Genomic DNA, 57,671 nt, shown 5'->3' on the forward strand with positions numbered 1-57,671 from the left:
CTTCTGTATTTTTATACGGCATGAATGGTTTTCCCGAAGCTTCAGCATAAGCCTTAATCTCCTCATTAATATTAGGACTACCCATAATAATGGCATCCGATTGATCGATTGCCAATTTGTGAAGTGCTACATAATTCGCATCTTCAAGGATTTTCACATCCTCTTCTTCAACTCCTTCAATTATCGCTTTTGATTTGAAATCAGAACTAAACGATGTTCCAAATTCATCATTGTAAACAGAGAAAACTACTTTTGTATCGGTAAACAAAGGATCTTCGTTAAAAGCTTTTTTCAAATACAATGGAGTTAATCCTGTAAACCATCCCTGACAATGAACCACATCGGGTGCCCAGCGCAATTTCTTAACCGTTTCTAACACACCGCGGGCAAAGAAAATAGCTCTCTCATCATTATCAGTAAACCCGTCTCCGTTTTCGTCCGTTAAAATTTGTTTTCTGTGGAAATAATCTTCGTTATCAATGAAATACACCTGCATTCTTGCAGCCTGAATCGAAGCAACTTTGATGATCAACGGGTGATCCGTATCATCAATAATTAAATTCATACCAGACAAGCGAATTACCTCGTGTAACTGATTTCTTCTCTCATTAATGCAGCCATATCTTGGCATAAAAGTTCTAATTTCTTTTCCTTTTTCTTGAATTCCTTGTGGAAGATACCTTCCAATTTTAGACATTTCAGTTTCAGGAAGGTAAGGGGTAATTTCTTGTGAAACAAACAATACTTTTGTCTTTTCCATATAGTCGCTTAATATTAATACAGATTATCTGCGCAAAATTAATAAAAATATTTAACAAATTTGATTTACATTAAAGGTTAAAGCACCTACAAAACAATTATATGCACTATTGCTTCTCAGGTATTTAATTATTTATTTTATTTGCAGTCACAACCAAAAACCGTAAAGGTTTTGCAAGATTTTTGAAAAACGATGGAAATAATCAAACTCGTTGCTGAAGCTAAAGGGAAAATCAGCAAGTTGAAAAAGGAGGGAAAAAGCATAGGGTTTGTGCCAACCATGGGTGCTTTGCACGATGGTCATCTATCACTTACCGCAGAGTCAGTTAAAAAAAATGACATCACCGTGGTAAGTATTTTTGTTAACCCAACACAATTTAATAATCCGAACGATTTAGAAACTTATCCAAGATGCATAGATGCAGATTTGGAGAAACTTTCGGAATATCATCCTGATTTTATTTTTATTCCTGAAGTGGAAGAAATGTATCCCGAGCCTGACACTCGAGTGTTTGATTTCGGACATCTTGACTTGGTAATGGAGGGCAAAAACAGACCAGGTCATTTTAATGGAGTTGCACAGGTGGTAAGCAAACTTTTCGACATTGTTACGCCTGACAATGCCTATTTTGGCCAAAAAGATTTTCAGCAAGTAGCTGTTATTAAGCAGATGGTTAGGGAACTTAAATCAAGTGTAAACGTGGTTCCATGCCCCATTATTAGGGAAAAAGACGGCTTGGCAATGAGCTCAAGAAATCTGTTGCTTGATGAAGAGCAAAGAAAAAATGCTTCTAAAATATCTGAAACTTTATTTAAAGCTTGTAACTTAGCGGCCGAATTTAGCGTGAATGAATTGAAAGCATGGGTTGTTGATGAAATCAATAAAAACCCATATCTTTCCATCGAATACTTTGAAATTGTTGATGATACATACCTACAGCCAATTGAAAGTTGGGACGAAAACAATGTTAAAGTTGGATGTATCACCGTTCAGGTAGGTAAGATTCGATTAATTGATAATATAACTTTTTAAATATTAGTTAAAATTAAAATGTACATTGAAGTTTGTAAATCGAAGATTCACAAAGCATCCATAACAGGTGCAGATCTTCAGTATGTTGGTAGCGTAACCATTGATGAAGATCTAATGGATGCGGCAAACCTTATTGAAAATGAGAAGGTTCAGATTGTGAATATTAACAATGGTGAACGCTTAGAGACCTATATTATTCGTGGCGAAAGAGGTTCAGGTACCATTTGCTTGAACGGAGCTGCTGCTAGAAAATGTGCTGTTGGTGATGTGATTATCATCATCTCGTATGCATCTATGGATTTTGAGGAAGCTAAAAATTGGGAGCCAAGCCTGGTATTCCCAGACACAGCAACTAATAAATTGATTTAGATTTTATTTAGAATAAATGCAAAAGCTGATCCTTCAGGATCAGCTTTTTTTTGTAAAAAAATGAAAAACAGATCTCAATACATGATCTCACTTCGAGTTGAGCTTTCATTATAATAATTTGTAATCATTGATACCTTCGTTTTAAATTAGAACATCAACATCCAATTAGTAAGTTTTTTCACTCATTCACAATCCCTCTTGTTACTCTCTCACCAATAACTTAACTTTAGGCAAAATCTTAAAAAAATGGACAAATTACAATTGATAAAAAATAAAATCATCAATAAAAAAGAAGATGTCTTTAACCTATTACAAACCTGGCGATTTAAGGAAGAAAAAATCGTATTCTCAAACGGCTGTTTCGACATTGTTCACCGAGGTCACCTTGAATATCTGGCTTCTGCAGCATCAATGGGAAATAAAATGATTATTGGTTTAAATACTGATTCATCAACACAAAGATTAAAAGGTCCTACTCGGCCAATTAACGACGAATATGCACGTGCGCTTCTGTTAGCTTCACTTGGATATGTTGATATAGTTATTCTTTTTGAAGAAGACACTCCATACAATTTAATAGATTTCGTTCAGCCTGATGTTTTGGTGAAGGGAAGCGACTACAATGCCGAAGATATTGTTGGATATGATATCGTTAAAGCAAAAGGTGGTGAGATCAAAACCCTAGACTTTATAGAAGGCTTCTCTTCAACAGGAATCATTAAAAAAATACAACAAGAAGGATAATTTAAAGCGTTAATTTTTAATTGTAAAAAGTTGGTTGTAAAAGCAAAAACAAAAAGTGCCTGGTTCTGTCAGAATTGCGGACTTGAGTCGGCCAAGTGGGTAGGTAAATGTCCATCATGTGGCGAATGGAATACATTTGTTGAAGAAGTTGTTGTAAAATCTAAAAATGTAAGCATTGGCTCAAACAGCAATGCAAGCAATCCAAGGAACAAACCTTTAAAGATTACTGAAATTTCATCCTCGGAAGAGAAAAGATACAATACCCAAAACTTGGAGTTGAATCGAGTTCTGGGTGGTGGATTGGTTCCTGGATCACTCATCTTAATTGGTGGAGAACCCGGAATTGGAAAGTCTACTTTAGCATTACAGATTGCACTAGATTTAAAAAGCTATAAAACGCTATACGTATCTGGCGAAGAGAGTGCTCAGCAAATAAAACTAAGAGGAAACCGAATAAATTCGGATAACGATAATTGTCTGATTGTGAGTGAAACCTCAATGGAAAATATCTTCTCTCACATTAAAAATACCAATCCAAATATTGTTGTAATCGATTCTATCCAAACGCTTGCTACTGAAAGAATAGAAGCAAGTCCGGGAAGCGTATCTCAAATCAGAGAATGCACTTCGCAATTGCTTCAATATGCCAAGCAATCGGCTACTCCGGTTCTTTTAATTGGACATATTACCAAAGATGGCAATCTGGCCGGACCGAAAATCCTGGAGCATATGGTAGATACCGTACTCCAATTCGAAGGAGATCAAAACCATATGTACAGAATTCTTAGGGCAACTAAAAACCGTTTCGGATCAACATCTGAAATGGGGATTTACGAGATGCAACATACAGGTCTGAGAGAAGTTTCCAATCCATCAGAATTATTACTTTCGCAGGAAGATGACAGCTTAAGTGGAACCGCCATTTCAGCATCGATTGAAGGCATGCGTCCATTCCTGATCGAAATACAAGCACTGGTAAGCTCTGCTGCATATGGTACCCCTCAACGTTCGTCAACCGGATTTGATTTGCGCAGGCTAAACATGCTGTTGGCTGTACTCGAAAAACGCGCAGGATTTCGCTTATCATCAAAAGATGTATTTCTAAATATCGCCGGTGGCATAAAAGTAAACGACCCAGCCATTGATCTGGCCGTCATCATATCCGTACTTTCTTCCAATACAGATATCTCGATCAAGAAAGAAGTCTGTTTTACCGGAGAAATTGGTTTGTCAGGAGAAATCCGTCCCGTAAATCGCATCGATCAGAGAATTAGCGAAGCTGAAAAATTGGGATTCAAGCAAATCTTTATTCCTAAACACAATTCGAAAGGATTGGATATTTCTAAATTCAATATCAAGGTGCACTTGGTAAGTAAGGTTGGTCAGGTGTTTCAAACCCTATTCAGATAGTAAACCATTTGCAAAATGCACTGTAACAAATCAACATTCCTAGCTGTAAACTTGTAGATTCTTACGCTTCATTTTGAGATTTTAATACGTATTAAAGTATATTACAATAAGCGATACGATTAACTTTAATATGTATTATAATTAATTTCAATTTAACCTCTGGTGGTTTTATTTCTAAGCATAAATCAACAAAAACAACTCTTCATTTAAACCAAATTAAGCAGTTATGAGTATAGAATATAAGGTAGTCAAGCATGCAAGTCCTGGAGTAAAAGGCGGTGGAGAATACAAATATTATCCCCGAATAACCAATCGAAGAACGGTTAAAATGAAGGAGCTTTGTGAACACATTGAAAAAATGTCGACCTGTAGCGAGGCTGATGTGATGGCTGTTCTATATACTTTTATATCAGAGATGCCTACTCTATTAAAAAGCAATTGTAGTATTGATCTGGAAGGCTTAGGCATTTTCTCTCTTCATGCGTCGGGAGAAGGATGCGATACCGAAGAGGAAGTTACTGCACGAAAAATTACAAATACCAAAATTGCCTTTCGTCCAAGTAAGAGATTAAAAACTGAAGTATCAGGTACGAAGTTTATAAAGGCAAGAAATATTAAGAGATGATTATATCGACTATTTGACTTTTCCAGACTTTTAGGCAAAAAAAGAGGATGCCTTGGCGAGACATCCTCTATAGTAAAACAGTTACTATGAATTTTTTTCGATTCGAATTGGCATATCGAATCTGCTAGCATCGGAATAGAAAGAATAAATTGAACCTTTCCGCTTTTCATGCCCGAAAGCTAAAATCCATAACTCAGGTAGGTCTTCTGGCTTATTCCGGTTTCCAACTCCTTCCCAACAGGCAACTGCCTGTCAGTGGACACTTGTCGGAAACACAGATTCATTTCTGAATCGGAATTTACAGCTGCGGGGACAGCTCCTGATTTAAACAGGATTCCCTATTATTCTCCTGTCGGAGAACCTGAATCGCAGTACAATTTTAATCAAAATAAGTTGATCTTACAACAGTTTTCAAATCTGATTATTATCTCAGTAGTGAATTCATTTTAGAAGAAATCTTCCTCATCAAAGTCGTCAGAACCAGCATTCGAACCAGCATTTGCCGGCTCATCGCAGTCTAAATTCAAATTCATTCCTCTTGGCTTCTCAAATTCACCTTTCAACAAATTCAGGTTGTTATCCTTATATACTTTTTGCATATACAAAGCCCAAATTGGCAAGGCCATATTTGCCCCCTGTCCTAATCCAATTGTCTCAAATCGAACAGCTCTATCTTCAGCACCAACCCATACACCAGAAACCAATTCAGGCGTGATTCCCATGAACCAACCATCGGAGTGATTTTGAGTTGTACCTGTCTTGCCTCCAATTGGATTATATAAATGATATTTTGATCTTAAACGAACTCCTGTACCCTTATTTACAACACCTTGCAACAAATTTGCCATCAAATAAGCAGTTCTCTCATTCATTACCTCTGATTTTTGTGGAACCGACTGAGCAATTAAGCTGCCTCTACTATCCTCAATTTTGGTAATGAAACGAGGCTTAATATATACCCCTTTGTTAGCAAATGATCCATAAGCGCCCACCATTTCGTAAACCGAAATATCGGATGTTCCAAGAAATATTGAAGGTACAGCCTCAATAGGACTCACAACACCCATTTTGCGAGCCATCGAAACTACCGCTTCAGGTTTGGTTTGTTTTAAAACCCATCCTGAAATATTATTTACAGAATTTGCCAATCCCCATTTTAGTGTTACCATTTCTCCTGCCTTTTTATTGGTTGAGTTTCTGGAAGTCCATGGAGTTCCATCAGGCAAAATAAAAGTTTGAGGTATGTTTGGCACCTTGTCGCACGGACTTAAACCTTCCTGCATTGCCAAGGTATATAAAAAAGGTTTAATGGTTGAACCAACCTGACGCTTCCCCAGAGTAACCATATCGTACATAAAATGCTTGTAGTTAGGTCCGCCAACATAAGCTCTTACCTCTCCTGTTTGGGGAACCATCGACATGAAACCAGCTCGCAAAAATCCTTTGTAATACAACATGGAATCCATTGGAGAAATAATGGTATCTCGTTCGCCTTTCCATGTAAATATTTTCATTTTAACAGGCTTTTTAAAGTTTTCTTTGATTTGTTTAAAAGACAAGCCCTTCTTTTTTAGCACACGATGTCTTTCGCTTCTGCGGATGGAAAGATCCATCTGATGCTCGAACTCCTTATCACTTAAATCATCTGAGAATGGTGGGTTTCTATGACTCTCTTTTTCCCTGTCAAATGCCTTCTGTAAATCAAGCCCCAAATGTTCTTCTACTGCCTGTTCAGCGTATTTTTGCATTCGCAAATCAAGAGTCGTGTATATCTTTAAACCATCCTTATATATATTATATGGTGTACCATCTGATTTCTGATTTTTATTGCACCATCCATAAAAGGGATTGATTTCCCATTCCAAAGAATCACGCTTAAACTTTTGCATGTTCCATGAAGGATAATTCTTTCTTTCCGGCTTCCTGGCAGTAAGAGACATTCGCAAATACTCTCTAAAGTATGGAGCCATTCCACGTTTATGATCCACTTTTTGGTAATCGATACCCAATGGCAATTGTTTTAATGAATCAGCAAGTTGATTCTCTAAATAACCATACTTCACCATTTGCGAAAGAACTGTATTACGTCTTCTTTGGGTAAGTTCCGGTCTTCTAAGCGGATTGTAGTAGGAAGAGTTCTTTGCCATTCCCACCAGCATAGCAGCTTGTTCAATCCGTAAAGAATCGGGTGTAGTGTTAAAGTATACATTAGCAGCCGATTTAATCCCAACCGCAAGATTTAAGAAATCATACTTGTTAAAATACATTGTCATGATTTCTTCTTTAGTATAACTTCTTTCAAGCTTTACAGCGATAATCCATTCCCTAAACTTTCTAAAAACAATATCGAGTTTACTTGTAAATTCTTCTCTTGGGAAAAGCATTTTGGCAAGCTGCTGCGAGATGGTACTACCTCCACCAGCATTTCTATCTCTTGTGATTAATCCTTTGGCCACACGTCCTAAACCACGTAGATCGATTCCCGAATGGGTCTCAAATCTAACATCTTCGGTAGCAATTAAAGCATCAATTAAGTAAGGTGACAATTCATCATGATCGATAAAAGAACGGTTCTGGAAATAGAATTTTCCCAGAAGTTCTCCATCAAAAGTATATATTTCTGTTGCCAAACTGCTTTTGGGATTCTCCAGCTCTTCAAATGTAGGCATGAATCCAAAAGTCCCGTTAGATACACCCGTAAACAAAAGAACAATAGCAGTAAGCCCTACTAAAAAAACCGACCAAAAAATGAAAAAAGCTTTCTTGTAAGTTTTAAAAGGCGACTCTTTACATGTTTCCCTTCCAGGATCATTTTCCATATTAGGATTGATTTCTGTCATAGTCCGTAAGTTTTTATTGCGTGGTAAAAATAGCAAATTAAATTCTAAGATTTAAGACGTATTTTTCTTCATTTTATTTGATTATTAGACTACATTCTTATAATCCTTTCTTAAAATAATTCGCGCAAAATTTTGAACTTAGCTCGCTTATTGTTTTACTTTGCAAAAAATTTTAACCAAAACTTTCCAAAGAATAGATTCGAGATGGTAGAGAATTTAGTAATAGTTGAGTCCCCTGCAAAAGCAAAAACAATCGAGAAATTTTTAGGTAAGGATTTCTTGGTAAAGTCGAGCTTTGGGCACATAAGGGATTTGGAAAAAAAGGATTTTGGGATTGATATTAAAAACAATTTCACACCTAAATATATTGTATCTACTGACAAAAAAAAGGTAGTTACTGAGTTAAAGAAATTGGCAAAGGAAGCCTCTACAGTATGGATCGCATCCGATGAAGACCGCGAGGGAGAGGCCATTGCCTGGCACTTATTCGAGGTGTTGAAATTGAAAAAAGAAAACACAAAGAGAATTGTATTCCATGAAATTACAAAGAATGCAATTTTAAATGCAATCGAAAATCCTCGTGATATTGATGACAATTTGGTTAATGCGCAGCAAGCAAGAAGAATTTTAGATAGATTGGTGGGGTTCGAAATTTCGCCGGTATTGTGGAAAAAAGTAAAGCCTCAACTTTCAGCAGGACGTGTTCAATCTGTTGCCGTGCGTCTTTTGGTTGAAAGAGAAAGAGAGATCATTGCATTTAAACATGAAGTATACTACAAAGTGGTAGCCAATTTCTTGATTACCGAAGAAAATAGAAATACCAAAACCTTAAAAGCAGAATATCCAAAACGCTTCGCCACCAAAGAAGAAGTTCTTCTTTTTCTGGAAAGTTGTAAAAATGCAGAATATAAGGTTAGCGATATTGAAAAGAAACCATCAACTCGTAAGCCTGCAGCTCCTTTTACAACTTCAACCCTGCAGCAGGAAGCTAGTAGAAAGTTAGGATTTTCGGTATCACAGACCATGGCAGTTGCTCAGCGCTTGTACGAGGCCGGAAATATTACTTACATGAGAACAGATTCGGTAAATCTGGCGGACACTGCACTTGCTGCTGCAAAACAAGAAATTACCAATCGCCATGGCGAAGAGTATGTAAAAATCAGAAAATACCAAACCAAAAATAAAGGAGCTCAAGAAGCTCACGAGGCAATCCGTCCTACTTACCTAAATAAAGATGTAGTTGAAGGAGGGTCAAATGAAATTCGTTTGTACAACCTAATTTGGAAAAGAACCATTGCTTCGCAAATGAGTGATGCCAAATTAGAGAAAACCAATATAAAGATCGCAGCATCAACAAATGGTGAAGAGTTTGTGGCTACCGGAGAAATGATCAAATTCGATGGTTTCCTAAAAGTTTATATGGAATCAACTGATGATGAGAATGGCAAACAAGAAGAAACCTTATTGCCGGCAGTTAAAGTCAATGATGTGGTAGATGAGAATTTCCTGAATGCCACCGAAAACTTTACCTATCGTCCTCCAAGGTATACAGAAGCAAGCCTCGTGAAAAAGCTTGAGGAACTTGGTATTGGCAGACCATCTACCTATGCACCAACAATTACAACGGTTCAAAATCGTGGCTATGTAGTTAAAGAATCCAGAGATGGGTTCGAAAGAAAGTATCAGGTAATTAATCTGAAAGACAACAACATTTCGGAGGAAGTAAAAACACAAATTACAGGAGCCGAAAAAAGAAAACTTTTCCCCACAGATATAGGAATGGTGGTTACCGATTTCTTGAACGAACATTTCCCGAATGTAATGAATTACAATTTTACTGCTGATGTTGAGAAAGAGTTCGATGACATCGCTTTGGGTAAAATGATCTGGCATGAAATGATAGGTAAATTCTATAATCCATTTCATGATAATGTTGAAAAAACACTTGAACATTCTGAGAGATCAACAGGAGAAAGAATTTTAGGCGAAGATCCTAAAACAGGGAAAGTAATTTTAGTGCGTATCGGTAGATATGGCCCAATGGCTCAATTAGGCGAAACTCCTGAAGATAAAGAGGGTGAAGCCCCTAAATTTGCAAGTTTACGTCCAGGTCAGCATTTGGAAACCATTACCCTTGAGGAAGCTATTGATTTGTTTAAACTACCCCGAGACCTTGGTTTGTATGAGGACAAGAAAGTAGTTGTAGCAATTGGTCGTTTTGGGCCATATGTTCGTCACGATGGCAAATTCGCATCGCTTAAGAAAGATGTAGATGATCCAATGGAAATTGATTTGCCACGTGCAATCGAATTAATTGAAGAAAAGAGGAAAAAGGATAGGGAAAAATTCATTAAAGCATTTGATGAAGATCCGGACCTACAAATCCTAAATGGCCGCTGGGGACCTTACATTGCATATCAGAAAGAGAATTTCCGTTTGGCAAAAGATATCGAAGACCCTAAAGCTTTGAGCTTTGAAGATTGCATGAAAATTATCAAAGAAGCTCCTAAAAAGAAAACAAGTGCCAAAAAGACTATTACAAAAAGGAAAACGGCAACGACAAAGAAAAAGTCAACCGTTACTAAGAAATAATCTTCTAAAAACTAAAGGGCTGTTCTTAATTCATGAACAGCCCTTTTTTATTGCAGTTTTTGAATGAAGCATTTTTATGCTACATGGCTTTATTGTTAAAGCTAATTATAAAATTTAAAAATGCATTAACAAAATAAAGAAATCACCGTAAATAGGAATTGCGTAATCTAATCAAAGGCCATTGATATAGTATTCGTTATCCTTTTCAATCGTTTAATTTAATGTTTTGATAACAAATAATACATCATAAATAGACATTTGAAATTAGTTGATAAAAGTGCTTGAAGCTCTGATAAAACTTGTAAGGACGATTTATTTTTATTTACTTTACTCCTCGCAGTTTTTGACCAATACTGAACTATATAATATTTCATGAAAAGAATAATTTTCTGCATAATGTTTATTTGTTTTGCTCTGATTTTGAGAGCACAACAAGACCCACAGTTCAGTCAGAATATGTTTAATATCCTTTCCGTGAATCCAGCTTATGCCAGTGCCGAAAAGGATATGCTTGTATCGGTAATTAACCGCCAGCAATGGGTCGGATTCGATAACGCACCGCTTACTACAGTTGTAAACCTAAGCGTACCAGTTAAATTTGGAGGTACGAGTCATGGCTTAGGGCTTTCAATTGTTAGAGATGAGCTAGGTTTTGAAAAGAATACAGGAGTAAAATTCAGTTATTCTTATCAAAACAAGATGAATAATGGTTCTTTGCATTTTGGTGTTAGTGTTGGATTTCAAAACAACGCATTAAAAGGAGATTGGTTTGTGCCTGAAGGGAATGATTTCACTTCTGTTCAGGATGATTTAGGATCGGCCACAATTGATGAAGGTAAAATGGTATTGGATCCAAGTTTAGGATTTTTTTACCTAAGCGATAACTTTTATGCAGGTCTTTCCGTATTGCATGTCACGGAGCCATCTGTTGCCTATAGTGAATCGGTTGAAATATATTTGGCGAGACATTATTATGCAACTGCGGGATACACGCTTAAGCTAGATGAAACTTGGGAAGTATTACCATCCGTTTTTTACAAAACTGATGCTGTTGTTTCACAAATTGATATAAACAGTTTATTACGATACAATAAAAAGATTTGGGGAGGCGTTTCATATAGAGTCGACGATGCAATTGTTGGGATGGTTGGAGTTTTATTCAACAATGGAATTCAAATTGGATATGCTTATGACATTTCAACATCAAAAATTGCAAAAGCGTCGCACGAGTTTCTGTTAACGTACAGATTCAATACTAAATTGGAAAGCCGAAATCAAAAATATAAGAGTATTCGATTTTTATAAAAAAGATTAAAAATCTGTGCTTTTAGCACAATTTACAAAACCACTATGAATAAACTACTTACAACACTAGGTGTAATTGTTTTATTGTTCTTGTCATCGTGTGGAAGCCGCACAGGTAATGGAGAACTTGTTGGTGCCGGTCAAAGAGGAAAATGGTTTGAGCCAAAACCTTATGGTATGGTACAAATTCCGAGAGGAAGTTTTACAATGGGACCCAATGATCAAGACGTAGCTTGGGCGCTAAATGCTTCAGCTAAAAATGTTTCTGTTGAATCTTTTTGGATGGATGAAACAGAAGTGACCAATAATGAATATCGTCAGTTTGTATACTGGGTGCGAGACTCTATAGCCCGTCAGTTACTAGGACAACAATACGAATCATTTCTAATTGCCGAAGACGAAAATGGCAACCCCATTGATCCTCCTTTCATTAATTGGGAAGAAAGATTAGAATGGGACGACGAAGAGTACATTGAAGTTCTGGAAGAAATGTATTTGCCAGAACACGAAAGATTTTTCCGCAACAAAGAAATTGACACCAGAAAACTGAAATATCAGTACGAATGGGTTGATTTGCAACAAGCAGCAAAAAAATCAAATCGTTACAACTACGAAACAGGTGAGTACGAAGGAATGGTTGATGATTACAAAGGAGGAAGAAAACAGATTGAAGACAGATCTTCTTTTATCATGAAAGAAGCATTAAATATCTATCCAGATACTCTTTGTTGGATTCAAGATTTTACCTACTCGTATAACGACCCTTGGACCAAGCAATATTTCTGGCATCCAGGCTACGATGATTACCCGGTTGTTGGGGTATCCTGGAAGCAGGCGAGCGCTTTCTCTATCTGGAGAACTCGATTCCACAATTCTGCATTAAAACAGGAAGGTGATTACCCGGTACAGGATTACCGTTTGCCTACCGAATCGGAATGGGAATATGCCGCTCGTGGTGGGATTTCTCAAAATATGTACCCTTGGGGTGGTCCATATACAAGAAACGATCAGGGTTGTTTCCTTGCCAACTTTAAGCCATTGCGTGGCAACTATGTTGATGATGGTGGTTTAGTAACTCTTCCTGTAGGAAGCTATGAACCAAATGAATTTGGCCTTTATGATATGGCAGGTAATGTTGCAGAATGGACTTCCGGGGCTTACGATGAATCAGCCTATTCTTTTACACACGATATGAATCCGAATTATGAATACAATGCACTTCCGGATGATCCTCCGGCATTAAAGAGAAAAGTAATTAGAGGTGGATCATGGAAAGACATTGGTTACTATTTGCAATGCGCAACCAGAACCTACGAATATCAGGATACTGCAAAATCGTATATCGGCTTTCGCTGTGTAAGAACTCATTTAGGTAGATAATCTACTCATAAACATTTTATTTTAAGACCTTTTCATTAGATCAGACATGAATATTACAGAACTGGTACAATCTCCGAGATGGAAGAAATTTATGGGCTACGTTTATGGTTGGGGAGCTTCAATTGTACTTATCGGTGCCTTATTTAAAATTATGCATTATCCTTACGCAGGATTATTATTAACCATTGGTATGTCTGTAGAGGCAATTATCTTTTTCTTTTCAGCTTTTGAACCTCCACACGAACAACCGGACTGGAGCTTGGTTTATCCCGAACTTATAGGTTTAGAACCCAGAGAAACAATGGTTTCAGGAGGAGGTGTTCAGCTTGAAGGACTAGAGCAATTGCAACAATTATTGGAAAAAATAAGTGTTGAGCCAGATAAATTATCTCACTTAAGTGCTGGTTTAGCAAAATTAACCAATGCAGCTAATAATTTATCTAATCTGTCAGATGCTGCCAAAGTAACAGATGGTTACATTCAGACCATTCAGAAAGCTTCTGAATCGGTTGGAGAATTTTCTGGTAAGTATGCAGATACAAATCAGAAGTTGTCTGAATCCGCAAATCAATTAAGTGCTTCCTACCAAGGTGCAGCTTCATACATTGAAAACTCAGGAAAAGATTTTGCTAATAAATTGCAAGCTTCTTACCAGGCTACAGCATCATCGATTGAAAGTTCAGGTAAGGATTTTGCAAACAAGGTAAACGAGTCAGGTAACAACCTATTGAATTCATATCAGAAAATCGACCAGTCTTTGCAAAACGATTTTGGTAAGATTTCCGAAAATACTGGAAGCTTTAATACCTCAATGGAAGCAATGAATAAAAACCTATCATCGCTGAATGCGATTTATGAACTGCAATTGAAGCAAAGTAATCAACAAATGGAGAACTCTAAAACCGTACATCAAGATTTAGATCAAGTACTTCAGACCTTGACAGCAAGCCTGGAAAATGCAAAGGTTTACCGTAAGGAAACAGAACAACTGAACCAAAATCTATCGGCACTAAATACCATTTATGGTAACATGCTAAGTGCAATGGATCAATCTAAAAAGAACTAGTAACAGTCAAGCTTAGCTGAAATGGGAGCAACGAATTGTAAAGAAACGCCACGGCAAAGGATGATTGGAATGATGTATTTATTTCTGACAGCAATGTTGGCGATAAATGTATCGGACGAAGTACTGGATGCTTTTACGATTATTGATGATGGTCTGAATAAAACGACTACAACATTTGAGGAGAAAAATCAGATCACCTATAATGCATTTAAAACTGCATATGATGTAAATCCTACAAAGGTTCAATTATCATATGATAATTCTGAAAAGGTAAGAAAATCTTCAAATGAATTATTTAGTATGATTGATAGTTTAAAACACAAGATTGTAAAAAAAGCCGATGGTGATGAATACGATCCTGAATTGAAAACAATCAAAAAGAAAGATAATCTGGACATACCAGCAGAAGTCATGATTGTGGGTGGTCATGGCAAAAAACTTAAAGAAACTATAGTTGAGTACAGGGAACTACTTTTAGGTTTAGTTAATGAAAATGATACTGCATTAATTCACTCAATTAAGAGTAATTTAAACACTGACAAACCATCCAAAAGTAAAAAGTCAGATCCTAATCATTCTTGGGAATCTCAACAGTTTTCCAATACACCATTGATCGGAGCGGTAACATTATTATCAAAGATTCAATCGGATATTCGAAATACAGAAGCCGATATCATTAACTATTTATTCAATCAGATTGAAGCGGAATCATTCAAATTTAATGATTTACGAGCAGAGGTTTATGCTAAGTCAAGCTATATTTTAAAGGGAGATACCTACGAAGCTAAAGTATTTTTAGCTGCTGTGGATACAACTCAAGACCCAACAGTAATTGTTAATGATTATGGAAGGCTATCTAAGTTTGATGATAAAGGTCGTGGAATCTATAGAGTTCCTGCTAATGAAGTGGGAGTAAAAAAATGGGCTGGTTTATTAACCTTTCAAACTCCATCAGGAGGAACGGTTGAAAGAAGATTTAAAAGTGAGTATATTGTTGCAGAACCAAATGTAGTTGTATCTCCGACCAAAATGAATGTGTTCTATGTTGGTGTAGATAATCCCGTTAGTGTATCCGCTCCAGGATTTACATCAGATAGAATTAAAGCATCTATTTCTAATGGAAATGGTCGCTTGGTAAAAAGAAGTGATGATGAATATATTGCAAAACCAGAAATAGTTGGTAGAACTGCAAAAGTTCTTGTTGAAGCCAAATTCGACGATGAATGGAGACCATTGCGAACAGTAGATTTCCGAGTAAAACCAATTCCCGATCCTGTGGCTAAGATTGCAGACAAGAATGGTGGTAGAATCAAGAAGAATTTACTTTTAGCACAATCTGGCGTTGATGCAGTAATGGACAACTTCGATTTCGATCTTGAATTTAAAATTACTGGTTTTACCGTATCAACCATTCAAAAAGGTTTTACGGTAGACGAGGAATCTAGATCAGATACCTTTACTGATGAGCAAATGCGACTACTTAGAAATTTAAGAAGAAATAATAAAGTATATATAGAAGACATTAGGGCAGTAGGTCCGGATGGTGTAACCAGAAATCTACCTGCTATTGTATTTAGAATAGAGTAATAAAATTTACATACCATGAAAAAAAGCTTATTACTATTAATTGGTCTTGCACTGTTTTGTTCTGCGAATGTAATGTCGCAAACCAATCCAACAAGTGTATACAGCAAGAATCACATTAAAAATCGTAAACCAATTCCTTATTCAAATATCCGCGAATCGGATGTAATGTGGTCGAAATTGGTATGGAGAATCGTTGATTTGCGAGAGAAAATGAACCTTCCGATGTATTATCCAACCACACCACAGGACGATCGCTACAGCTTAATTGATTTGCTGATGTATGGTATAGAAAACGAAGGTTTGACAGCCTACTCTACCAACGATGATGAATTTAAAGAACCTATGACCTTGGATGAAATTCATGGAAAATTTGATGCGCAATCAGATACTATCATGCAACGCAATAGGTTAACAGGCGAATTGGAAGAAAAAATTATCCCTGGTGAAATGCATACCGACGATGTAAAACGTTACATGGTAAAAGAACAATGGTTCTTCGACAAGCAAACATCAACCATGCAAGTACGAATTATTGGTATTTGCCCTATTCGCGAGTATGTAAAAGATGGTGATACTGCTATGGATGGAGTGCAAATGAAGCAGCTTTTCTGGGTTTACTTCCCGGAGGCAAGGCCATTGCTTGCAACTCATGAAGTGTTTAATCCCTTTAATGATGCTGCTCGTTACTCATTCGATGATCTTTTTTTGAAGAGAAGATTCTCAAGCTTTATTACTCAAATCTCGAATGTACACAACAATAGAGGAATTAGTGAATACACTGTCGGAATTAATTCGATGCTTGAGGCAGAAAGAATTAAGAATAATATCTTCGAATACGAACATGATTTATGGGAATACTAAAAAAATAAAATTCTATAAGAAAGAGGCTATCTCAAATGAGGTAGCCTCTTTATTTTAGCAGTTTTGGACTAATTTCTGTTTATAATCTCTTTCCAAGATGTAAGCCACAAAATCAAAAAAGTCATTACTGTGTATATTTAATAACTATTTTAATCGAGCTCGTTTCATATTAAAAATTCTATTTGCATCCTACTTTATTTTTTGGCTTTTTGTTTTTTTATAAAAAAGCTTTACATTTACCAACCAGTACCAACCAGTAAGAATAAGTTATGCAAGTTGCTGAATTAAAAAAAGAGTTTGAAAATTACTACGGAAAGGGAGATTGTCATATCTACTTTTCGCCAGGACGAGTAAATCTAATAGGAGAGCATACCGATTATAATGGAGGATTTGTTTTTCCTTGTGCTTTGTCGTTTGGAACTTATTGCCTGATTAGAAAAACAAATGATAGTGTAATACGACTAGCATCCTTAAATCAGGCAAAGAAATACACACTTAAACTTGGTGAGTTGACTCAGCCTTTGGAAAAAGGAAATTGGGCAAATTATGTATTAGGTGTAATCGCTCAATTTATAAAGGACGACTTAATTCCTGATTGCGGAGCAGATCTTCTTTTTTGGGGAAATGTACCCCATGGAGCCGGATTGTCGTCTTCAGCCTCTTTGGAAGTAGTTACAGGTGTAGCTATAAATGAGGAATACAATTTCAAGAAAGATCAGCTAAGTATTGTAAAATATAGCCAAACTGCAGAGCGTGAATTTGCCGGAGTAATGTGCGGTATAATGGATCAGTTTGCTTCAGGAATGGGTAAAAAGGATCATGCGATCTATTTAAATTGCGATAACCTTGAATATGAGTTGGTGCCCATAAAACTAGATGGTGTTAAAATAGTAATAGGAAATACAAACAGTCCGCACAGTTTGGACGAAGGAAAATACAATGAACGAGTTGCTGAATGTCGGGCAGCTGTAGAAGCAATCAACCCCTCCAAAAAGATTGCTAATTTAGGTGAATTGTGCCCGACAGAATTCAACTCTTTATCCGGTAATATAAAGGATGAGCTTATCAGAAAAAGGGCTCGTCATGTGGTTACTGAAATTGAAAGAACTCAAAAAGCGGTAATCGAACTTAAAAAAGGGAACTTAAGCGAATTTGGACAATTAATGAATGGTTCACACGATTCCCTTAGAGATGATTATGAGGTTACGGGAAATGAGCTCGATTGCATGGTGGACGCAGCAAGAAAGATCGAGGGAACAATAGGAGCAAGAATGACAGGAGGTGGTTTTGGAGGTTCAACCGTAAGCCTTGTTAAAGATGAGTATGTTGATGAATTTATTAGTAAAGTAGGTGCTGAATATCTCGAAAAAACAGGCATTGTTGCAGACTTTTATGTTGCCCAAATAGGTGACGGAGGCAAAAGAATTGAATAATTACAAATAGATTTCTGATGAAAGAGTTTGATTATATCGAAAACCCACATCGCAGATACAATCCATTAACTGGTGAGTGGATATTGGTATCGCCGCACAGATCAAAAAGACCATGGCAAGGACAGGTTGAAAAGGTGATTGAAGAAAAAAGGCCTTCATATGATCCAAAATGTTATCTGTGTCCAGGGAATGAAAGAATAGGAGGTGAAAAAAATCCCAATTATGAAGATGTTTATTCATTTCAGAACGATTTTAGTGCTTTATTACAAGATACTCCGGAAGGAGAATTTAGAGACGGTGATTTGTTTCGGGCAGAAAGTGAATCGGGAATCTGTAAAGTAATTTGCTTTAGTCCGGATCATAGTCTTACCGTTCCTGAAATGAAAGTAGAAAAGATACGTAAGGTTGTTGATCTTTGGTGTAAGGAATATAAGGAATTGGGAGAACGCAAGGATATCGGTTACGTGCAGATATTCGAAAATAAAGGAGCCATTATGGGTTGCTCCAATCCGCATCCCCATGGACAAATTTGGGCTTCAGGATTAATTCCTCTCGAAACATCAAAAGAGTCGGAGACCCAAAAAGCATATTTCGAGCAATATGGACGTACTCTGTTGTCGGATTATCTGCAATCTGAATTAGAGAAGAAAGAAAGAATTTTGGTTGATAATAATTCTTTTGTAGCTTTAGTACCGTTTTGGGCAGTTTGGCCTTTCGAAAGTATGATCATTAGTAAAAGAGCAGTATCTAATTTACTGGAATTGACTGATGAAGAAAGAACAGATCTTGCTGATATTTATAAGAAATTAACCATTATGTACGATAACTTATTTGAGGTATCGTTTGCATATTCGGCAGGATTGCACCAAGCTCCAACTGATGGAGAAAAGCATCCTGAGTGGCATTTACACATGCATTTCTATCCACCGTTGTTACGCTCGGCTAGTGTTAAGAAATTTATGGTAGGATACGAAATGCTGGGTACGCCACAGCGAGATATTACAGCAGAAGGAGCAGCAAAACGATTAAGAGAATTATCAAAGACTCATTATAAATCGAGATAATAGATCTTTTATAAGTATCAATTATTTTCTAACTAATCTTTTATCTCAACCCGAAGAGCTTCGGGATTTTAAATCTAATAAAATGGCGAATACATTTTCTTTCCTTGATTATGTGATTTTTATCGTTTACGGAATTGTGATTGTTGGAGTAGGATTGTGGGTATCCCGTGACAAAGAAGGTCACCAAAAAAATGCTGATGATTACTTTTTGGCATCTAAATCTTTACCTTGGTGGGCAATTGGAGCCTCCTTAATTGCTGCAAATATTTCGGCAGAGCAATTTATTGGAATGTCTGGTTCCGGATTTGCAATCGGACTGGCAATTGCGTCATACGAATGGATGGCTGCTCTAACTCTTATTATTGTTGGTAAGTACTTCTTGCCAATTTTTATTGAGAAAGGATTGTATACCATCCCTGAATTTGTTGAGAAACGCTACTCAAAAAATCTGAAAACGATTTTAGCGGTTTTCTGGATTGCACTATACGTATTTGTAAACCTTACATCGGTATTGTATTTGGGTGCTTTGGCTCTGGAAACCATTATGGGAATTCCTATGATTTATGGAGTGATTGGATTAGCACTATTTGCTGCCAGTTATTCTTTGTATGGTGGTTTATCCGCAGTAGCCTGGACCGATGTGATTCAGGTAGTGTTTTTGATTTTAGGTGGATTGGTAACTACCTATTTGGCTTTAGATATGGTATCGGGAGGAGAAGGTGTTTTAGCCGGTTTTAAACACATTTATGAGGTAGCACCTGATAGTTTCAATATGATTTTGGATAAGGCTCATGATCAGTATAAAAATCTTCCAGGCCTGGGTGTAATAGTTGGAGGTATGTGGGTTGCGAACCTTTATTATTGGGGATTCAACCAATACATTATTCAAAGAACTTTGGCAGCAAAATCCTTACAAGAATCACAAAGAGGGATTGTGTTTGCAGGATTTTTGAAGTTAATCATCCCACTAATTGTAGTAATTCCAGGAATTGCCGCTTTTGTAATGGTAAACGATGGAAGCATTATGGCTTCATTAGGCGATACTGCTCAAAATAATATTCCAACTATCGAATCTGCAGACAAAGCTTATCCATGGCTGTTGCAGTTTTTACCTGTAGGATTAAAAGGTTTGGCCTTTGCTGCATTGGCCGCAGCGATTGTATCTTCCTTGGCATCAATGTTGAATTCTACTTCAACCATTTTTACCATGGACATTTACAAGCCATATTTTAATCCAAATGCCAGTGATAAACAGACTGTGAATACAGGTAGAATATCGGCAGCAATAGCATTGCTAATTGCCGGTTGTATTGCCCCACAATTAGCCGGTTTGGATCAAGCATTTCAATTTATTCAGGAGTATACAGGGGTTGTAAGTCCTGGTATCTTAGCTGTGTTTATGCTAGGATTATTCTGGAAAAAATCAACGAATAAAGGTGCAATCGCCGGAGTACTGGCATCCATACCAATTGCGATGTATTTTAAAGTTGCGCCAAATGGATGGCTTGAAGGAAGCAGTGTTGAATCCCTATTTGTAAATGTTCCTTTTATGGATCAAATGGGCTATACTGCAATTCTTTCTGCCTTAGTTATAGTATTGGTAAGTTACATACAGAATAAGGGAGAGAATGATTCCAAAGGAATCGAAATCAGTAGGGAAACATTTGCAACAGGTAGAGTATTTAATATTGTGGCCTACACCATTTGTATTTTGTTGGTTGCCTTATATGCAATCTTCTGGTAAAAAGTAAAAAAACAGTGGAATAATACGCTTGCCTGCGCAAATGTGTTATTCCACGAATTAATAAAGTCAAGGAAATAAAACGAGCAAGATTAAAATAATTATTAAACCTGCACGGCAATAATTATTTTAATCTTGCAGCTTCCTTCTGGCAATCGAAAAGAAATTATAAACAGATGAAAAAAAGAATTTTAGTAAGTGGGGGAACTGGTTATATCGGATCGCATACAGCTGTGGAACTTCAAAATCATGGTTTTGATGTGGTGATTGCCGATAACCTTTCAAATTCTAAGATTGAAGTACTGGATGGAATCGAAGGCATTACAGGAACTCGCCCATTGTTTGAGAAAGTGGATTTAAGCTGCATGAATGAATGCGATGAATTCTTTAAAAAATACAATAATATTGAAGCAATTATCCATTTTGCCGCATCTAAGGCAGTTGGCGAGTCTGTTGAAAATCCTCTGTTGTATTACAGAAATAACATCAATTCCTTAATCAATATTTTGGAGGCGATGAAGAACTATAAGATCCCTAACCTTGTGTTTTCATCCTCGTGCACGGTATACGGACAACCTGATAAACTACCTGTAACCGAATCTACTCCAAGAAAAGAAGCAGAATCACCATACGGAAATACAAAGTCCATTTGCGAAGATATTATTCGTGATACTGTAAAAGCACATCCTGAATTAAAAGGGATTGCGTTAAGATATTTTAATCCAATTGGAGCACATCCAAGTTCTAAAATTGGTGAACTTCCATTGGGGGTTCCCAATAACTTGATTCCATTTTTAACTCAAACAGTAGCAGGAATTAGGCCTGAATTAAGTGTTTTTGGTAATGATTACAACACGCCTGATGGCTCATGTATTAGAGATTACATTAATGTGGTTGATTTAGCTGCTGCCCATGTTGTTTCAATTGAAAGATTGTTGAAGGATCAACACCAAAGCAATTACGAATATTTTAATATAGGAACCGGTGCTGGTGTTTCAGTTCTTGAAATTATTGAATCATTCGAAAGATCAACTGGCCAAAAAGTTCCTCATAAAATTGTAGGACGAAGAGCAGGTGATATCGAACAAATTTATGCAGATACCTCATTTTCAAATAAGGAATTAGGCTGGAAAGCGGAAAAAAGCATAGATGAAACTTTACTTTCGGCATGGAACTGGCAACAAACTTTATAGGTAATCAAAAAATCAAGCAGAGCATTCATCAGCAATAAAGAATTAAAAATGAAGGTTTACACACTCAAGAATAATGTAGTAGAGATTGATTTTATCCCAAGAGGGGGACAAATTATCTCGATACGAGTTCCCGATTCAAATGGCAATATTGCTGATGTAGTTGTTGGCTACGATAGCCTTGAAGAAACTCTAAATGGTGATGGATATTTTGGAGCCATATGTGGTAGGTATGCCAACCGAATTGTAAAAGGAGAATTTGAGATTGACAAAGAAAAGTTTCAACTGGATTGCAACGATAACACCAACCATTTACATGGTGGACACGAGGGTTTTCATGCCAAAATATGGGATGTTACAGAAGTAGATCTTGGGCAATTTGTGCAAGCTTATAAGCTAAGTTTAACTAGTGAGGATGGCGATCAGAATTATCCGGGTAAACTGGATGTTACAGTTGTTTATGGTTTGACAGAGGACAATCAGTTTGTAATTGAATATGCAGCTGAAACTTCAAAACCAACAGTAATTAATTTAACGAGCCATCCCTATTTTAATTTGAATGGAGCTGGAAATGGTTCGGCAGTTTATCACCAGTTGCAAATAAATGCCTCTTATTATACTCCTATTTCAGCTGAACTAGGTACTACCTCCGGAATAATTGCAAGAGTAAATGGCACTCCTTTCGATTTTACAAAACCAAAGTCAGTACAACTTGCTTGTGATGCCAATCACGAACAGATTAATATGATCGGTGGTATTGATCACAACTTTGTATTAGATGATTTTAATGGATCTGTTAAGTTAGCAGGTATACTTACAGATCCGGAATCGGGACGTAAACTGGAGGTTTATACCGATCAACCGGGAATTCAAATATATACCGGTGCCCATTTTGATGGCTCAGAGAGAGGAAAAAATGGAAATCCTATACAGCAATGTCAAGGGATTGCAATGGAAACACAAATTTTCCCAAATTCGCCAAACTACGATCATTTCCCTAATGCATTGTTAAAGCCCGGAGAAAGGTATACACATGTTTGTATCTATAAGTTTTGCTAAAGATTAGTTCTATCAGAACACTAAAAATATAATTTTTTCCTTTGTATAAGGATCCTTTTAGCACCAGACAGAGTGGTTTATATTCATTTAATCTCTGTTTGGTGTTTTTTGTGAATTAAAATGACTGATATTTAAATTCTACTATTCATTGTGAATACCAGTTTAAATCACTTGCGTAGCCAAGTAGAACATCGGATTCCCTTATTTTAACGTGAGTTCGACGTAAAATTCGTTCACAGTTTGATCTGATTTTGAGTAGAAATTTTCGAAGGAATATCGGGATATTTCAAGAAGATTTGAGGAAATTTATGCCGAAAGCAGGCAAACACATAATGGAAAGTTCTCTTTACGACAGCTTCACATTAAAAATTCCTCAAAATAGCCCGCTATTCTTTCCAAATTTTTAATGCAAATCTATCCCAAATATAACTTTCTGTGGATAGAATTTTACGTCGAACTCACGTTAAAATAATCAATTGAGATAGAGAAAATACCAAGTGGAATATCTATTTGATCAATTATTGGCATAAAAAATCGAATTGAGATCGTACTTTTTTCAATGGGGATGGTAAAACAATAAATTGAGATTGTACTTTTTTCGATTAAGATAGAAAATGAAGTCAGGGGATGCATTGGGAAGTCAATTATTGGGTGCTTTTTTCAAATTGAGTTCGAAATTTGACCGAGGGGATAGGTGAAAAATGAAATTGAGATACTTCCCAACTTAAAGGGGGTTGAAAAATTCCCCGATGGCGAGTAAAAACTTTATCGGGGTCAGTGTTTATAAAGGTTTTCTATCCTTTATAGTTAAATGCAGTCAGTATTTATAAAGGTTTTAATTAATTGAATAAAAAAAAGAAATTAATTTTTCGATCAGGAATTTGAATTATCAAAATTAAAAAATAGATAAAGCTTCTACTTCTTTACAAGTTCAATCTCGAATAGCTTAGGCCAACGTTTACCAGTTACAAACATTCTTTGCTTAGCCGAATCCCAAGCAATTCCGTTTAATACATCATCGTTTTGATCCAGGTTGATTCTATCCTTTTTCTTCAAAATAGATCCCAAATGAATACTTCCTTCAACTCTTCCTGTTTCAGGATTGATAATTACAATTCGTTCGGTAAGCCACACATTCGCATAAATTTTACCATTGATGTATTCCAATTCGTTTAAGTTGGTTACAGCACCATTGTTATCGTACACTTCAATGCTGCGTTTTTTACTGTAATTGGTATCATCAAGAATGGTAAGTACGTTTGAGCCATCAGAAACTACCAATTCATCCTTCATGCTTGTAATTCCCCAACCTTCATTATTTGTGGTTTGAGGTTCGAAGAAATCAATTTGCTCGAAAGTATCAGGATCAACCACAAACACCTTTTTCGAATTCCAAGTCAATTGAATGATTCTGTTTTTGCTATAGGTGATTCCTTCACCGAAATATTCTTGCTCCAAATTCTTAATTGAAATGGCTTCACCATTTTCCAAACGTACTTTTCTTAACGAAGATTCGCCATGCTGACCAGTTCCCTCGTACAAAAATCCTTTATGAAAAAACAAACCTTGCGTATAGGCTCTTCTGTCGTGAGGAAATGAATTAATAATTTTGTAAGTATATTCTTCGGGAATTTGATTAGACTTTAAATTAATGTAGCTTGTTACCAATCCAACTTTACCATTTTCATGATAAGCCAACAACTTTATGTTGTGCTTACCCATTTTATCTTTTGTAGGTATCCATTTAAAATGCCATGGTTTAGAGCTAAGGGTTTGTACCAATTCGCCATTACCCCACAATTGCAAAGAATCAATATCGCCAGCCTTTTTCTTGACATGAACCAAAATTTCAATTTCGTTGCCAAAGGCAAACAAGTCACCTCTCTTCGGAGCTTTTAATCTCATACTATTTACAAAATCGATGGTTGGAGTAGCAGCTATAGCATCTTTTTTCTCGGGTTCAGCTTTCGTACTTCCATTGTTACCACATCCTGTTAGAAAAAAAAGAAGAAAAGAAATGAGAATTTGAAATTTCATTGTAATTATTCGTTTAGAGTTAGCTTTGATAAAAATAAAAAAACTGTCCCGATTAGTCAGGACAGTTTCAATTATTTTGTGATTTCCCATTCAAAACCATCTTTGGTATCTTTTACCCTGATGCCTAAATTGGTTAATTCATCTCGTATTTTATCAGCAGATGCCCAGTCTTTGTTCTTTTTTGCTTCGTTTCTGGTTTCAAGTAAAAAAGCAATAAGCTTATCAAGCAATTCGTTCTTATCTGAATCAGCCGATCCTTCTTCCTTTAATCCCAATACATCAAACACCATGTTATTATACAATGATTTGAGATTTTCCAAGTCGACCGAACAAATTCTTTCGCTTCCTGCTGCTAAAGAGTTAATCATTTTTACACCATCAAACAGGTGAGCGATTAAAATAGGTGTGTTCAAGTCATCATTCAATGCCTTGTAGCATTTGTTTTTTAAATCATCAAGCTTAATGCTTGATGAATCTGATGCTTGAATTTTATTTAAAGTAGCGATTGCTGCCATCATTCTGTTGAAACCCTTCTCAGCTGCTTTTAGTGCATCATTCGAGAAGTCAAGCGGACTGCGATAGTGTGCCTGCAGCATAAAGAAACGAACTGTCATTGGGCTGTATGCCTGATCCAGAACATCGTTTTCGCCGGAGAACATATTCGCAAGTGTTATAAAATTGCCCAATGATTTACCCATTTTCTGACCATTAATGGTAATCATGTTGTTGTGCATCCAGTATTTTACAGCTTCCTTCCCGTTTGCTCCTGTTGCTTGTGCAATTTCACACTCGTGATGAGGAAATTGTAAATCCAATCCACCTCCGTGAATATCGAATTGTTCACCTAAATATTTCTCTCCCATAGCCGTACACTCCAAATGCCATCCCGGGAAGCCATCACTCCACTTCGATGGCCAACGCATGATATGCTCTGGAGCAGCTTTTTTCCAAAGTGCAAAGTCGAAAGCATTTTTCTTTTCGCTCTGTCCTTCCAACTCACGGGTATTAGAGATTAGTTCATCAATTTTACGCCCCGATAATTTTCCGTATTCATACTTTTTGCTGTATGCTTCCACATCGAAATAGATGGAACCGTCGCTTTCGTAAGCAAAACCATTTTTTAATAATTTGTCGATTACTTCCATCTGCTCAATGATATGACCCGATGCACGTGGCTCGATACTTGGCTTACGCACATTCAAATCGTCCATATCTTTATGATATCGATCCGTAAAAAACTGAACCACTTCCATTGGTTCAAGCTTTTCTAAACGAGCTTTTTTAGCAATTTTATCTTCTCCCTCATCGCCATCGTCTACCAAATGACCAACATCAGTAATATTACGAACGTAGCGAACTTTATATTCTAAATGAGTCAGGTATCTGAATAATAAATCGAAAGTGATTGCAGGGCGAGCATGCCCCAAGTGAGCATCGCCATATACTGTAGGACCACAAACATATAAACCAACGAATGGTGCGTTTAGTGGTACGAACAATTCTTTCTTTCGATTTAGTGTATTATAAATGAACAGCTTGTTTTCCATATCCGTAAAATGATTCGAATTTTTATTTGGGCTTGTAAAATTATAAAAAATTATGGCTCTTGTGCCTTATTCTTGTCAATATCTTTAAATCCTGATAGATAATACCTATTCTTTAGCAATTATTTACCTATGTTTTTTGTATAAACAAATTTGTACTTCTATATTTGCCCCAGCTATGCCACAATTGTACATCTTGTTTTTGGGAAAAATAACAAGATTGATGATTCCGGATTTTCCCCTCTTACGGAATTTTATCAGAACTCAACAATACATGCTACAATAAAGATTGATAGTACAATTCTGCACTTATATTTAACTGCAGTTAATGAAATAGTAAAAGAGAAGTGACGAGTTCAATACCCATTTTAAGATTATTATTACTACTTTGAGAACTGGGTAAAAACTCAGAAAATCTTATCACAAGATTTAAAAATTATGACTAGAAATAGAAGAAAACAATCAGGTCAAAGATATAATCGCAAAAGCTTAGAAAATCTTATTGCAGGGATTTTTAGCGATAATCCTGAGAAAACATTTAACTACAAACAAGTATCCAGGCAACTGGAAATAAAAGAAATGGGAGTAAAACAATTGGTTGTTGGCATTTTGTATGACCTTACCGATTTGGATTTTCTCCATGAAGTTTCTACTGGCAAATTTAAGCTAAAATCGAAGATTGGCCACATCACCGGTACAGTTGATATGACCGCTAAAGGTGCTGCCTTTATTGTTTCTGATGATATAGAAGAAGATGTATTTGTTTCGCAATCCAACTTGAATCACGCTTTGCATGGCGATATCGTAAAAGTATATTTGTACGCCAGAAAGAAAAGCAAGTCGCCCGAAGGCGAAGTTGTAGAAATTGTTAAAAGAAAGAAAACCACTTTTGTGGGTGTCATCGAAATATCGAAAAACTATGCATTCCTGATTTCCGATAGCAAACAAATGCCTTATGATATTTTTTTACCACTTACCAAACTAAATGGTGCAAAACATGGCGAAAAAACCATTGTACAAATTACCGAATGGCCTCAGAAATCGAAAAATCCGGTTGGGCAAGTGGTAAGTGTTCTTGGTAAACCTGGTGAGAACGATACGGAAATGCATGCAATTTTGGCTGAATTCGATTTACCTTACCAGTTTCCTGAAAAAGTAAACGAAGCTGCAGAATTAATTTCCGATAAAATTAGTGATGAAGAAATTTCCTTGCGAAGAGATTTCAGACCGATTACCACATTTACCATCGATCCGCATGATGCCAAAGATTTTGATGATGCCTTATCATTAAGAAAGTTGGAAAATGGCAATTGGGAAGTGGGTGTTCACATTGCCGATGTTACGCACTATGTGAAGAAAGGAAGTATTATTGAGCAGGAAGCATTTGAAAGAGCCACATCGGTTTATTTGGTTGACAGAGTAGTGCCAATGCTACCAGAAAGACTTTCAAACGGAGTATGCTCATTGCGGCCAAATGAAGAAAAGCTAACTTTCTCGGCAGTATTTGAAATGGATAATAATGCAGAAGTTTTAAATAGCTGGATTGGCAAAACCATAATCAATTCGAATAGAAGATTTACTTACGAAGAAGCACAAGAAGTTATCGAAACCGACGAAGGTGATTTTAAAGAAGAGGTTCTTTGCTTGGATAGATTGGCAAAAATACTTCGTGAAAAAAGATTTAAGAAAGGTGCCATCGACTTTGACAGGTACGAAGTAAAATTCGAAATAAACGAAAAAGGCAAGCCTACCCGCGTATTTTTTAAAGAATCAAAAGATTCAAACAAGCTGATTGAGGAATTTATGCTATTGGCTAATAAAAAGGTTGCAGAATCGGTTGGAAGAGTATCGAAAGGGAAAAAAGCCAAAACTTTTGTGTACCGAACACACGATCAGCCCAATCCTGACAAGTTGAATTCTTTCAACCAATTCATTCGAAAGTTTGGCTATGGCATTAAAACTGCAAACCCAAAAGCCATTTCAACCTCAATGAACAATTTGCTGCATAGTGTGAAGGGGGAGAACATTCAGAATCTGGTAGAAACTTTGGCTATTCGATCAATGGCCAAGGCCGAATACTCAACCGTGAACATTGGCCACTATGGATTGCATTTTGATCATTATTCTCATTTTACTTCACCAATTCGTCGTTATCCTGATATGATGGCGCATCGTTTACTGGAAAAATATGAGACTGGAGGAAAGTCGGTGAATGCCGATAAGTACGAAGAATTCTGCCAGCACTGTAGCGAAATGGAGCAGAAGGCTGCAAATGCCGAACGAGCTTCCATCAAATACAAGCAGGTTGAATTTATGCAAGATCACTTGGGGCAAGAATTCGAAGGAAGCATTTCTGGTGTTACCGAATGGGGATTCTATGTGGAAATCGACGAAAACAAATGCGAAGGGATGGTTTCCATCCGAGAGTTGGAGGATGATTTCTACGAATTCGACGAAGACAACTACTGCATTGTTGGTCGTCATCATCGCAAAATGTATCAATTGGGAGATAAAATTAACATACGCGTTGCCAAGGCCAATCTGGTTGCTAAACAAATTGATTTTGTACTGGCAGACAAATCCGCATACTAATAAGAACCGAAAGCACTTAAAATTTAAAGGGCTTAAGTTAAAAATATAAAAGCAAGCTCGGGATTTCATTCGTCCGGGCTTTTTGCGTAATTTTGGTTGAAAGGCTTATTTTTCGAAGAATATAGGATTACTAAGCTCAAAAACTAATAAACAAAACAATCCCATTCTACATGAAGAGAATACTAATTATAGATGATGATGCCACCATATGCCTTATGCTTCAGGGCCTGCTTAAACGCAAAGGGTTTGATGCCGACACCGTTTTTTCGGCCGGCGAAGCAATTAAAAAATTAGAGGACGAAACATTTGACCTTGTTCTAAGTGATTTTCGATTACCTGATTTTGATGGTTTGGAATTATTACAAAAAATCAAGGCCATGCACCCATCTGTTCCTGTCATTATCATGACCTCTTATGCGGACATTCGCACTGCGGTAAGTGCCATAAAAATGGGAGCCTTCGAGTATGTAACCAAACCTTTAAATCCTGATGAGATTTTATTGCTAATCAACTCAGCATTGGAAAAAGTACAGGAGAAGCTAGAAGCTCCAAAGAAAAAGGAGATAAAGAAGAAACCTGCTATTGATTTTGTACGTGGTGAAAGTTCAAGTTCTCTACAAATCGATCAGTACATTCGCTTGGTAGCTCCTACCGATATGTCGGTAATTATTGAAGGCGAAAGTGGAACGGGAAAGGAAATTGCTGCAAGAAGAATTCATGTTGAAAGCAATCGCAAAGGAAAAGCTTTCCTGGCTGTTGATTGTGGAGCATTATCAACCGATCTGGCAGGAAGTGAATTGTTTGGTCATGTGAAAGGATCCTTTACTGGAGCAATTACCGATAAGGAAGGACAGTTTGAAGCTGCAAAAGGTGGAACTCTTTTCTTGGATGAAATCGGGAACCTTTCCTACGAAATTCAGGTAAAGTTACTACGCGCCCTTCAGGAAAGAAAAATTCGTAGAATTGGCAGCAATAAAGACATTGATGTGGATGTTAGAATTGTTGTCGCAACCAATGAAGATTTGGCTTTATCAGTAAACAAAGGTGATTTTAGGGAAGATTTGTATCACAGATTAAACGAGTTTAAAATCACGGTTCCTGCCCTTCGAAATCGTGGAGAAGATATCATATTATTTGCCAAGTATTTTTTAGACTTATCAAATAGTGAGCTGAATAAGGATGTTGAGAACTTCTCCGATGAAGTATTAGACAAATTCAGAACCTATTCATGGCCTGGAAACCTAAGAGAACTTCGAAATGTAGTTCGTCGTTCGGTTTTATTGAGCCAGGGAGAAGAGGTGGAAATAATTAGTTTGCCTTCAGAAATTCTGAATGACCAAGCTAAAAATGATGTTGTGATGGAAGGTTCAAACTTAAAATTGATACAAGCAGCAAACGAAAAGGAACTAATCATCTCAACTTTACACAAAGTGAATTTCAACAAATCAAAAGCCGCTCGTTTACTGAACATAGACAGAAAAACACTTTACAATAAAATTAAACAATATGGAATTGAAGTGTAATTGCACTTTTTAGTTGGGTATTTCTTCTGCTATAGAAGAAATCACAATCTGAGAGTTCTGTTCAAGCTCATCAACCAACTCAACGATATAATCTGGAGATTCAACAGCTCCGGATTCTTTATGCAGCATCCCTTCCAACTCTTTTAGTAAAGGAGTTACACTTATAACTTTTAACTGATTAAAAGAACTCAGCATTTTATGAGCAATTGCTCCAATTTCGAGATAGTTTTGTTCGTTTGTAGCTTGTCGAATTGCTACTAAATTTTCTTTTGCAGAATTGATAAACTGACTTAATATCTGATTGATTAATTCGGGATCCTCGTCGGTGAATTGCTTTAACTGCGAAAGATCAAACAAAGCATCATCTTCAATCAAATTAGCATCTATTTCTTTAATCTTAAGAGGAGTTTTATAGCCCTCAATTAATAACTCGCTAATCATTGAAAGCAGAAATTCTTCATCAAAAGGTTTAACCAAACATTCTGTCATTCCTGATGATATGTATTGTTTTAAATCAGATTCCAACACATTTGCAGTAAGCGCTACAATCGGAATATCTTTATAGCTATTATTTAATTCTCGCACCTTACTACAAAGCTCTATTCCTCCCATTATTGGCATATGAATATCTGTAAGAATCATATCGTAATGATTATTTTGAATCATTTTCCAGGCTTTATCGCCGTTGTCAACAAATTCAGCTTTTAAATTCCAGGTGTTAAAAATGGTTTGCAACAATAACAAACTGTATTGATCATCATCAGCAATTAAAAAGCTTTTATCCATTAATTCTTCCGATATGGAAACTGTTTGTTTAGCATTTGATTCATCAACTTGCTTGCTTGATTCAATTAGCGGCAGTCTTAATGTAAAAGTTGATCCCTTATGAAGCTCACTTTCAACAAATAAATCGCCACCCAACAAAACAGCCAATCGTCTGCTAATAGCTAATCCAAGCCCTGTTCCTCCATATTTTCTGGCTAAAAAAGAATCAGCTTGCTTAAACTCTTCAAAAATTGCATCTAGTTTATCTTCTGAAATTCCAATTCCTGTATCTTCAACATCAACCTCTAATAAATACAAGTCCCGATCTTTAATTACTCTTGCACGAAGAATTACGGATCCTTCATTTGTAAACTTTATGGCATTTGATCCAAGATTTAAAAGAATTTGTTTGATGCGAAATGGATCACTTAACAGGTTGATATCCTCACGTCCGAAATACTGTAACTCGAACTGCAACTTTTTAGTACTCGCATTCACTTTTAGCAAATCGTAAACTTCATTAAACAAATTCTTTGGATTAAAATTGATATTCTCGACGTGAAGTTTTCCTGCTTCTATTTTAGAAAGATCAAGAATTTCATTTACCAAGCCCAATAAATGTCTCGAAGAACTCTTTAAAACATCCACAAAATTCTTTTGTGTTGTTTCTAAGTTGGTTTTGGTAAGCTGGTTGGTAAATCCAATTATCGCATTTAAAGGAGTTCTTATTTCATGACTCATTGTAGCTAAAAATTCCTCTTTTACTTTAGCTAATTTTTCGGCTTTTCCTTTCGCAATAATGAGCTCAGATCGATAATAGTTACTTTTTGAAATATCGGTAAGAATAAAAATAATGAATAGAATTCCGAGCACAAATCCCACAATGATAATGATCGAAATGATTGAAATCGTATTGCTGGCAATTTGCTTTGCTTTATCAGATTCTTCTTGAAGCTGTAGAAATCGTTCTGCCTCTAATTGTCTTAGCAAAAGCTTAATTTTATCCCAAATAATTGTATTCTCCTCTACCAGTTTTAACTCCTCGTTATAAACGATATCTCGATTTAATTTCTCCACTTCCTGGGCTCTTTTCAACATCCCTTCCAAATTCTGGAGCAAACTATCGGATTGGGGCAAATAACTCGTATCAACCTGAACCTCTGTTCGTTGGATTACTGTTTCTATGGTATCAACTTTCTCCTTTTTCCCTAATAATCTATTAAGGAAATTATCCTTTTTGATTTTTACTTTTTTTGCAGATTTTAAGGTATCAAGAATAGTTGTTGTGGTTGTTGTAGTTTTAATTTTAGTTTTTGCCGCATCCGAAGCTTCGCTAAGTTGTGCCATGGCCTGTTTTTGTTCCAAGCTAACTCTCTCTTTTGCCTTTTTTAATTGTACAAAGTTCTCCAATCTTTCAGCTCTATCCACAAGAAGCAAATTCATCGAATCAATTAAAATATAAGCTCGACTTGAATCAGGGCTGAACCTTCTTAAAGAATCCAAATCATTCTGAATATCAATGATATTTTCGTTAAAATTAACTAAGAACTTCTCCTCTCTTGTTAAGGAGTACACCCTTATTTTATTTTCAGCTTCGGATAAGTTCGTAAGAACACGATTCATTCTTGTGATTTCAACATCTGGTTTTGAAAGAATTTCCACCGAATCTAACAATTTATTATAAGCACCATTAGCAATCAACAAAGAAGCTGCAATGGCCAGGAATACAAAAATGTACCCCGAAACAACTTTGACTTTGATATTATTCCTTTTCTCCGACACCATAAAACAGCTATAAGTTTGTTTCTGACAGCTTAGTAAAGTTAATAAGAATTTTAATCATACTAGTTTCATAATAAAGTGGTATAAATGCTGAACTACCATACCCACGAATGGGGAATATTTACACGAAATGTGTAGAACAATTCCACAACTTTACTTCTAAAATTTATTGTAGAATGTAAATCGCAATATCAATGCCCAATTAAGCTTAGCCAGATTTAATGGTACTTACATGATGTATTTTTTATTTTTTCCTAAACATTTAATTCTTTCGGCACGATATTCACATATGAAAATGTACACATGCATTGCAAAATCAAATCTCTAAAATTGATTGATATGAAACGTCTATTACTCGTATTGTTGATTCTTCCATTTTTTGTTGCCTGTAACCAAAAGGAGTTAAAGCAACTAAGAGACCAAAATCAGCAACTGACTTCAATGGCTAAGCTAAAAGACTCTACAATTAATGATTTTATAGAGTCCTTAAATACCATTGAGGAAAACCTTGAAATAATAAAAGAAAAGGAAACAATTATTTCGGTGAACTCTGAGAACCCTAGTAAATCACAGAAGCAAAAAATCGCTAGTGATCTTACTTCGATAAATAATTTACTAGAGCAAAACAGAGAAAAAATTTCAGAATTAGAAAAGAAACTAAATAATAGCTGGTATCAAAATTCAAAATTACGCAAGTTAACCGATCGTCTAAAAACAAAATTAGCGGCAAAAGAAACGGAAATTATTGCTTTAAATGAAAAAGTAGCTAAGCTTAACATCGAAGTAGAAAATCTGCACGAACAAGTGACCGAATTAAACGGAACTGTTATGGCTCTTAATACTGAAAATGAAACCAAAGCCAAAGAGATTTCTGAAAAAACTACAACACTTAACACAGGTTATTATGTTTGTGGTACCAGTAAAGAATTAAAAGAAAAGAATGTGATTACCAAAGACGGTGGGTTTATCGGCATTGGTAAAACTGCAGTTCTAAATGAAGATTTTAAAGAAAGTGAATTTAAAAAAATTGATATCACCCAAATTACCACCATTCCTGTTAAGGGAAAGAAGATAAGTTTGGTAACAAGTCATCCGACTAACTCTTATAAGGTTGAAGGAGTAGAAACGGTTGAAGGCATTACCATTCTTGATCCGGCCGAGTTCTGGAAATCTTCGAAATATTTGGTAGTTGCGGTAAGATAATCAATTCATGGTTGAGTTTTAAGGTTGTCACAGAAAGGCTGTCCGGCAGGGCGGCCTTTCTTATTGTTATCAAGTTCATTTTGATTCTTCCAGAGTTTTTGTATTTTAGTATTTAGATTTTTTCTAAATAAATACATCAAATATGAAAGACGCATATCAAATTAATAAAGTATACTCCTTAATATTAATATTGGCAGGTGCATTTGGTTTTGTTGCCCGATACTACGAAATAGGTGATTGGCAATTTACCGCCCTTATTCCTCTTTTCTTTGGGGTGATCTTGTTATTTTGCACCCCAGGTATCAGAAAGGAAAATGCAGTGATCGGACATGTTGCAGCATTGCTAACCTGTTTATTGGTAATCACTTCAGTAGTAATGCTATCAAAAGGGATTTTTGGAGATGCTGATTGGGGACGAAAACAATGGATCTTCCTAATTGTTATTCTTGGCGGAATATGGAGTTTAAGAAGCCAGATTAATTATTTTAGAGCACAACGCAAAAGAAAAGCGAATTCCTAATTTATAAGCGAATTATTACTCATACAATTCTAATTAAAACCCGATAGCTTACTTACTCAAGCCTTTAAATCATTTACTAAGAAATAGATTCTGTTCACTCATTATTTTTTGATTTTCAGCTGATTAAATTGACATTTATCATTCCTTATCGTTATTTACTGTACGATTTTGTGGTGCTTGCCGTAAAACCAATAGAAAATGGGCATAAAAATTTAATCAAATGAGTGATTTAATAAGATTGATCAATGAGGCTACAAAAAGTTACAGCACCAAAACACGACTGTAAACTCTCTTAATGTGCACTACAAGCATTTTGCTTAAAACGATAACAGCTTAGGTATTTTCTTAGGTCCATTCAAGAAACAATTAGCTCTCTTATTACAGTAATTTTTGAACAATATTTAATACGCACTCAAATTATGTGATCCCAAATTAAATTGAAGATGAAAGGCAGAGTTTATTACCGATAACTGATCAAATCACTATCACTTCCAAACTCACATAACCAAGGTTCGATTAAAAATTTTATTTAAAACTAACTTGAATATTATGGAAATAGTTATTTGGAAAGACCCCAACGTAAATATATCAATTGCCGGCATACATGCTACTGGTAGCATAAGCTTGGTTGATGATAATGGCTCATTTTACACCTATTACGATATCTCAGTAGCTGGTCAAGAATTCAAAGGAAAGTACCAACTAAAAGGAAACGAAAGTATATCGGGAACCTACAAGGGATTCCAATATAAAGCATCTATTAATGATTGGAATCAGTCGGAAACAAGTTTAAGCTTTCATGTAAAAGCGGAAGTTAAAATTCTTGCATGGTGGAAATCGTTATATGATCATAAAATTGTAGCCAACCTTCCAAAAGAAGATTCAATCAAAGCCGTTACAGATCATATCCAATCTCAAATGATTCATTACATAAAAGAAAACCAAATTCATGTATGAATTATAATTTTCTAATTACAGCAAATTCGATCTTAAATAACGCGAGTTCGACGTAAAATTCGTTCACAGTTTGATCTGATTTTAAGTAGAAATTTTCTCAAATTTTCGAAGGAATATCGGGATATTTCAAGAAGATTTGAGGAAATTTATGCCGAAAGCAGGCTAACACATAATGGAAAGTTCTCTTTACGACATCTTTGCATTAAAAATTCCTCAAAATAGCACGCTATTCTTTCCAAATTTTTAATGCAAATCTATCCCAAATAGAACTTTCTGTGGATAGAATTTTACGTCGAACTCACGTTAAATAATATGGAGTAAATCAAAAACCTTTTCCCGGTAACACTTTGTTACCGGGATATGTGTGTTATCTATAATAATCATTTTGCCTTCGAAGCCATCTATCTTTGAAAGATTAACCAAATAAGACCGATGAACTCGCAAAAAATGGGACGAAGTTAGTTTTTCCTCAATTTTTTTTAGAACCATAGAATAAATGTATTCCCCCTTTTCGGTATGTATAAGAGTATAATTACTTTCCGCTTTACACCAATATATTTCGTCTAAATCCACTCTTTCGAATAAATTATTTTTTTTTAAGAACAAACAATTATTAAGCAGGTCGAGCGAAACATTATCAAGTTTATCAGGTTCGAATGAATTTAGGGATCTGCGATAATTATTAATTGCAATGGTAATCGACAGATGGATTTGCTGTAAGGAATATGGATGCATTAAAATAGCACTGGGATACGCATTTTTCACCTTCTCGATATTTGCTTGAATTGAATTAGAGCTTAGGAATATACATGGCAATTTAAATGTACCATCAATTGTTTCAGCCAACTGAAACCCATCTAATTCTGCCTCCATATTCATCTCGATCAAAACGATATCCACCTCATTATTATTCAAATAATTCAAGGCATCATTTGCAGTATAAACCGTTTTTACAATATCATGTCCCAATTCAAACAAGCGGCAAAGAATTTCCTCTTCCAAAACATATTCAGTCTCAACAATTAGGATTCTCGACAATTTATTCATGTTCCTTTTATTTATTCATTACAAAAAACCATTACATACTCTATGAAACTATTAACATGTATTAGTTAAATATGAAATAAGCAAAAGGAACCTCTAACAGTAAGCAGTCTTCTTACAGAGTAAGTTCGTAAATCATTCATAAGTACATTATTAGTCAAAGTAGCAGTTTCTTATTCTATTAAGTTTTTTCTCTCTCTCAGGTTACTTAATTTCACCTACTGAATTTAATAATAAATTTACATCAAAGAACAATTCCATGCAAATATTAATTCATTACATTATATGATTTATTTAAAACTTAATCAAAATTTAAACTGAGTGATTAATTCTGAAAATAGTTGACAATTAAAACTTTACTATCAGACTAATAGAGATCAGCACCAAGAAGGCATTGAAAATAAAGTGCTTGATTGAGCGATTATGTAGCGAAAAAAACCAGATTTTACTCTCCATCATAAAAAATGGCCGGAATTTCTTCCGACCATAAGTGCTTTTGTCAAGGCTCTATAGAAAATTTAATCTTTTTGATCTTTTATGAAATACTTTCTTTGAAAGAGTAAGATAAATGCTACGCCAATGGTGATGTATGAATCGGCTACATTAAATACCGGTCGAAAGAATACAAATTGCTCACCTTTCCAGAATGGAAACCAATCAGGAAATGTACCTTTAATCAAAGGAAAATAGAGCATATCTACTACTTTTCCGTGAAGAAAATCAGAATAACCACCTCCCTCGGGCAGAAATTGCGCCACCTGGTAGTAACTATGATTAAATATCATTCCATAAAAAGCACTATCAATAATATTACCCATAGCTCCTGCAAAAATTAATGAAATGGCAATAATTAATCCTAATGGTGCTTTTTTCCTGCAAATATCACGTAAATACCATCCTATTCCGCATACTGCTATGATACGAAATAAACTTAAAAGCATTTTGCCCCATTCACCTTCCAACTCCATTCCAAACGCCATTCCATTGTTCTCTATGAAATAGATTTGAAACCAATTGCCAAAAATATTATAGGATTCTCCCAACATCATATGGGTTTTAATCCAAATTTTTAATATTTGATCGAGTATCAGAAGTACAACAATAAATGCTACCGATTTTTTAAATAGCGACATATCTTAACTTTAAATGTGTAATCTTATTTATTAAGGCTTTAAAGAAATAAAAACCTTTGCTTCTAAACAAAAATGATTGGAAGAATATACTCTTCCAATCATTTTATATATTCAGAATGAATAACTTATTGCTTGTTTTTAGCTTCGATACTTAAAGTAGCATGTGGCACCGCTCGTAACCTTTCCGGAGCAATTAACTTGCCAGTTTCACGACATATACCATAGGTCTTGTTCTCGATTCGAATTAAAGCTCCTTCCAGATGAGAAATAAACTTTGCCTGACGCTGAGCCAAGCGGCCAGCTTCTTCTTTTGAAAGAACAGATGCTCCTTCTTCCAACACCTTAAAAGTTGGAGAAGTATCTTCAATATCATTACCAGAGCTATTTGAAATAACAGCTTTTAAAGTATCGTAATCTTTTCTGGCTTTCTCAAGTTTTGAGTTAATCAAGTCTTTAAAGTCTTGCAACTCCTCGTCCGTATATCGCTTCTTTTCAGTCATTGCTTCTATAGTTTTTTTCGTTCTTTAAAGGTAACAAAAAATCGATTATTCACTAATTTTTTCAATCTTAATGAAGCTTTCAACACCTTGTTCAATTTCTACTGCCTTTGCTTCGTTCTCTGCTAATCTTTCTACCAACTCAACACTTACAGCCAAAGTTTGACTTCCAATGTATTCTTTATGAGCAAGAACCGCATCATTGATAGAATCATGCATCATAATTTCAAGTTTGATTTTATCAGTTACATCAAAATCACTATCCTTTCTTAAGTTTTGAATTCTGTTGATAAATTCACGCGCTATACCTTCATGTCTCAACTCATCGGTAATGTTTACGTCCATTGCTACAGTAAGTTTTCCTTCATTGGCAACCAACCATCCCGGAATGTCTTCCGAAATAATTTCCACATCCTCTAAAGTCAAATCAACATTCTCTTCATTTACAGTGATTGAGTAGTTTCCAGCTTTTTCAAATGCCACGATATCCTCTTGATTCATTTGACCAATAGCAGCGGCAATTTGCTTCATGATTTTACCATGCTTAGGACCTAAAGTCTTAAAGTTTGGCTTGATTTTCTTTACCAATACACCGGAAGTATCAGTAATAAATTCCATTTCTTTCACATTTATTTCTGTAAGAATGATATTCTTAACAGCTTCCAGCTGTGGAACCATTGTTTCATCCAAGATAGGAATCATGATCTTTTGCAATGGCTGACGAACACGGATTTTCACCTTACGGCGCAATCCCAAGGCCATCGAAGAAATCTTCTGAGCCATGTCCATTCTTTCCTCCAATGCCTTATTAATTTCGTCCTCCTTGTATTTAGGGAAATCAACCAAGTGAACTGATTCTTCAGAATAACGTCCGGTAACAGAATTCAAATCTTTAAACAACTGATCCATATAGAATGGAGCAATTGGTGATGAAAGAATTGAAATGCTTTCCAAACATTTGTAAAGTGTTTGATAAGCCGAAATTTTATCGGCATTGTACTCACCACCCCAATATCTCTTGCGACACAAACGAACATACCAGTTCGAAAGGTTTTCGTTTACGAAATTCTGAATGGCTCTACCTGCACGTGTTGGCTCGTAAGCTTCGTAACATTCTTCAACTTCTTTAATCAAGGAATTAAGAAGAGAAAGAATCCAGCGGTCAATTTCAGGGCGCTCTTCGATTTTGATATCTGCATCTGAATAATTAAATCCATCGATGTTAGCGTAAAGCTGGAAGAAGGAGTAAGTATTATACAATGTACCGAAGAACTTACGACGAACTTCTTCAACACCGCCTAAATCAAATTTCAAGTTATCCCAAGGCTGAGCATTGGTAATCATGTACCAACGCAAAGGGTCTGAACCATATTTCTCAATGGTTTCGAACGGATCTACAGCATTTCCAAGACGCTTAGACATCTTGTTGCCTTTTGCATCCAATACCAATCCGTTAGAAATGATATTTTCGAAAGCAACACCATCGAAACACATGGTCGCAATTGCATGAAGTGTAAAGAACCAACCACGAGTTTGGTCAACCCCTTCAGCAATAAACTGGGCAGGGAATAATTTATCGAAATTCTCTTTGTTTTCGAATGGATAATGCTGCTGTGCATATGGCATCGCACCTGAATCGAACCAAACATCGATCAAGTCTAATTCGCGAACCAATTTCTTCCCTGAATCAGAAACCAAATAAACGCCATCAACATACGGACGGTGCAGGTCGAATTTTTCGTAATTCTCTTTGCTGTTATCTCCTTCTATGTAATCAGCAAGAATATTTTCTGTCATGAAACCAGCTTCGATTGATTTTTCAATCTCTGCCTTTAATTCAGCAACCGAACCAATACATTTCATTTCTGTGCGATCTTCGCTCACCCAAATAGGCAGTGGAGTTCCCCAGTAACGAGAACGAGAAAGGTTCCAGTCTTGCAGATTTTCCAACCATTTTCCGAAACGACCTTCACCGGTTGATTGCGGTTTCCAGTTAATGGTTTTATTTAATTCGATCATGCGATCGCGAACATTCGTAGTTTTGATAAACCATGAATCCAATGGATAATACAATACCGGCTTATCAGTTCTCCAACAATGAGGGTAGTTGTGAACATGCTTTTCAACTTTAAATGCCAAACTGTTCTTTTTTAAATCAACAGCAATATCAACATCTAAAGTAGGATCTTTCTCTGTTAAATTTGGATCGTAGGCGTTTTTCACAAAACGGCCTGCATACTCAGCATAAGCATCAACATTCACATAGTTTTTCACAAACTCAGGATCCAAATCTTCAATCACGAAAAACTTACCAGTACGATCAACCATTGGTTGCATCTTTCCTTCTTTATCGCGAAGAATTAATGGAGAAATATTTGCTGCTTTTGCCACTCTGTCATCATCGGCACCAAAAGTAGGAGCAATGTGTACAATACCTGTACCATCTTCGGTAGTTACAAAATCACCAAGGATTACACGGAAAGCATCGCCTTCCGGTTTTACCAATGGCATCAATTGCTCGTAACGGATTCCTTCCAAATCGGTTCCTTTGTGCTCCGAAAGTGTTTTGTAAGTCAAACGCTTGTCACCGGCTTTGTATTCGCCCAACTCAAGACCTTCATATTTCTTATTAAAGAAATTGTAGAACAAATCTTTTGCAAGAATCACCACACATGGAATTCCTGTATATGGGTTAAAAGTGCGAACTCTTACATAGTGAACCTTAGGACCAACAGCCAACGCAGTGTTCGATGGAAGTGTCCAAGGAGTAGTTGTCCATGCAATAAAGTAAGCATCACAATCAATTCCTTCGTATAAAAACTCACTCTTTTCGTCGCGAGCTACTTTAAACATACCAACAGCAGTGGTATCTTTTACATCTTTGTAACATCCTGGCTGGTTTAGCTCGTGAGTTGACAAACCAGTACCTGCAGCAGGCGAAAATGGCTGGATTGTATATCCTTTGTAAAGCAAATCTTTCTCGAACAATTGCTTTAATAACCACCAAAGTGTTTCGATATAACGGTTATCGTAAGTGATATAAGGATCTTCCATATTCACCCAGTAACCCATTTTCGAAGTCAAATCCTCCCACTCGCGAGTGTATTTCATTACATTGGTTCTACAAGCTTCGTTGTATTCATCAACCGAAATCTTGCTACCAATATCTTCTTTTGTAATTCCCAGTTCTTTTTCTACACCCAGTTCAACAGGAAGGCCATGTGTATCCCAACCTGCTTTACGATTCACCTGAAAGCCTTTAAGGGTTTTGTAACGACATACAATATCCTTAAGTGCACGAGCCATAACATGGTGAATACCCGGCATTCCGTTTGCCGAAGGAGGCCCTTCGTAGAAAACAAATGATGGATGACCTTCACGGGTCTCCAAACTCTTCTCAAAAGTTTTATTTTCTTCCCAATCTTTTAAGATGTCCTTATTGATCTGTGAAAGATCAAAGTTCTTGTATTCCGGAAATTTCGTGCTCATTTATATGAATTTAATCTTGTATTTTCTAAAAAGTTTACAAATATAGAAAAAATACAAAAGCGAATACTCATATTTCCAGTATATTGAAAGCCTTAACAGATTTTTAATCAGCATACCACTCATACCAATTTCTAACATTTTTTTTACAGATTATAATTCGAAATTATTAGATATATTTAGCTTTAAATTTTAAATCAAAATACAATGGCTACTATAAAATCAAAATATTTGGGAGATTTAAGAACCGAATGTGTTCACTTACAATCAGGAAACAAAATTTTTACCGATGCGCCCACCGATAACCAAGGAAAAGGAGAAGCTTTTTCGCCAACCGATTTATTGGCAACTTCGTTAGGATCATGCATCATGACCATTATGGGGATTGTGGCTCGCGATAATGATATCGATATTGTAGGTACTGAACTGGACATTACCAAAATAATGGCTAGCGATCCGCGAAGAGTATCGGAAGTGATTGTAGAATTCAATTTCCCGGATAAGGAATATACCGACGAAGAAAAAAAGATTATTGAATCGGTTGCCGGAACCAGCCCGGTTCCTTTAAGTGTGCATTACAACTTGAAGCAAAGCATTAAAATGAATTGGGTGAAATAAGACACAATAGATAAAACGCAAAGGCACAAAGGCGCAAAGATATATTTTCTTCGTTGCGCCTTAGCGTCATAGCAACTTAGCGTTTAAAGACTCATTAACTAATTAAACCATGATTCTAGTTACCGGAGGAACAGGTCTTGTAGGTTCTCATTTACTTTTTGATTTGGTATCGAAAGGCAAAAAAGTACGTGCTTTAAAAAGATCGGGCAGTAATACTGAATTGGTTCGAAAAACTTTTTCGTTCTACTCGCATAAAGCTGATGATTTATTCAATTCGATTGAATGGTTTGAGGGAGACATGTTGGATCCTGATTCCCTGGACAAAGCTTTGGTAGGCATTGAAGAGGTATATCATTGTGCAGCTTTGGTTTCTTTTAAGAAAGAAGACAGGAAAAACCTTCTAGACATTAATGTTGAGGGTACCCGCAATCTGGTAAACGCTTGTATAGAATTCAAAATCCGTAAGTTTTGTATGGTAAGTTCCACAGCTGCTTTGGGAACTCCCGAAGAAGGAGAAGATCTAGTTAACGAAACAACGCCATGGAGCCCTGAAGATAAACGTTCGGGTTACTCGCTCAGCAAATTTAATTCGGAACTGGAAGTGTGGCGTGGAATAGAAGAAGGCTTAAATGCAGTAATTGTGAATCCATCTATTATTTTGGGTCCGGGACAATGGGACAAGGGCAGCTCGCAATTATTTAATACGGTTGCCAATGGTTTAAAGTATTTTACCAGGGGAATTACCGGTTATGTTGATGTTAGGGATGTGAGCAAAGCTATGATTAAATTGATGGAAAGTGATATTGTGAACGAACGCTTTGTTTTAAATGGCGACAACTGCACTTATGAATTCATATTTAAGACCATCGCAAAAAACATTGGTACTAAAGGACCTACAAAATATGCTTCGCATAAGATGACTGAAGTTGGATGGCGTTTGGCATATCTGAAAAAGATATTTTTATTGAAACCTGCAAGTTTCACAAAAGAAACAGCACGGGCATCGCACAATATCAGAAGGTTTTCGAACCAAAAAATAAAAGATGCTCTTAATTTTGAGTTTATTGATATCGAAAAAAGCATAAAGGATACGGTGCAGCACTATCCAATCCAAGCAAAAATCTCAAAGAATTAAGGCAGTAAAAACGCAAGATATTGGGTATGGCTTAGATTTTATTGGTTGAAGAAAAAGTAATTGTAGAAAATTTACTTCCTTTTCATTTTGCTTAACAATTAACCAGAGTGTGACTAAAAATATTGTGGCAGTTTGCACTGATTTTGAGTAGAAATATTCTAAAATTACCTAAGGAATATCGGGATATTGCCAGGATATTTAAGCCAAAAGCAATTAAATTCTTCGAAAATTATTTTCGATAAAACTTTGCCTTATTTGCGAATAAACGTTTATGGGCTTTAGGTGAAAATTTATTTTCCCCCCAGCATTCTAATCACAGTCTTCAAAGTTTCATTTTCAGCTTTTAATGCTTCTTTTTCTTCATCTTTAAAAGCTTCCGAATCGTTATCCATATTCATCTGGTCGGCCAATATCTGAAAGAAGTTTGTATTTAAAATCCTGCAAATTTCACGCAATCGATCTACCTGTATGGTATTTCTACTCAATAGATAATAGGTTGTTGATACACTTAATCCCAATTTACGAGCCAAGTCGGGTGGTCGCATCCCGTGTCTCTTCATTTCTTTTAAGATGATCTCGTTTATAGGATTCTTTTTACTCATTTTAGGATCGATTTTAATGGATTTAGCTTTGAATTACATATAAATTTAATATATTTTCTACGATTTTTTAGTAGATATTAATGATTAATTCTTCATTTTTGATGAATTAATATTGATTTATGAATATTTATACATCATTTTCATAGATATTTTCGAGAATCTTCCAAATTAATGAATGAATTTCAAGAATTTATCTATTATTTTATCGAAAAAATCTTTACACATCGAGCTTATTGCTTGTCTTATCAATCTTATAAGCAAGAAAAAAAGCCATCCCGAAAGGAATGGCTTCTCAAAATATTTTGTGATTCTCTTTATAAACTAACGTGAGTTCGACCAAAGATATTCGCCATAAAAAGTCAGATTTATTCAAAATTTGCTTTAAAATATCGGAAAGCATATCGGGATATTTTTAAAGAATTTAACTGCTTTTAAGTAGAAATCAGGCTTATATGTTAAAAGCTTCTTTTACTTTCTCAACATAGTCGAGTTTTTCCCAAGTAAACAATTCAACTTCTTTTACGATATTATCGAAATATGGCGATTCGAATTCTTTGCTAACGACTCTTGGGGTACGTCCCATATGCCCATATGCGGCAGACTCTTCGTAAATTGGGTTACGCAGTTTTAAGCGTTGCTCGATTGCTGCCGGACGAAGGTCGAAAAGTTCTTTTACCTTTTCAGCAATTTCACCATCGCTTAATTCTACATTCTTCTTCCCGTAAGTATCCACGTAAATTCCTACCGGTTCGGCAACGCCAATAGCATACGAAAGTTGAACCAAAATTTCATCGGCCACCCCGGCTGCTACCATATTTTTTGCAATATGGCGCGAAGCATAAGCTGCCGAACGGTCTACTTTCGAGGGATCTTTACCTGAAAAAGCACCACCTCCGTGAGCACCCTTACCACCGTAAGTATCAACAATAATCTTACGACCTGTTAATCCTGTATCACCATGAGGACCACCAATCACAAATTTACCCGTTGGGTTTACATGCAAAATGAACTCATCATCGAAAAGCGCCTGAACCCTTTCCGGTAATTGTTTTACGATACGAGGAATTAGAATATTGCGAACATCGCTCTTGATTTTCGCCAACATTTCTTCATCATTCGGACCAAAATCGTCATGCTGAGTTGATACTACGATTGTATGAACCCTTTCAGGAGTATCCTGATCGTTGTATTGAATGGTAACCTGTGATTTTGAATCAGGACGCAGATAAGTCATTTCCTTGCCTTCGCGACGAATAGAAGCCAATTCAACCAACAAACGATGCGACAATTCCAAGGACAAGGGCATGTAATTATCGGTTTCCTTAGAGGCATAACCGAACATCATGCCTTGGTCACCAGCACCTTGAGTCATTGGATCTTCGCGATCCACACCACGGTTGATATCATCTGATTGTTCGTGAAGTGCATTTAAAACACCACAAGATGATCCATCGAACATGTATTCGCTTTTTGTGTACCCAATGCGGTTGATTACCTTACGAGCAGTTTCTTGAATATCAATATAAGTTTTGGTTTTTACCTCACCGGCAATTACTACCTGACCGGTAGTTACCAAAGTTTCTACTGCAACTTTCGAATTCGCATCAAAAGCCAGTAATTTATCCAAAATGGCATCTGAAATCTGATCAGATACTTTATCTGGATGCCCTTCAGAAACAGATTCTGATGTAAATAAATATCCCATACTATTTTAAGTTTAAAGTATTTAAAGTGCCTAAAGTTTAAAGTACAAACCAATAGATATAACCTATAAAGCTTATCAACTTTAAGTACTTGTAACTTAAAGTACTTAAGTACTATTATTAAAAAATACGGGAAAGTAATTGGTTGTTGTATTAACGCAGAAAAAGGATAATAACACCATTTAGCATTTTTTTCTGTGGTTGCAAGCAGCCAAATCTTTCCACTTAATTCTCCGCAAAGGAAAACAATATTTCCGAAAGAAACAATATGACAACAAGAGTTTTTAAAGCTTTTTAACAATTTGGAATGCTAATAACGAGGTGTTTTCAGAGTGAAAAAGACTGCAAAGTCTTATTCCTATTGATTTAACTACAAATTATACTGATTTTTATTATCGAACTAAAATTGAAACAAAGCACGAAGAAGATATTATGTCTTGATAATCTATTTTCTGAAACTAAGAATCCTTTTAATTCAATTAATCTAAGATCCGGAATTAAAAATTTCGGTGGTAATTTTAATCTTATTCCACCACAGAGAGCACGGAGGTACACAGAGAAATACCTTAGTTTAAAATACTCCTCCAATCTATATTTAATCCTCTGTGTTTGGCTGTGTTCATCGGTGCATAATCTATCTGGTTAGTTTATGGAACAAGTCTTCCAGCCTTTGAGTTTGGCTCTTCATTTCGAGAAGTTCCCACTTGTTTTTCACAGCCATTTGAAATATTTCTTTACGGATATCTTCTGAGCTAGAAATACCAAACCGATTATCTCCCAAAGCAATTACCTCTTTAATCCCTTTGTGTTGATTTAGGATCTCCAGTGAAATCTCACTCGCAAATTCCACTTCAATTATCTTTGAAGACAATTCGGAGCTTAGGTTTTCGATCTTTTTATCTGCAACCAAAGTACCTTTGCTGATGATTAATGCTCGCTCGCAACAGGCTTCCACTTCTTGCATAATATGAGTAGAAAGCATTACCGTTTTTTGCTTACCAATTTCCTGAATCAAATTTCTGATCTCGACTAATTGATTGGGATCCAAACCTGTAGTTGGTTCATCCAAAATCACAACCTTAGGATCATGTATCAAAGCCTGTGCAATTCCTACCCTTTGTCGGTATCCTTTCGAAAGCGCACCAATTTTCTTGTTCTGTTCCAAGCCTAAGCCAGTCAGATCAATCATCTCGGCAATTCTAGTTTTTTTCGATTTTCCCAATTTGTAAATAGAGGCTACATGATCGAGATATTCTTTCACGTACATTTCCAGGTAAAGCGGGTTATGCTCTGGCAGATAACCAATTTGTCTTCGCACCTCCAAAGAATGCTTCTCTATATTCAATCCATTTACTTCAACCAAACCGCAAGATTGTGGTACAAAACCAGTAATAATCTTCATCATTGTTGATTTTCCCGCCCCATTGGGACCTAAAAACCCAACCACTTCGCCTTTCTGAATGTCAAAACTAACATGCTTAAGTGCTTTTTGTTTTCCGTATCGTTTGCTTACTTCCTGAACCCTAATCGACATTTTTTTTAGTATTTAAAGTACTTCGAGTTATCAGTACTCAAAGTTAATAGTGCACAATATGTTGTGAATTTAATAAATCTGCAATTCTTTTTCCTGAGTAAATCGTAATTCATAATTCGTAATTAACAATTCATAATTGAATTAACTACCTTTGTTTCTCAATTCAAATCAATAACCATGAGTTTTTCACAGCTTAATCATTTCTGTAAAGACCTTTTCAATTATTCTCGTCGCAAATCCAGCGAATCAAATATTGGCAACACTCCAATGGGTGGCAATCATCCCATCCGAATTCAATCGATGACCAACACCGATACCAATGATATCGAAGCCAGTGTTGAGCAGGCTATCAGAATGATAGAGTCGGGAGCAGAATATGTTCGTTTAACTACACAAGGGACGAAAGAAGCTGAAAATTTAAAATTTATTAAAGAGGAATTGGTAAAAAGGGGATATGAAACACCTCTGGTAGCCGACATTCATTATAACCCCAAGGCTGCTACCATTGCTGCAAAATATGTTGATAAGATTAGAATAAATCCAGGAAACTTTGTTGACAAACGTGCCGATTTCAAGAACATCGAATACGAAGATTTAAAATATCAGGAAGACCTAAAAAAGATTCGTGACAACTTTATTCCATTGTTACGCATTTGCACAGAACACAATACCGCTCTTCGAATTGGAACCAATCATGGCTCGTTGTCAGATCGGATCATGAGTCGCTACGGCGATACTCCCCGAGGAATGGTTGAAGCCACTTTGGAGTTTCTTCGCATTTGTAAAGAACAAAACTTTAAAGATGTTGCCATTTCCATTAAATCAAGTAATACAGTAATGATGGTGAAAACCGTTCGTTTGCTGGTTTGCGAAATGGAAAAAGAACACATGCACTTCCCATTGCACCTGGGTGTAACCGAAGCAGGAGAAGGAGAGGATGGAAGAATCAAATCGGCTGTTGGAACAGGAGCCTTGCTGAACGATGGAATAGGTGATACGGTTAGAATATCACTTACCGAAGATCCTGAAATAGAATCGCCGGTAGGAAAAAAATTGGTGGACTATGTACTGGCAAAAGAAAATCACCCCCCGATTGCTCCGCTTAAAAACACAGAGCTTGATTTGATTAATTTCTACAAACGACCTACAAATCTGGTAGAAAACATAGCAAGTACAAAAGTTCCCGTAGTGATATCTGATTTGTCGCACGAAAAATATTTAACTACTGATTTGCCCGCAAAAGCAGGATTTATACAAGATCAGGATAGTTTGGAATGGGAAAAGGGAAACTTGGCTGCCGATTATATCTATGTTAGTGGTTACGATCCGGTTTTCACCGATTATCCTAAAGATTTGGGGATCATTGTCGACCAGGAATGTTGGGAATATTCCGATCAGTATACCGATAAATCCTATCCCCTATTTCAAAGCGAAGAATTTCTTCACGACAATCTTACAGCATTTGCCAGTAGCATTCATTTTGTAGAATGTGAATATAAAGACCTAAGCGAAAATTTCATTTCCAAACTAAAAGAGAACAGAAAGGTAGTTTTGATTTGTAAATCTGCACATCAAAATGCTTTTGCCGAACAGCGAGCCTTTGTAATCAAATTACTTCATGCTAAATGTAAGGCTCCAGTAATTTTTAAACGTAAATTTAGCGATGCAAATCTGGAAAATCTTCACTTAAAATCTTCATGCGATTTGGGCAGCCTGTTTTTTGATGGATTGGGCAATGGAATCAGCATTGTGAACCATGGAAATCTGCCACAAAACGAAGTATTATCAACCGAGTTTGGAATTTTACAAGCAGCTCGGGTTAGGACTACAAAAACAGAGTTTGTATCCTGTCCGGGATGTGGCAGGACCCTATTCCAATTGCAAGATGTGGTTGCCGAAGTTAAAAAAACATTCTCTCATCTTACCCATCTAAAAATTGGTGTTATGGGCTGTATCGTAAACGGTCCCGGCGAAATGGGCGATGTAGACTACGGATATGTAGGAGCAGGGCCTGGCAGAGTGTCATTGTACAAAGGCCATACTGTTTTAATCAAAAACATCCCAAGCGAAACAGCTATTGAGAAATTAAAAAGTGTCATTAAAGATAATGGCGACTGGATTGAAGATAATATTGATTAGTCTTTTTTTACTACGCATTGTTTTATATCTTGCATATAAACTTAATTCCTAAACAAATAGCGTGAAAAAAGCCTTACTTCTTGTTATCTTCATTAGTATGATTTCCTTTGTGTATGCCGATAAGCTCGAACTTAACGGAATCTACCTTGGGAAAAATGTGTATGTAATGAATCCTTTTTCGGATACAGGAGTAGGCTATTGCATTTATCAAGTTACTGTTAATGGTGAAGCCGTATCGGATGAGATAGGCAGCAGCGCATTTGAGATAGATCTGTCGCAATTTAATTTTGATATAGGAGAGAAGCTTCATATTGTTCTAAACTATAAAAACGGTTGTTTGCCTCGCATTGTTAATCCTGAGGCAATTCAACCCAAAGCTACATTTGAAGTTCAATCGGCCACAGTTGATAAAAATGGCATCCTAAATTGGACAACTCGCAACGAAATTGGTTCGATAGCTTTTGTTGTCCAACAGTACAGATGGAACAAATGGATCACAATTGGCGAACTTGAAGGAAGAGGCTTACCCAGCCTGAATAAATACAAACTAAAAGTCAAAACTCACTCTGGGCAGAATATTTTCAGATTATCTCAAACCGATTATACGGGAAAGCCGAAGTATTCAAGTCGTATAATTTATAATTCGAAAAAACCGAAAGTCAGCTTCGAACCGGAAAAAGTGAAAGAAGAACTTCTATTCACATCCGAAACCCTTTACGAGATTTACGACAAATACGGTAATATCGTTATTAAAGGTTTCGGACGCAAGGTATATCTCGAAAGTCTTCAATCAGGATTGTATTACCTTAACTATGACAATACCATGGGAAGTTTTCGGAAGAAATAATCCTAATTCGAAAATAGATCCAAAACGGTTTCCCCTTCTTCAATTTTTAAATGATGAGCCAACATACCAACAGATCTTGCTGCTTCGACATTTGCAAGCATATCATCAATAAATAGAGTTTCACCAGCCTTTAAGCCTTCTGCTTCTAACACCTCGGAATAAATTTGAGGATTTGGTTTTCGCAAACCCATATTGTGCGAATAATAGTCCTTCACGAAAAAATCAGACAAACATACTCCATGTACCTGCTTAATCATATCCATATAAGCTTCCCAGTGAATGATATTTGTATTGCTCAATAGAAATAGTCTGTGATCCTTTTTTAAACGATTCAGAAGCTCTAAACGCTCAAATGGCAAATCCAAAAGCATAGCATTCCAAGCATTATCGATTTGGGCATCACTTACCCCATTAGAAATATATTTCCTAATTTGACTTCGAAATTCCTCTGGCGAAACAAATCCTTTCTCAAGATTATCAAACAATCCGCTTTCAGAATATTCTCTTTTTATCAAATCAACATCGTGTAAACCTATCTGCTTAAAACTGTTAACCGCTTTTTGCGGATCGATATTTAGTAACACCCCTCCAAAATCGAAGATTATATTAGGGATTGAATCATATTTTTGCATAAATTTTTTTCTTCTTTTATTGAATTATTCGTTACAAATATGTAATATTGCACACCGAAAACAAAGATAAGACATTGATTTTATTTTATAAGTTTTTCGAGGGCCTATAGCTCAGCTGGTTAGAGCACCTGACTCATAATCAGGGGGTCCCTGGTTCAAGCCCAGGTGGGCCCACCCTCTGAATCAAGCAGCCACAACAATGTTGTGGCTGCTTTTTTTGTTTGGACCTATTATTGATCCCTTTTCTAGGGATCAAGCAAAAAACTTGTGGGGCGTGTATATTTCATGCATAAATTTTGGAAAGTCTGAATAAGAAAAATTCAACTGCACAGATGGTGCGAGCGTTTTCCGCTCGTATCTATTTTCAAATAAAATAATGTAAACACAACCCAATTGCAGAAATTTGTAAGTGGATTTTTTCTTTCAAAACAAAAAACTGTCCAAGAATTACATCTGTGTTAGATTATATACTGTAGTTTACAACACGCTTAAGGTATTCCAATACCTCGTACCGGGTAGTCTAACGCTGATGGTGCGAGCGTTCCCCTAAAATCCGCAAGTGTAAACTTAAAAAAGTTGTAAAGCTTAATATTTCAAAGCTTTACAACTTTGATTTTTTCACCTAAATTGGTGATAAAACCTCGCACTATGAAAATACAACAAAGTTCTCATTTATCGCCTTTTGGTGGTTTAAATTTTGTACTTGAAGAATTTAAGAAACTAAAAATTGACCAATTACTAAAAACTAACCTGCCTAAGCTATCTGGTAATAGTCATTATACATGGAAAGATCTGATTTTTTCATTCTGGTCCATTTATTTTTGTGGAGGAAGTTGCATTGAGGATTTGGGAGAAAACTTTAGAGGTTTTCTAACAGATAGCCCGTATCTAAAAGCCCCTAGTCCAGATAGATTACTTAGTCGATTTAAAGAACTCTCAGAAGCTAAATATGTATGTAAAACAAAACGTGGAGAATCAATAAATGAATTTAGTGAAAATCCCATGCTGGATATTTTGAATATTAGATTGCTAAAAAGGCTAAACCCGGAAAAATATCTTAAAAAGGACTTGATACTTGACTACGATAACACGATTATTTTTACAAATAAAGCCGATGCAAAAATGACCTATAAAAGAGAATATGGTTATTGTCCAGGTGTTGGAATTATTGGTAGTGACATTGTAGGAATTCAAAATAGAAATGGCAATAGTGTAGCTTATGCTTTACAAGAAAAGACATTGGAAACAATGTTTGAAAATCTAAAGCAAGAAGGTATTTCAGTTGATGCATTTAGAGCTGATAGTGGTTCTTATAAATTTGATATTATAAATACAGTAAATAGGTATGTCAATAAGTTTTACGTTCGTATTAAAATGCGACCAAGTATTTATCAAGCTATTAGGTAGATAATTGGACAGAAATAAAAACCAAAGATGGTAGAACATTGTTTCGGGGATCATCTAAATTCATTCCCTTCAAAAGAGTAGCACGAGACCAAAAGCAAAAAGATTTACTTAGAGAATATAGAATTGTTGTTACCAAAGAAAATAACAATGATGGTCAAATCAATATTTTCACCAATGAAGCTTGTGTTTATAGTTGTATAATGACTTCTGATTTTGAAAAAACTGATGATGAAATTGTCTTCTTTTATAATCAAAGAGGTACTATCGAAAGAGAGTTTGATGTATTAAAGAATGATTTTGGATGGAGACACTTACCATTCTCTAAACTTGGACAAAACACAGTTTTTCTGATACTTACTGCAATGTGTAGAAATTTATATGATTATATTATTCAAAAATTCTCATCTCGTTATCAAAATCTGAAATCAAATTTTAGAATCAAGAAATTTATTTTTCGATTTATGTGCATTCCAGCTAAATGGATCAGCCATGCCAGGTACAAATATCTGAAAGTATATGGAAAGATAGCTTTCAAGACATAGTATTTCCTGACAGTATGTTGATTTTCTTATTTATTGGCACTTAAATAACAGTTATTCTTTTGGAGAACTGATTATTATCTTTTTCCCTCAGGACTAGTCCGCCACATGAGCATTGGTTCATTGCATGCTAATAATGAATTTTTGACTTGCTATTTATCTTATCAGGATTATTATTTATGAAATAAAATTCAAAAATTTGCTTTACTTTATCTACTTGCGGATTTTAGGGAGACGCTCGTATCTATTTTCGAAGAAAATAATTTAAATACAGCCTGGCAGAAATGTCAGGCTTTTTTGTTGAAGTAGTTTTCAACTACCAACAAGATATTATCAATCAGATTAATTTATTATATATTAGAATTTCAAGATAACTGTGGGGTTGGTATCTTATACTGCATTCGTAGAGCACGACCTACAAGCTCGCGCTCAATGTCATTAAGTTAAGGTCACTTCACAATGCATTGCGTTGGTTTTTAGTGACCTTTGGTTTAACTCTATTTCTGTATTTATCCTTATGCCTTTCAAAACTTCGATTGGGTCTTATTGGAATCAGATGCTTTCTGAAAATATCTTTAAGTTCTGAAAAAACGGTGTCTATATCTTTGTTTGAAAGAAACAATTCTACAATTCGATCTTTCAAGAATCCATAGGATAAATTACTGTTTACTTTGTATTTATACTTTGTTGTTTGATTTTCCTGTAATTCATCATTCAATTCTGTTACCATCAGAGTTTGAATATTTGAGATGAATAGAGCTGCATAAAAATCTTGCAGAATGCACTGATTTGAATAACCTGAAAACAATTCTACTTTTATCTTATTCTTTAATTCATCATAGAAATTTTCTACTCCCCATCGTTTAAAATACAAATCCTTGAAAATTCCCGTAGGATAGTTTTTACTGCATAATAAAGTTGTCATTAACAGTTCTGTTGTTCCATCAGCGAGATCTACTCTAATTAAGCGTACTTTTATCGAATCATTTTTGGAGTAAGTTTTATTCTTTAACGATACATTTTTGCCCGGCTTCATATCAATGATGCTTGAATATTTACCACTTGCAATAAACTTTTGTGTTGCAGCATTAAAGCTAACTTTTGCTCGGATTAAACAATCAATTTCTAATTGTAAGTGTTCATAAATCAAATCGAAAGAAGGATATCCTCTATCATAAATAACCAAATCATTGCTTTGAGTAGTTTGTAAATGGTCTATTGCTAATGATTTTTCGCCTGTCGACAAAGCTCCTAACTTTCCATCAATCACGTAATTGTTTAGTACGTCATATAAAACAGACAATCGGGCTTGAGCCACAGTTGTTTTGGTTTGATTTTTTGTAGCGCCATAAATGGATCTTAACTCTTTTGTATCAGGCAAAGATATTCTGGTTCCATCAACAGCTAATAACCGAAAGCCTTTCCAGAGTTTTACAGACTCATCATTATCGGTATAAAATTCATGAGTTAACACCTGAGAAAGTTCCTTAAAAACACGAGGATCAATTTTCTTTCGGCTCTGCACAAAGGCACTTTTCGAAAATGATCTTATATTGATATTCTTAACGAAACTATAAATCTCTATGGCAAGACTTTTTCTTAAAAAATTCATCATGAAGACTAATGTGGTTGAGAATGTTAAGACTCTATCTCGGGTAAAATCCTTTTCATTCATTCGAAACTGAAACTTTAATTGTTCCGAAAATAAATGTTCTCGTATTTTTTCTACAATAAATTTAGTAGTTTTTTTTCATCATAATAACTCTCTGAATACTATATAAATATAGCAAAAAAATGCCTAAAAACCTTGCTATTTATGCTGTTATTCAGCATTTTACATCCTTAACTTAATGACATTGAGCTCGCGCTAGCGGGGGTGAATTCATCTTTATTAAAGAATCGAGTGTCCATCAGCATAAGGATACACACTGTATTAGCCTCGTAATAGACAGTCTGTTAGCTGGGGAATAGAGTCTGTATTATTAGAAACTGATTAAAATTGAAGCTTTCAACAGCCAGCTGTGGAGAGCTTCCACTCCCGGCTATGGACATCTTCCACAGCATAGTATGGAGACTCTCCACATTAGGCTATGGAGACTCTCCATATTTTTAACCTGCAAGAAAAGCCTTCCAGGAGGAAAGTTTTTACAGGTACCAGGTTTTTTTTAGTATCCGGGTTCCCTGTAGTTTGCAGGGAGTGTTTTTAAGCGTGTAAGAGTATTGTACCAGCCTGTTTGTGACTTTAGGACAAAAAAAAAGAGTCTCACTCCATTTGGAATTCCTTGGACTATTTCGACTTCGCCCCTTCGACTCCGCTCAGGGAGCTTAGGACAGTATTTCTATTTTTTTGAGTTTAGGGCATAAAAAAAAGGATAGTAAATCATAAGACTTACTATCCTTTAAAGGTTGGCATCGACCTACTCTCCCACATCTCTGCAGTACCATCGGCGCTAACGGGCTTAACTTCTCTGTTCGGAATGGGAAGAGGTGGAACCCCGTCGCTGTAAACACCTAAAATCGTTGTTGACTTTTTGTTGTTAATCATCTCTTTTGTGATTAACCGTCAATCTAATATCATAGACATATTGAAAATAAAGTAAAAATAACCGCCGTTCGATTCAGCGATTGACCTCGCCACTCAGAAGCTTTCGGGTAATTAGTATTGCTCGACTTTGATGTTACCACCTTTACATCTGCAACCTATCAACGTTATCGTCTCTAACGACCCTTAAAGGAAATCTCATCTTGAGGTAGGCTTCGTGCTTAGATGCTTTCAGCACTTATCCCTGCCCAACGTAGCTACTCTGCTATGCAGCTGGCGCCACAACAGATACACCAGAGGTTAGTCCAACCCGGTCCTCTCGTACTAGAGTCAGATCCTCGCAAATTTCCAACGCCCACAACAGATAGGGACCGAACTGTCTCACGACGTTCTGAACCCAGCTCGCGTGCCACTTTAATGGGCGAACAGCCCAACCCTTGGGACCTTCTCCAGCCCCAGGATGTGACGAGCCGACATCGAGGTGCCAAACCGCTCCGTCGATATGAGCTCTTGGGAGCGATCAGCCTGTTATCCCCGGAGTACCTTTTATCCTTTGAGCGATGGCCCTTCCATACGGAACCACCGGATCACTATGCTCTACTTTCGTACCTGATCGACCTGTTTGTCTCACAGTCAAGCACCCTTGTGCCATTGCACTCTTCACACGATTACCAAACGTATTGAGGGTACCTTTAGAAGCCTCCGTTACTCTTTTGGAGGCGACCACCCCAGTCAAACTACCCACCACACACTGTCCGTCGTCAGACGTTAGACTTCAGATAAGCAAAGGGACGTATTTCAAGGATGACTCCAGAACCCCTGGCGAGGCCCCTTCATAGTCTCCGTCCTATCCTACACATCACTTACCCAAAATCAATGTGAAGCTGCAGTAAAGGTTCACGGGGTCTTTCCGTCCCGTTGCGGGTAATCGGCATCTTCACCGATACTACAATTTCACCGAGCTCATGGCTGAGACAGTGCCCAGATCGTTACACCATTCGTGCAGGTCGGAACTTACCCGACAAGGAATTTCGCTACCTTAGGACCGTTATAGTTACGGCCGCCGTTTACTGGGGCTTCATTTCAGATCTTCGCCGAAGCTAAACCCTCCACTTAACCTTCCAGCACCGGGCAGGTGTCAGGCCTTATACGTCATCTTTCGATTTTGCAAAGCCATGTGTTTTTGGTAAACAGTCGCCTGGGCCATTTCACTGCGGCCTCCCGAAGGAGGCGTCCTTTCTCCCGAAGTTACAGGACCATTTTGCCGAGTTCCTTAGCCATGAATCACTCGAGCGCCTTAGTATTTTCTACTTGACTACGTGTGTCCGTTTGTGGTACGGGTTTCTATTACCTGATGCTTAGAGGTTTTTCTTGGAAGTAAAATTACATGCACTATCAGCGCTGCCGTAGCATTGCTGTACTATCTGATTTCAGCTCAAAGACCGGATTTACCTGGCCCTCTCATAGCATACGTCATTCAACGAACTATTCCGTCAGTTCGCGGCATTGTCATCTCTTCGTCACCCCATCGCAGTAATAGAAAGTACCGGAATATTAACCGGTTGTCCATCGAGTTCGCCCTTCGGCTACCCCTTAGGTCCCGACTTACCCTGATCCGATTAGCGTTGATCAGGAATCCTTAGTCTATTGGCGTGCGGGTTTCTCGCCCGCATTATCGTTACTTATGCCTACATTTGCTTTTCTAAAAGCTCCACAATACATTACCATACTGCTTCTGCGCCGTTAGAATGCTCCCCTACCAGTTAGAATAAATTCTAAATCCATAGCTTCGGTGGTATGTTTATGCCCGATTATCATCCACGCAAGATCGC

41 protein-coding genes, 1 tRNA gene, 2 rRNA genes and 1 riboswitch (2 of these 45 cut by a window edge) are annotated in these 57,671 nt (G+C 36.4%); of the genes, 28 read left to right on the top strand and 16 right to left on the bottom strand.

Annotated elements, in window-relative coordinates; genetic code table 11:
- A protein-coding gene (locus ACO05S_RS07790; protein ID WP_421920958.1) for a glycogen/starch synthase crosses the window boundary here: on the bottom strand, positions 1–760 show its 5' portion. Its footprint begins 50 nt before the window's first position; the window shows 760 of its 810 coding nt (coding positions 1–760); it begins with the start codon at positions 758–760; its stop codon lies beyond the left edge, outside the window.
- Between the two features lie 192 nt (positions 761–952).
- Between ACO05S_RS07790 and panC the strand changes: the two genes are divergently transcribed.
- From panC to ACO05S_RS07815, 5 genes are all read left to right on the top strand, one after another.
- Positions 953–1,792: a pantoate--beta-alanine ligase gene (gene panC / locus ACO05S_RS07795; RefSeq protein ID WP_421920959.1), complete on the top strand. Its 840-nt coding sequence runs from the start codon at positions 953–955 to the stop codon at positions 1,790–1,792.
- Between the two features lie 18 nt (positions 1,793–1,810).
- On the top strand, positions 1,811–2,161 hold the full coding sequence (panD, locus tag ACO05S_RS07800; protein ID WP_421920960.1) for an aspartate 1-decarboxylase: 351 nt from the start codon (positions 1,811–1,813) through the stop codon (positions 2,159–2,161).
- Between the two features lie 246 nt (positions 2,162–2,407).
- Positions 2,408–2,905, top strand: coding sequence for a D-glycero-beta-D-manno-heptose 1-phosphate adenylyltransferase (gene rfaE2 / locus ACO05S_RS07805; protein ID WP_421920961.1), 498 nt, complete (start codon positions 2,408–2,410; stop codon positions 2,903–2,905).
- A gap of 30 nt (positions 2,906–2,935) precedes the next feature.
- Entirely contained in the window at positions 2,936–4,315 is a 1,380-nt protein-coding gene (radA, locus tag ACO05S_RS07810; protein WP_421920962.1) for a DNA repair protein RadA, read from the top strand.
- A gap of 226 nt (positions 4,316–4,541) precedes the next feature.
- On the top strand, positions 4,542–4,940 hold the full coding sequence (locus tag ACO05S_RS07815) for an HU family DNA-binding protein (protein ID WP_421920963.1): 399 nt from the start codon (positions 4,542–4,544) through the stop codon (positions 4,938–4,940).
- Between the two features lie 179 nt (positions 4,941–5,119).
- A riboswitch (cobalamin riboswitch) is annotated at positions 5,120–5,320 on the bottom strand.
- A 66-nt stretch (positions 5,321–5,386) separates the two neighbouring features.
- Here the strand turns inward: ACO05S_RS07815 and ACO05S_RS07820 are convergent.
- Entirely contained in the window at positions 5,387–7,780 is a 2,394-nt protein-coding gene (locus ACO05S_RS07820; protein WP_421920964.1) for a transglycosylase domain-containing protein, read from the bottom strand.
- 204 nt (positions 7,781–7,984) lie between these two features.
- Between ACO05S_RS07820 and topA the strand changes: the two genes are divergently transcribed.
- From topA to ACO05S_RS07875, 11 genes are all read left to right on the top strand, one after another.
- The gene (topA, locus tag ACO05S_RS07825; protein WP_421920965.1) at positions 7,985–10,372 is read left to right on the top strand and encodes a type I DNA topoisomerase; all 2,388 of its coding nucleotides are present in this window, start codon (positions 7,985–7,987) and stop codon (positions 10,370–10,372) included.
- A 372-nt stretch (positions 10,373–10,744) separates the two neighbouring features.
- Entirely contained in the window at positions 10,745–11,677 is a 933-nt protein-coding gene (locus ACO05S_RS07830) for a type IX secretion system membrane protein PorP/SprF (RefSeq protein ID WP_421920966.1), read from the top strand.
- 45 nt (positions 11,678–11,722) lie between these two features.
- The gene (locus ACO05S_RS07835; protein WP_421920967.1) at positions 11,723–13,057 is read left to right on the top strand and encodes an SUMF1/EgtB/PvdO family nonheme iron enzyme; all 1,335 of its coding nucleotides are present in this window, start codon (positions 11,723–11,725) and stop codon (positions 13,055–13,057) included.
- A gap of 46 nt (positions 13,058–13,103) precedes the next feature.
- On the top strand, positions 13,104–14,123 hold the full coding sequence (gldL, locus tag ACO05S_RS07840; protein ID WP_421920968.1) for a gliding motility protein GldL: 1,020 nt from the start codon (positions 13,104–13,106) through the stop codon (positions 14,121–14,123).
- 21 nt (positions 14,124–14,144) lie between these two features.
- Positions 14,145–15,710, top strand: a complete 1,566-nt coding sequence (gldM, locus tag ACO05S_RS07845; protein ID WP_421920969.1) for a gliding motility protein GldM — start codon at positions 14,145–14,147, stop codon at positions 15,708–15,710.
- Positions 15,711–15,725: 15 nt separating this feature from the next.
- Complete coding sequence (gene gldN / locus ACO05S_RS07850) at positions 15,726–16,571, top strand: gliding motility protein GldN (protein WP_421920970.1); 846 nt, start codon at positions 15,726–15,728, stop codon at positions 16,569–16,571.
- A gap of 269 nt (positions 16,572–16,840) precedes the next feature.
- A complete protein-coding gene (locus ACO05S_RS07855) occupies positions 16,841–18,004 on the top strand; it encodes a galactokinase (RefSeq protein ID WP_421920971.1) in 1,164 nt (387 codons plus the stop codon).
- A 17-nt stretch (positions 18,005–18,021) separates the two neighbouring features.
- Entirely contained in the window at positions 18,022–19,068 is a 1,047-nt protein-coding gene (locus ACO05S_RS07860) for a UDP-glucose--hexose-1-phosphate uridylyltransferase (protein WP_421920972.1), read from the top strand.
- Between the two features lie 82 nt (positions 19,069–19,150).
- On the top strand, positions 19,151–20,812 hold the full coding sequence (locus ACO05S_RS07865; RefSeq protein WP_421920973.1) for a sodium/sugar symporter: 1,662 nt from the start codon (positions 19,151–19,153) through the stop codon (positions 20,810–20,812).
- Between the two features lie 173 nt (positions 20,813–20,985).
- On the top strand, positions 20,986–22,002 hold the full coding sequence (gene galE, locus ACO05S_RS07870; protein WP_421920974.1) for a UDP-glucose 4-epimerase GalE: 1,017 nt from the start codon (positions 20,986–20,988) through the stop codon (positions 22,000–22,002).
- 48 nt (positions 22,003–22,050) lie between these two features.
- On the top strand, positions 22,051–23,058 hold the full coding sequence (locus ACO05S_RS07875) for an aldose epimerase family protein (protein WP_421920975.1): 1,008 nt from the start codon (positions 22,051–22,053) through the stop codon (positions 23,056–23,058).
- A gap of 915 nt (positions 23,059–23,973) precedes the next feature.
- Here ACO05S_RS07875 and ACO05S_RS07880 read toward each other — a convergent pair.
- Positions 23,974–25,095, bottom strand: coding sequence for a glutaminyl-peptide cyclotransferase (locus ACO05S_RS07880; RefSeq protein WP_421920976.1), 1,122 nt, complete (start codon positions 25,093–25,095; stop codon positions 23,974–23,976).
- Positions 25,096–25,166: 71 nt separating this feature from the next.
- The gene (gene cysS / locus ACO05S_RS07885) at positions 25,167–26,642 is read right to left on the bottom strand and encodes a cysteine--tRNA ligase (protein WP_421920977.1); all 1,476 of its coding nucleotides are present in this window, start codon (positions 26,640–26,642) and stop codon (positions 25,167–25,169) included.
- 435 nt (positions 26,643–27,077) lie between these two features.
- Between cysS and rnr the strand changes: the two genes are divergently transcribed.
- Together rnr and ACO05S_RS07895 are read left to right on the top strand one after the other, a co-directional pair.
- Complete coding sequence (gene rnr / locus ACO05S_RS07890; protein ID WP_421920978.1) at positions 27,078–29,231, top strand: ribonuclease R; 2,154 nt, start codon at positions 27,078–27,080, stop codon at positions 29,229–29,231.
- A 170-nt stretch (positions 29,232–29,401) separates the two neighbouring features.
- Positions 29,402–30,754: a sigma-54-dependent transcriptional regulator gene (locus ACO05S_RS07895; RefSeq protein ID WP_421920979.1), complete on the top strand. Its 1,353-nt coding sequence runs from the start codon at positions 29,402–29,404 to the stop codon at positions 30,752–30,754.
- A gap of 9 nt (positions 30,755–30,763) precedes the next feature.
- Here the strand turns inward: ACO05S_RS07895 and ACO05S_RS07900 are convergent, their stop codons facing one another.
- Positions 30,764–33,304 carry a response regulator gene (locus ACO05S_RS07900; protein ID WP_421920980.1) on the bottom strand — a complete coding sequence of 847 codons (2,541 nt, stop codon included), beginning with the start codon at positions 33,302–33,304 and terminating at the stop codon, positions 30,764–30,766.
- A gap of 336 nt (positions 33,305–33,640) precedes the next feature.
- Here ACO05S_RS07900 and ACO05S_RS07905 point away from each other — a divergent pair, with 336 nt between their 5' ends.
- The 3 genes from ACO05S_RS07905 (at position 33,641) to ACO05S_RS07915 (ending at position 35,981) form a co-directional block, all read left to right on the top strand.
- Positions 33,641–34,504: a hypothetical protein gene (locus ACO05S_RS07905; protein ID WP_421920981.1), complete on the top strand. Its 864-nt coding sequence runs from the start codon at positions 33,641–33,643 to the stop codon at positions 34,502–34,504.
- 142 nt (positions 34,505–34,646) lie between these two features.
- Entirely contained in the window at positions 34,647–35,024 is a 378-nt protein-coding gene (locus tag ACO05S_RS07910; RefSeq protein ID WP_421920982.1) for a hypothetical protein, read from the top strand.
- A gap of 549 nt (positions 35,025–35,573) precedes the next feature.
- Positions 35,574–35,981, top strand: coding sequence for a hypothetical protein (locus ACO05S_RS07915; protein WP_421920983.1), 408 nt, complete (start codon positions 35,574–35,576; stop codon positions 35,979–35,981).
- A gap of 303 nt (positions 35,982–36,284) precedes the next feature.
- Here the strand turns inward: ACO05S_RS07915 and ACO05S_RS07920 are convergent, their stop codons facing one another.
- From ACO05S_RS07920 to ileS, 4 genes are all read right to left on the bottom strand, one after another.
- Positions 36,285–37,028, bottom strand: a complete 744-nt coding sequence (locus ACO05S_RS07920) for a LytR/AlgR family response regulator transcription factor (RefSeq protein ID WP_421920984.1) — start codon at positions 37,026–37,028, stop codon at positions 36,285–36,287.
- A 515-nt stretch (positions 37,029–37,543) separates the two neighbouring features.
- Complete coding sequence (locus tag ACO05S_RS07925) at positions 37,544–38,158, bottom strand: lipoprotein signal peptidase (protein ID WP_421920985.1); 615 nt, start codon at positions 38,156–38,158, stop codon at positions 37,544–37,546.
- 125 nt (positions 38,159–38,283) lie between these two features.
- Positions 38,284–38,658, bottom strand: a complete 375-nt coding sequence (locus ACO05S_RS07930) for a TraR/DksA family transcriptional regulator (RefSeq protein WP_421920986.1) — start codon at positions 38,656–38,658, stop codon at positions 38,284–38,286.
- 45 nt (positions 38,659–38,703) lie between these two features.
- A complete protein-coding gene (ileS, locus tag ACO05S_RS07935; protein WP_421920987.1) occupies positions 38,704–42,144 on the bottom strand; it encodes an isoleucine--tRNA ligase in 3,441 nt (1,146 codons plus the stop codon).
- 204 nt (positions 42,145–42,348) lie between these two features.
- On the opposite strand from ileS, the gene ACO05S_RS07940 reads away from it, so the two are divergent.
- Both ACO05S_RS07940 and ACO05S_RS07945 read left to right on the top strand, forming a co-directional pair.
- Entirely contained in the window at positions 42,349–42,759 is a 411-nt protein-coding gene (locus ACO05S_RS07940; RefSeq protein WP_421920988.1) for an OsmC family protein, read from the top strand.
- A 109-nt stretch (positions 42,760–42,868) separates the two neighbouring features.
- Entirely contained in the window at positions 42,869–43,894 is a 1,026-nt protein-coding gene (locus tag ACO05S_RS07945) for an NAD-dependent epimerase/dehydratase family protein (protein WP_421920989.1), read from the top strand.
- Positions 43,895–44,184: 290 nt separating this feature from the next.
- On the opposite strand, the gene ACO05S_RS07950 is transcribed toward ACO05S_RS07945, so the two are convergent.
- From ACO05S_RS07950 to gldA, 3 genes are all read right to left on the bottom strand, one after another.
- The gene (locus ACO05S_RS07950) at positions 44,185–44,496 is read right to left on the bottom strand and encodes a helix-turn-helix domain-containing protein (RefSeq protein ID WP_421920990.1); all 312 of its coding nucleotides are present in this window, start codon (positions 44,494–44,496) and stop codon (positions 44,185–44,187) included.
- A 448-nt stretch (positions 44,497–44,944) separates the two neighbouring features.
- Entirely contained in the window at positions 44,945–46,201 is a 1,257-nt protein-coding gene (metK, locus tag ACO05S_RS07955) for a methionine adenosyltransferase (protein WP_421920991.1), read from the bottom strand.
- Between the two features lie 632 nt (positions 46,202–46,833).
- Complete coding sequence (gene gldA / locus ACO05S_RS07960; RefSeq protein WP_421920992.1) at positions 46,834–47,733, bottom strand: gliding motility-associated ABC transporter ATP-binding subunit GldA; 900 nt, start codon at positions 47,731–47,733, stop codon at positions 46,834–46,836.
- 177 nt (positions 47,734–47,910) lie between these two features.
- Between gldA and ispG the strand changes: the two genes are divergently transcribed.
- Both ispG and ACO05S_RS07970 read left to right on the top strand, forming a co-directional pair.
- Entirely contained in the window at positions 47,911–49,872 is a 1,962-nt protein-coding gene (ispG, locus tag ACO05S_RS07965) for a (E)-4-hydroxy-3-methylbut-2-enyl-diphosphate synthase (RefSeq protein ID WP_421920993.1), read from the top strand.
- A gap of 61 nt (positions 49,873–49,933) precedes the next feature.
- Entirely contained in the window at positions 49,934–50,719 is a 786-nt protein-coding gene (locus tag ACO05S_RS07970) for a hypothetical protein (RefSeq protein WP_421920994.1), read from the top strand.
- A gap of 2 nt (positions 50,720–50,721) precedes the next feature.
- Here the strand turns inward: ACO05S_RS07970 and ACO05S_RS07975 are convergent, their stop codons facing one another.
- Positions 50,722–51,351 (bottom strand): HAD family hydrolase, encoded by a 630-nt coding sequence (locus ACO05S_RS07975; protein WP_421920995.1) that lies wholly within the window; start codon positions 51,349–51,351, stop codon positions 50,722–50,724.
- A gap of 100 nt (positions 51,352–51,451) precedes the next feature.
- On the opposite strand from ACO05S_RS07975, the gene ACO05S_RS07980 reads away from it, so the two are divergent.
- The 3 genes from ACO05S_RS07980 to ACO05S_RS07990 all read left to right on the top strand — a co-directional run bounded on the left by ACO05S_RS07980 (position 51,452) and on the right by ACO05S_RS07990 (position 53,300).
- Positions 51,452–51,525, top strand: a tRNA-Ile gene (locus ACO05S_RS07980).
- 474 nt (positions 51,526–51,999) lie between these two features.
- On the top strand, positions 52,000–52,758 hold the full coding sequence (locus ACO05S_RS07985; RefSeq protein WP_421920996.1) for a hypothetical protein: 759 nt from the start codon (positions 52,000–52,002) through the stop codon (positions 52,756–52,758).
- 38 nt (positions 52,759–52,796) lie between these two features.
- Entirely contained in the window at positions 52,797–53,300 is a 504-nt protein-coding gene (locus ACO05S_RS07990; RefSeq protein ID WP_421920997.1) for a transposase, read from the top strand.
- Between the two features lie 451 nt (positions 53,301–53,751).
- Here the strand turns inward: ACO05S_RS07990 and ACO05S_RS07995 are convergent, their stop codons facing one another.
- From ACO05S_RS07995 to ACO05S_RS08005, 3 genes are all read right to left on the bottom strand, one after another.
- Entirely contained in the window at positions 53,752–55,029 is a 1,278-nt protein-coding gene (locus ACO05S_RS07995) for an IS4 family transposase (RefSeq protein WP_421921270.1), read from the bottom strand.
- A gap of 672 nt (positions 55,030–55,701) precedes the next feature.
- Positions 55,702–55,812, bottom strand: a 5S ribosomal RNA gene (gene rrf, locus ACO05S_RS08000).
- A 121-nt stretch (positions 55,813–55,933) separates the two neighbouring features.
- A 23S ribosomal RNA gene (locus ACO05S_RS08005) occupies positions 55,934–57,671 on the bottom strand (it continues 1,135 nt past the right edge of the window).

This window comes from Marinifilum sp. (assembly GCF_965230805.1).
Lineage (GTDB): Bacteria > Bacteroidota > Bacteroidia > Bacteroidales > Marinifilaceae > Marinifilum.

What these genes read in the sequence shown, in the direction of transcription:
- cysS (WP_421920977.1), bottom strand. Translation starts at nt 26,642, where the DNA reads ATGGAAAACAAGCTGTTCATTTATAATACACTAAATCGAAAGAAAGAA.
- ACO05S_RS07815 (WP_421920963.1), top strand. Translation starts at nt 4,542, where the DNA reads ATGAGTATAGAATATAAGGTAGTCAAGCATGCAAGTCCTGGAGTAAAA.
- ACO05S_RS07915 (WP_421920983.1), top strand. Translation starts at nt 35,574, where the DNA reads ATGGAAATAGTTATTTGGAAAGACCCCAACGTAAATATATCAATTGCC.
- rfaE2 (WP_421920961.1), top strand. Translation starts at nt 2,408, where the DNA reads ATGGACAAATTACAATTGATAAAAAATAAAATCATCAATAAAAAAGAA.
- ACO05S_RS07920 (WP_421920984.1), bottom strand. Translation starts at nt 37,028, where the DNA reads ATGAATAAATTGTCGAGAATCCTAATTGTTGAGACTGAATATGTTTTG.
- metK (WP_421920991.1), bottom strand. Translation starts at nt 46,201, where the DNA reads ATGGGATATTTATTTACATCAGAATCTGTTTCTGAAGGGCATCCAGAT.
- ACO05S_RS07950 (WP_421920990.1), bottom strand. Translation starts at nt 44,496, where the DNA reads ATGAGTAAAAAGAATCCTATAAACGAGATCATCTTAAAAGAAATGAAG.
- panC (WP_421920959.1), top strand. Translation starts at nt 953, where the DNA reads ATGGAAATAATCAAACTCGTTGCTGAAGCTAAAGGGAAAATCAGCAAG.
- ileS (WP_421920987.1), bottom strand. Translation starts at nt 42,144, where the DNA reads ATGAGCACGAAATTTCCGGAATACAAGAACTTTGATCTTTCACAGATC.
- rnr (WP_421920978.1), top strand. Translation starts at nt 27,078, where the DNA reads ATGACTAGAAATAGAAGAAAACAATCAGGTCAAAGATATAATCGCAAA.
- gldL (WP_421920968.1), top strand. Translation starts at nt 13,104, where the DNA reads ATGAATATTACAGAACTGGTACAATCTCCGAGATGGAAGAAATTTATG.
- ispG (WP_421920993.1), top strand. Translation starts at nt 47,911, where the DNA reads ATGAGTTTTTCACAGCTTAATCATTTCTGTAAAGACCTTTTCAATTAT.
- ACO05S_RS07925 (WP_421920985.1), bottom strand. Translation starts at nt 38,158, where the DNA reads ATGTCGCTATTTAAAAAATCGGTAGCATTTATTGTTGTACTTCTGATA.
- gldN (WP_421920970.1), top strand. Translation starts at nt 15,726, where the DNA reads ATGAAAAAAAGCTTATTACTATTAATTGGTCTTGCACTGTTTTGTTCT.
- ACO05S_RS07865 (WP_421920973.1), top strand. Translation starts at nt 19,151, where the DNA reads ATGGCGAATACATTTTCTTTCCTTGATTATGTGATTTTTATCGTTTAC.
- ACO05S_RS07875 (WP_421920975.1), top strand. Translation starts at nt 22,051, where the DNA reads ATGAAGGTTTACACACTCAAGAATAATGTAGTAGAGATTGATTTTATC.
- ACO05S_RS07985 (WP_421920996.1), top strand. Translation starts at nt 52,000, where the DNA reads ATGAAAATACAACAAAGTTCTCATTTATCGCCTTTTGGTGGTTTAAAT.
- ACO05S_RS07940 (WP_421920988.1), top strand. Translation starts at nt 42,349, where the DNA reads ATGGCTACTATAAAATCAAAATATTTGGGAGATTTAAGAACCGAATGT.
- ACO05S_RS07820 (WP_421920964.1), bottom strand. Translation starts at nt 7,780, where the DNA reads ATGACAGAAATCAATCCTAATATGGAAAATGATCCTGGAAGGGAAACA.
- ACO05S_RS07910 (WP_421920982.1), top strand. Translation starts at nt 34,647, where the DNA reads ATGAAAGACGCATATCAAATTAATAAAGTATACTCCTTAATATTAATA.
- panD (WP_421920960.1), top strand. Translation starts at nt 1,811, where the DNA reads ATGTACATTGAAGTTTGTAAATCGAAGATTCACAAAGCATCCATAACA.
- ACO05S_RS07945 (WP_421920989.1), top strand. Translation starts at nt 42,869, where the DNA reads ATGATTCTAGTTACCGGAGGAACAGGTCTTGTAGGTTCTCATTTACTT.
- ACO05S_RS07880 (WP_421920976.1), bottom strand. Translation starts at nt 25,095, where the DNA reads ATGAAATTTCAAATTCTCATTTCTTTTCTTCTTTTTTTTCTAACAGGA.
- ACO05S_RS07855 (WP_421920971.1), top strand. Translation starts at nt 16,841, where the DNA reads ATGCAAGTTGCTGAATTAAAAAAAGAGTTTGAAAATTACTACGGAAAG.
- ACO05S_RS07930 (WP_421920986.1), bottom strand. Translation starts at nt 38,658, where the DNA reads ATGACTGAAAAGAAGCGATATACGGACGAGGAGTTGCAAGACTTTAAA.
- ACO05S_RS07905 (WP_421920981.1), top strand. Translation starts at nt 33,641, where the DNA reads ATGAAACGTCTATTACTCGTATTGTTGATTCTTCCATTTTTTGTTGCC.
- ACO05S_RS07900 (WP_421920980.1), bottom strand. Translation starts at nt 33,304, where the DNA reads ATGGTGTCGGAGAAAAGGAATAATATCAAAGTCAAAGTTGTTTCGGGG.
- ACO05S_RS07830 (WP_421920966.1), top strand. Translation starts at nt 10,745, where the DNA reads ATGAAAAGAATAATTTTCTGCATAATGTTTATTTGTTTTGCTCTGATT.
- gldA (WP_421920992.1), bottom strand. Translation starts at nt 47,733, where the DNA reads ATGTCGATTAGGGTTCAGGAAGTAAGCAAACGATACGGAAAACAAAAA.
- gldM (WP_421920969.1), top strand. Translation starts at nt 14,145, where the DNA reads ATGGGAGCAACGAATTGTAAAGAAACGCCACGGCAAAGGATGATTGGA.
- ACO05S_RS07975 (WP_421920995.1), bottom strand. Translation starts at nt 51,351, where the DNA reads ATGCAAAAATATGATTCAATCCCTAATATAATCTTCGATTTTGGAGGG.
- galE (WP_421920974.1), top strand. Translation starts at nt 20,986, where the DNA reads ATGAAAAAAAGAATTTTAGTAAGTGGGGGAACTGGTTATATCGGATCG.
- ACO05S_RS07835 (WP_421920967.1), top strand. Translation starts at nt 11,723, where the DNA reads ATGAATAAACTACTTACAACACTAGGTGTAATTGTTTTATTGTTCTTG.
- topA (WP_421920965.1), top strand. Translation starts at nt 7,985, where the DNA reads ATGGTAGAGAATTTAGTAATAGTTGAGTCCCCTGCAAAAGCAAAAACA.
- ACO05S_RS07860 (WP_421920972.1), top strand. Translation starts at nt 18,022, where the DNA reads ATGAAAGAGTTTGATTATATCGAAAACCCACATCGCAGATACAATCCA.
- ACO05S_RS07895 (WP_421920979.1), top strand. Translation starts at nt 29,402, where the DNA reads ATGAAGAGAATACTAATTATAGATGATGATGCCACCATATGCCTTATG.